The organism is Campylobacter concisus (assembly GCF_902460705.1).
In the GTDB taxonomy this organism is placed as follows: Bacteria; Campylobacterota; Campylobacteria; order Campylobacterales; family Campylobacteraceae; genus Campylobacter_A; species Campylobacter_A concisus_Z.
In genome coordinates this window covers 735,200-792,308 of sequence record NZ_CABPUP010000001.1, presented here as the reverse complement: position 1 = coordinate 792,308, position 57,109 = coordinate 735,200, and the positions used below count along the sequence as shown (strand labels likewise).

Here is a 57,109-nt window from a genome sequence, read left to right as displayed (position 1 = left end):
TTTTGATAACATCCATATTATGCTCGATCACAAAGACTGAATTTCCAAGATCGACCAGGTGATTTAGCACCTTTACCAGCCTATCAACATCTGCAAAATGAAGTCCTGTCGTTGGCTCATCAAGGATGTAAAGCGTATTTCCAGTGTCACTTCTACTAAGCTCTTTTGCTAGCTTTACGCGCTGCGCCTCACCACCACTAAGTGTGACTGCATTTTGTCCAAGCGTGATGTAGCCAAGCCCCACGTCTTGCAGCGTAGTGAGCTTTGAAGCGATCTTTGGGACAGCCTTAAAGAACTCAACCGCCTCATCTATGCTCATATTTAGTACTTCGGCGATGTTTTTGCCCTTGTATAAAATTTCCAAGGTTTGGGCGTTATATCTAGCGCCGTTGCAAACGTCACAAACCACGTTGATATCAGGCAAAAAGTGCATCTCGATCGTGATCTCACCCTCGCCTTGGCACTTCTCGCAGCGCCCACCTTTGACATTAAAGCTAAAACGCCCTATTTTATAGCCTCTAAGTTTAGCTTCTTTGGTCTGAGCAAACAAATTTCTTATCTCATCCATCACGCCAGTATATGTCGCTGGATTTGAGCGTGGAGTGCGGCCGATTGGGCTTTGATCAAGATAGATCACCTTGTCTAGATTCTCAAGTCCACTTAAATTTACCCCAGCTATTTTTTTCACCTTTTTAGCTCTATTTAGCTGCTCCTGTGCCTCCGGGAGCAAGGTCTGAAGTATTAGCGAGCTCTTACCAGATCCTGAAACGCCAGTGATGCCCACAAGGTTTCTAAGCGGAAATTTAGCGGTTAAATTTGAGATATTGTTGATATTTACATTTGAAATTTCAAGCCACTTCTCGGCTTTTCTATTTTTTTGATAGTCGATCTTTTTCTTGCCATTTATGTATTGTGCAGTCTGAGTGTCTGAGCCTAAAAGCTCTTTTGCTGTGCCTGCAAAGACCACGCTACCGCCAAATTTACCAGCTCCAGGACCGATATCTACGATAAAATCAGCCTCCTCTATCGTCTTTTTATCATGCTCGACGACGATTACGGAGTTGCCTTTGGCTTGTAAATTTCTAAGCGTCTTTATGAGCTTTAGCGTATCTCGCTCGTGTAGGCCAATACTTGGCTCATCAAGCACATACATGACGCCACTTAGCCCGCTTCCTATCTGGCTCGCTATCCTGATGCGCTGTGCCTCGCCACCACTGATCGTCCTAGCATCACGTCCAAGTGACAAATAGCCAAGCCCCACGTCATACAAAAAGAAAAGCCTCTCGTTGATCTCTTTTAAGATAGGCTTTGCGATCGCCTTGTCATAGTCGCTAAGATAGGCGAAATTTTTCTCATTCGAGAAAAAAGCGGTGCAGTTTTCTATGCTCATATCTAAAATTTCACCAAGCCCAAGGCCAGCGACCTTGACCGCTAAGCTTTGAGGCTTTAGTCTGTGACCGTTACAAGCGTCACAAATTTTCTCGCTCATATACTCGTCAAAGTCTTTGTAATCCTTCAAAAGTCCATGTGAAATTTTAACTACACCATCAAATTTTCTAAGCAATTTATTTCGCTTCCAAAAAAACTCAACTTCTTTGACATTTCCATATAAAACGAGCCTCTTTTCATCTTCGCTAAGCTCATAATATGACTTTTTGATATCGATACCATTTTGCTCGCAAAAAGCAAGTAAAAATTTATAGTAATAGCTCATGTTATAGCCGTAAAGTAGCTTGATCGCGCCATTTTCTATCGACTTTTCCTCGTCGATGATCTTGCTCATATCTAGGCTATATCTTATACCAAGTCCGTCACAGTGCTCGCAAGCACCCTTTGGTGAGTTGAAGCTAAAGCTAAGCGGCTCAAGCGGAGTAAATGAAATTTTACAATCAAAACAAGCCATGTGCTCGCTGTAATGTATAAAACTCTCTTTAAGTCCTAGTTCATCAGCATTTGCAATCTCTATCTCGACCTCGCCAAAGCTCTCATTTAGCGCTTTTTCCACGTCGCTTGCAAGGCGTTCGTGATTTTGCTCATCGATAGCGATCCTATCAACGATGACCTTTATCGTGTGTTTTTTCGTTTTTGCAAGCTCGATCTCCTCGTCAAGCCTCACCACCACGCCATCTATTTGTGCTCTTACAAAGCCTTTTTGGCGTAAATTTTCGATCAAGTCCGCCCATGTGCCCTTTTTCTCACGCACTAGCGGCGCATAGATGATCACTTTTGCACCAAGTGGGAGCTTTGAGATTTCGTTTATGATATCGCTTGCACTCATTTTTGAGATAGGTTTACCACATTTATGGCAGTGTTGCACGCCAACTCTTGCATATAAGAGCCTTAGATAGTCATAAATTTCTGTAATCGTACCGACTGTTGAGCGAGGATTTTTAGAAGTCGTCTTTTGATCGATCGCAATAGCAGGCGTTAAACCCTCGATCTTATCAACATCAGGCTTACCCACACGGTCTAAAAACTGCCTAGCATAGCTGCTGAGGCTCTCCATGTATCTCCTTTGCCCCTCAGCATAGAGTGTATCAAAGGCTAGCGTACTTTTGCCGCTTCCGCTAAGACCGGTAAAAACCACTAATTTATTTTTTGGAATTTTGAGATTAATATTTTTTAAGTTATGTTCTCTTGCACCAGTTATTTCAATAATATCGTTCATTAAATTTATACAACCTTTTTAAAATTTTAATCTGTAAATTTAGTCTAAAAGTGATAAAAGATTTATAAAGTAGTTTTTCTAAAATTTAAGATCGTAGTTAAATTTAAGGGCTTATTTATATCATTTTCAGCTTTTTTTGATATTCTACGCCAAATTTTAATCTAAGGAGAAAAAATGTCTGTAAAAATAACTGATATATGCATAAGCTGTGGTTCATGTATTGATGAATGCCCAGTTTCAGCTATCGTTGATGATAGCGACAACCCAACTGGAGCAGATACATACTATGTTTATTCAAATAAATGCGTTGAGTGCGTAGGCTATAATGATGAGCCAGCCTGTGCATCTGCCTGTCCAACTGATGGTTGTATCGTATGGGACGCTGTTGTAGCAGGACAACCTTCGCGCGATCAGATCGGTGCTGATGCACGCAATGGCTCTATTCCAGTTATTCAATAAATTTATATTTATAAATTTTTAGGCTCAAATTGAGCCTATTTTATTTTTAAGCTTTATTTGATATAATTGCCAACTTCAATTTAAATAACCTAGATTTAAGGAAAATTTATGCAAAGAACACTTTCTATTATTAAGCCTGATGCTGTTAAGAAAAATGTTGTTGGAAAAATTATAGATAGATTTGAAAGTAACGGCCTAAGGATCGCAGCTACAAAGAAAATCAAGCTTAGCAAATGCGATGCAAAAGCGTTTTACGCAGTTCACAAAGATAGACCTTTTTTCAATGATTTAGTTGATTTTATGGTAAGCGGACCAGTTGTAGTTATAGTTTTAGAGGGTGAAAATGCAGTTGCTAAAAACCGCGAGCTAATGGGTGCAACTAACCCAAAAGAAGCAGCTCCTGGCACTATAAGAGCTGATTTTGCTGATAGTATTGATGCAAATGCAGTTCACGGAAGTGACAGCCTAGAAAATGCTGTGAATGAGATAAATTTCTTCTTTGCTTCAAGAGAAATTTGCTAACTTTAGGTCAAGAAAATTGATTATATCTTTTTCTAAAATAGCAAACAAAGATATAAGCTTTGAGCTAGTAGGAAATGATAATTTAGTTTTTATTGGAATTTTAAAAAGAAAAGACCCTTTTTTGGTAAAATGTCAAGGTAAGATAAAAGGGAATATAAATTATGTTTGCGATCGATGTGGTGAGTCATTTATATTACCTATCGATCAAGATGTAGAGCTAAATTTAAGTGACGGTATTTATAAAGATAGCGAAAATGAGCTTAGCGATACGATGGAATTTTTTGATGGTAATATTGATTTAAAAGAAGTCCTTGAGAGTGAGTTAGAAGCTTTTAAAAGCGATTATTTCTATTGTGAAAAATGTAAAAATTTATAAAGGAGAGTAAAAATGGCAGTACCAAAGCGAAGAGTGAGTCATTCTCGTGCAGCAAAACGTAGAACACATTATAAAGTTACACTTCCAGTGCCTGTAAAAGACAAAGATGGTTCTTGGAAAATGCCTCACCGCATAAACAAAACTACAGGTGAATATTAAAATATGATTCGCATTGCTATCGATGCTATGGGTGGTGATTTTGGTGCAGATCCTATAATATCTGGTGTTATTGATGCACTAAAAGAGACAGAATTTAAAGCTGTATTAGTCGGCGATAGCAATGTCATCAAACCACTCATTCCACAATCTTATTTAAAAAATATCGAATTTTTAGAAGCTAGCGAGGTTGTCTCAATGGCAGATGGCGCAACTGATGCGCTTAAAAGAAAAGATAGTACGATCTACAAAGCAATTGAACTTTTAAAAAATAAGGAAGTTGATGCTGTAGTTTCTGCTGGTCATAGTGGTGCAACTATGAGTTTAGCTACCCTAAGAATTGGTAGACTAAAAAATATTTCTCGCCCAGCAATTGCAACACTTATGCCAAATTCAAAAGAATCTGCGACTTTAGTTTTAGATGTTGGTGCAAATGTTGATTGCAGAAGTGAGCATTTGTTTCAATTTGCCATAATGGGTGAAGCCTATGCAAAAGAAATTTTAGGTAGAAAAGAGCCAAAAGTTGGTCTTTTATCAAATGGTGAAGAAGAGAGCAAAGGTAATGAAGTTAGTAAAGAAGCATTTAAATTAGTTTCTAGGCTTGATAGCTTTGTTGGTAATGCAGAAGGCAATCAAATTTTTGATGGTAGTATAGACGTAATGGTTTGTGATGGTTTTATGGGAAATATTCTTTTAAAGACTAGCGAAGGCGTTGCAGATACTATAGGTAAAATTATCAAAAAACAAATTAAAAAGTCACCTCTTGCTATAGCTGGCTCTGTACTCATGAGAAAAGTTTTTAAGACACTTAAAAAGCAGGTTAGCTATGACGAATATGGCGGTGCACCGCTTCTTGGTGTAAATGGTTGTGTTATCATAAGTCACGGCAAAAGTAATTCAAAAGCTATAAAAAATGCAATTTTTCAAGCAATAAAATTTGCTAATTCAAATATAAATAAAGTTATCGAAGAAGAACTTTCGCACTTTGCAAGGTAAAATATGCCAAAAGCTTCACTGATTTCTATCGCTTCTTACATTCCAGAAAAAATTCTGACAAATTTTGACTTTGAAAAAATGGTTGAAACGAGTGATGAATGGATAGTAAAGCGAACAGGTATCGAACAAAGGCATATTGCAACCAACGAAACAACAAGTGACCTTGGCACAAAAGCTGGTGAATTAGCTATAAAACGCTCAGGACTTGATAAATCTCAAATCGATGCAATCATCTGTGCTACGATATCTCCAGATCATCTTTGTATGCCTTCTACTGCTTGCAAAATAGCTAAAAATTTGGGTTTAAACTATGGAGTTACAGCATTTGATATAAGTGCGGCTTGTACCGGTTTTATTTATCTTTTAGAGCTTGCAAATTCTCTCATTGTTAGCGGTGCCAAAAAGAATGTCTTAATCATTGGGGCCGAAAAATTAAGCTCTATTGTTGACTATACAGATAGAAGCACTTGTATACTCTTTGGTGATGGAGCAGGTGCGGCTGTAATTAGTAGCTGCAATAATAATGAGATCATTGATATTCATACGGCAAGCGACGGTAAGCAAGCTGAACTTTTAATAACTCCAGGATGTGGGAGTGTATTTCCAGCCAGCGAGGAAACACTAAAAAATAGGCTAAATTTTATCCATATGAGTGGAAATGAAGTTTTTAAAATAGCAGTTCAAACACTTAGCAAAAGTGTAATAGAAATTTTGCACGCAAATAAAATGCAAAGCGAAGATATCGATTTTTTTATACCTCATCAAGCAAATATAAGAATAATAGATGCGGTAAAAAATAGATTAAATTTTAAAGATGAGCAGTGTGTCTTGACCGTTGCTAAATATGGCAATACAAGCTCCGCTTCAATTCCGATGGCTATAAATGATGCCTATGAAGACGGCCGTATCAAAAATGGTTCAGTTTTGCTTCTTGACGCATTTGGTGGCGGCTTTACATGGGGATCAGCGATTCTAAAATTTGGTGGAAAAAATTTTAGCGACTTACAATAATTACAGCAAGTAATCTTCTAAAAATTTTAACAGTACTTTTACTAATTTCTTTCAAATATTCTTATCAATAAATTTTTAAAATTCAAATTTTTACAACTTTTAACAAAATCCATTTTCTATTTTTTCCAATAATACTAAATTTACTAAATAAAAATTTCTAAAATATGTTTAAACTAAATTTAATTTTGAATAGATATAATTTCGCAATCAATAAAATTTATTATTAAGGAGAACAAATGTTAGTAACAAAAAAAGCACCTGATTTTACAGCTGCAGCAGTTTTAGGAAACAATCAAATTGTAAATGATTTTAATCTTTATAAAAATATTGGCGAGAAAGGCGCAGTTGTATTTTTCTATCCAATGGACTTTACTTTTGTTTGCCCAAGCGAAATTATCGCATTTGATAAAAGATATGACGAGTTCAAGTCACGTGGTATCGAAGTTATCGCGGTTTCATGCGACAACCAATTTTCACATTTTGCATGGAAAGAGACTCCAGTAAACAAAGGCGGTATCGGCAAAGTTCGCTTCCCTATCGTAGCTGACATGACAAAATCAATCGCTCGCGGATTTGACGTACTTCTAGAAGATGCTGGTGTAGCACTTCGCGGCTCATTCTTGCTAGACAAAGATGGAACTGTTCGCCATGCAGTTATCAACGATCTTCCGCTTGGTAGAAATATCGATGAGATGATAAGAATGGTTGATACTATGCTATTTACAAATGAGCACGGCGAAGTTTGCCCAGCTGGCTGGAATAAAGGTGATGCTGGTATGAAACCAAGCACTGAAGGTGTTGCTGACTACCTTTCACACAACGAAGGCAAACTATAATCAATAGAAATTTCTAGGTATCCTTTACCTAGAAATTTCTCCTCCAAATAAATTTAAATACTTTTTTAATATAACTTTTTATATCATAGCCTTGGCTTTAATCAACAACATTCCGGAGACTACATGGATTTTAAAGGCAGGCAAGAGCTTGTAATAAATTGCGAAGACAGCATACTTAAATTAAGAGATAAATTTATCGATGAAGGTATCAAATTTTGTAGGCAGCTAACATTTATCGTGCCGCACGATCAGGTAAGAATTTGTCTTGAAAATATCTTTGATACACTGCTTATTCAAAAGCCAAATGCTACGCAGCTACAAGATGATTTAAATAATCTAATACCAAAATCAAATGCAAGAGATGAATTAATAAATTTCCTACTTTTAAATTTGACTTTAAATTTTAGTCACTCTTGCGACAATAGCACTTTCGTAGGTTATTTCGTAAATGCCGTTTCAAGAATCAAAGAAATTTTATGTGGCGCCAAAGATCAGCAAGAAACAAATGTAAAAGATATGATTGAAACCGGAACATTTTTTTATGAAGATCCGATCAATACATTCACTCGTATGAAAAAAGCCAAGGTAAGGCCAGAGCTTTTAAATTTATATGATGGATTAAATATAAAATATGAGGCTGAAATTTTAGAAGTTAAAGAAGATAGTGTCGTTTTTCGCGTGGATATGATGCAAATTTTAGCTATGAAACAAGACGGCAAAGGTTTTATTTTGCCAAATAGCTTTTTCTCAAAGCCATTATGTGCTGATATTGTTAATTACAATATAGTCAATAAAGGCGTCACTCTTTCAAATTTCTTACGAAATACAACGATGTACGCATATAAAAGAAAATTCCAACGTATCTTGCCAAATCGTTTTACCAAAACTATTATCAAAGGCAAGCAAGACAAGATCGAAGGTAGCCTTTATGATGTTTCTGAAGGCGGCATAAGCGTATTAAGCCCGCAAACTACAAATTTTCAAGATGGAGAAGAACTAGAAGCAACCTTTGAAATCTTAATCGCACCAGATAAAGTAAAAAACGTGACTTTAAAGCTAAGACTTGTTACAGAGCTGGCATATAAAGGCTACATCAGATACTGTATGAAGCTTATCGATGATGATGAAACTATAAAAGATTTTACGCAAAAGCGCATAAAAGAGACACTTGATGAGCTTCGCTCACGTATAAATTTATACGAATAAGGCAGCTAGTGAAAACAATACAAGAAAATTTAAAACTTTTTTATATCGGGCTAAAAGACAAAGAACCATTTTTTTATAAAAATAAGGATCTAACCACCCATGCAGCCATCATCGGTATGACTGGCAGCGGCAAAACAGGCCTTGGTATCACTCTTTTAGAAGAAGCCTGCATAGATAATATCCCTTCCATCATCATCGATCCAAAGGGCGACATCACAAATTTAGCTCTCACTTTTCCGCAGATGAGAGCGGAGGATTTTTTACCATACGTCGATGAAGCAGAGGCCACAAACAAAGGACAAAGCGTAGAGGAATTTGCCGCTGCTCAGGCTGAGCTTTGGAGAAATGGCATAGAGTCGAGCTTTCAAGATCTTGAGCGTGTAAAAATTTTAAAAGAAAGCGCTAGCTTTAACATCTACACACCAAAAAGTTCAGCTGGCATAGGCGTGACGCTACTTAGCGACTTTGCCTGCCCAAATATCAATGACGAAGAAATTTTTAGCAACTATATAAATTCGCTTGCAGCCTCGGTATTATCTCTCATTGGTATAAATTCCGAGGACATGAATTCAAAAGAACAGCTGCTCATCTCAACTATATTTGAGACTAAATTTAAAGAGCAAAAAGACGTCAGCATCGAAGAGCTAATAAATTTCATCGTAAATCCGCCTTGTAAAAAGATAGGCGTTTTTGATGTCGATACCTTCTATCCAAGCAGTGAGCGCCTAAAGCTTGCCATGAAGATAAACGCACTTATCGCAAGCCCAAGTTTTAAAGGCTGGACGCAAGGCGTTAGACTTGAAATTTCAAAGATGCTATTTGACGAAAACGGCAAAGCAAAGTGCAATATCTTTACAATCTCGCATCTAAATGATGCTGAGAGGATGTTTTTTGTCACTCTTTTACTAAACGAGATCATCGCGTGGATGCGCGGCACAGAGGGCACTAGCTCACTTAGAGCGATCCTATATATGGATGAAATTTTTGGCTTTTTTCCGCCAAATGCAAACCCTCCGTCAAAAACGCCTATGCTCACGCTTTTAAAACAAGCTCGTGCATTTGGTTTAGGCTGTGTTTTAAGCACGCAAAACCCAGTCGATCTTGATTATAAAGGCCTTAGCAACATCGGCACTTGGTTCATCGGCCGCCTCCAAACAGCGCAGGACAAAGCTCGCGTGATCGACGGACTAAGTGGCATAGCAGGCTCAAACCTAGATAAAGCCTCACTTGAAAATCTCATATCAAATTTAGCCAAAAGAAATTTTTTACTCAAAAATATAAACGAGGACGGCTTAAATGTCATCTCCACTCGCTGGGCACTTAGCTATCTAAAAGGCCCACTAAGTCGTGAGCAAATTTCAAATTTGATGAAAGATAAAAAAGAAAATTTAAACAGCCAAAGTATAGATAAAAGCGAGATGAAATTTAGCGCAAAACCTATCATCTCAAGTGCGATCACGCAGCTTTATGCTAACTCAAAAAGCCTCACGCCAAATTTATTTGCAAGTGCAAAGGTGAGAATTTATGATGCCAAAAAAGGCATAGACAGCGTTTGTGAGGTGAGCTACCTTTACGAGCTTAATGAAAACGACAAAGTGCCAAACTGGAGTGAGGCTAGCGAGGGCATGCACGTTGATGCAAGCGAAAATGAGCCAAGCGGTGCAAGCTTTGCCGCTGTGCCAAATTTCATTTTAAAAGCTAAAAATTTTGACAATATCCAAAAAGATTTTAAAGAGTATCTGTATAGAAATTTCAAATTTAACACCTTTGAAGCATTGGGAATTTATTCAAACAACAATGAAACAAAGGAGCAGTTTTATATTAGGCTTCAAGATAAGTGCAATGAAATTTCAGAAGAACAAACTGCAAAACTCACAGCAAAATTTGAAAAAGAGCGAAAAAGCTTACAAGACAAGCTAAACAAGGCTCTAGCAAAGCTTGATAAAGAGCAAAAAGAGATGACCACAAGTGGGCTTGATGCTGCCATAAATATAGGCGCTAGCATACTTGGAGCGATATTTGGCAACAAGCTTTTATCTCGTCAAAATGCGGGTAAAATCGCATCGAGTGCAAGAAGCGCAAATAGAGTCTTAAAAGAGCGAAGTGATGTAAAGCTTAGCGAGCAAAGTGTAAATGATATAAATTTAGCCATTAGCGAACTTGAAGAGAAATTTGAAAAAGAAAGCAACGAGCTAAAAGAAGCAAATGATATAAAAAACATAACCATAAATGAAATACAAATTTCACCAAAGAAAAGCGATATCTACGACGAAAAAGTCGTACTTTTGTGGAGATGATTTATAAAATAATTAGTATTTTTTTACTATCATTTCTCTTTAAATTTAAAAGGTAAAATATGCAAAATTTAATACTTTATGCCATTAGCTATCTACTTGGAAGTATTCCATCTGGTCTCATTCTTGCAAAAATTTTTGGGCATGTTGATATAAAAAATGAAGGTAGCAAGAGCATCGGTGCGACAAATGTTTTAAGAGTTTTAAAACAAAAAGATCCAAAATTAGCCAAGAAACTAGCCATTTTAACGATAGTCTGTGATGTTTTAAAAGGCGTTTTGCCACTTGTTGTCGCTTCACATTTGGGAGCTAGCCAAAGCGTGCTTTGGACGATGGCGGTTTTAAGCGTGGCTGGACATTGTTTTTCAATATTCTTAGGATTTCAGGGCGGCAAAGGAGTCGCAACTGGAGCTGGCGTGCTCGTATTTTTCTTACCAGTTGAGATCATTATCGCTCTAGCTGTTTGGTTTGTGGTCGGAAAATTTTTAAAAATTAGCTCTCTTGCTTCACTTTGTGCGTTGATAGCTCTGATTGCATCAAGCTTTATAATCCACCCAGAGTTAGATGAAATTTACACACATGCTCCGATACTAATCATCGCATTTTTAGTAGTTTATAAACACATACCAAATATCGTTCGCCTGCTTTCAGGCAAGGAGAAAAAAGTCGTATGAAAAGTGAAATGACGACGATCATTAAAGATTATAAATTTGAAACGATCATCGGAATGCTTGATTTTGAGCGAGTCACTAAGCAAGAGGTGCAAATGAATCTAGAAATTTGCTCAACCAGTTTTATTGATTATGTTTTAATTATTGACTTTGTTAAAAATTTTTATAATGAAAGACAGTTTCAAAGCGTTGAAGAGTCGCTTGAAAAAACCAGCAAAGCGTTAAAAGAGAAATTTGGCTCACTAACTAGCCTTAAAATGGAAATTTTAAAAACTGAAATTTTACCAAACGCAGTTGTTGGAGCAAAAATAAACACTATTTTTTAAAAATTTATTAAACTATCTTGAAATATTGCTTAATTTATGATACAATCGCCCATAAATTTTAGTTTAAGGAAGCAAAATGCGTATTTTAATAGTTGAAGATGAAGTGACGCTAAATAAGACGATTGCTGAGGGCTTGCAGGAGTTTGGCTATCAAACTGATAGCTCTGAAAATTTTAAAGATGCTGAGTACTATATAGGTATCAGAAATTACGATCTAGTTTTGACTGATTGGATGCTCCAAGATGGCGATGGCATAGATCTTATAAACATCATCAAACATAAATCTCCACGCACTTCAGTTGTAGTTCTTTCTGCAAAAGATGACAAAGAAAGCGAAATAAAAGCACTTAGAGCTGGTGCTGATGACTATATCAAAAAACCATTTGATTTTGACATCTTAGTAGCTAGACTTGAAGCAAGACTACGCTTTGGCGGCACAAATATTATAAAAATAGATGAGCTCATCATCAATCCAGATGAGGAGAAAATCACATATTTAGGTCGTGATATTGAGCTTAAGGGCAAACCTTTTGAAGTCCTAACTCATCTTGCAAGACACTCAGATCAGATCGTATCTAAAGAGCAACTGCTTGATGCTATCTGGGAAGAGCCAGAGCTTGTAACTCCAAACGTCATTGAAGTCGCTATCAACCAAATCCGCCAAAAAATGGATAAACCACTAAATATTTCAACAATTGAAACTGTTAGAAGACGCGGATATAGATTTTGTTTTCCCAAAAAAGCCTAAGGAATAGATTTATACTACAATTAGCATCTGGTGCTATGATGCTAATTGTAGTTATTTCGGTAATGCTTTATCACTATATAAGGGTTACCGTTTTTCAAAGTGTAGTTAATGAGCTAAACTATCAAGCAGAAGCTTATAAAAAAAATCCTCAGAATTTCAATCCTTTAAATTTAAAAACCTTTACGATAGAAAATCCAAACAAAACTCTAGCAACGATAAAAACAGACGAGCCACAAGATAAAGAAACATATATCGTAACGCAAAAATCAAAGGATCAAAGTAAAACTTTTTTAATAATAAAACTCTATGAAAGCAGTTATTTAAGCCTAGAAAAAGATACTACTCTTCAAGCCCATATAGTAGAAGAAATTTTTATAGATATTATAATCGTAAATGTGTCAGCGATACTTTTGGTGCTTTTTTATGCACTATTTTTATCAAGAATGCTTTTAATACCTATAAAAATTTTGAGTCATAAACTTACAAATTTAGACGAAAAATTTCTTCATGAGATCGATATAAAAAGTCTACCAGATGAGTTTTTGCCACTTGGGCAGAGCATAAACAGGCTAATCTCTCGTATCCAAACATTTGTCTTATACCAAAAAGAACTTTTTGTAGGCGTGGCACATGAGTTAAAAACACCGTTGGCTGTAATGAAAACAAAAAATGAAGTTACGCTTTTAAAGCCACGCGAGAGTGAAAAATATATCGAGGCTCTAAAATCAAATAATGAAGCTATAAACGGTATGAACGCAATGATAAGTTCTGTGCTTGAGATCGGTCGCCAAGAGGGAGCTCAGTTTGAAGAGCCAGTAAATACCGATGTCATAGGATTTTTAAAAAAACTTGCAAAAAACTATGAGATACTTGCAAAAAATGATGGAAAAAATATAAAACTAAACCTAAAGCCAGAAATTTTAAATCTAAAAATACAAACTAGCTTACTAACCCACATTGTGCAAAATTTTGTTCAAAATGCCATTAAATTTTCACCAAAAAATAGCACTATTGCGATTAACTCTAAGCTCATAAAAAATAAATTTATCATTGAAGTAATAGATGAAGGAATAGGCATAGATGAGAGCAAAGATTTATTTGCTCCATTTAAAAGATACGGCGACAAAGGTGGTGCTGGGCTTGGGTTGTTTCTAGCTAAAGGTGCGGCGCAGGCTCTTGGTGGCGAAGTAGACATTAAAAATAGAAACGATAGAAGCGGTGCAGTCGCAAGCCTAGTTTTAAATATAAAAGGATAAAAATGGCAAAGAGAACCGCAGTAATCGACCTTGGCTCAAATTCCATGCGAATGGCAATATTTGAGAGAACGTCACGCTTAGCATTTTTTATACTAGCTGAATATAAAACAAAGGTTCGCCTAGGTGAAGGCGGATATGGCTCAAACAATGAAATATCCAAAAGCTCAATGGAAAAAGCACTAAAGGCCTTTAGCGAATTTTCAAATATCATAAAAAGCCACAAATGCAATAAAGTCTTATGTGTTGGTACTTCAGCGCTTAGGGACGCTCCAAACGCAAATGTTTTGATCTCTCTTTTAAGAAAAAAACTTGGCATAAATTTAAAAGTCATAGACGGCAAAGAAGAGGCTACTTTTGGTGCAATCGCGGCCAAGAATTTACTCCATAACATCGCTGAATGCGTCACTATTGATATCGGTGGCGGATCAACTGAGCTTGCCAGAATAAGCAAAGGCAAAATAATAGGTACGCTCTCACTTGACATTGGTACAGTTAGGTTAAAAGAGCTTTTTTTTGATAAGAAAAACTTAAATAAGTTGCCAAAATTTTTAGAACAAGTTACAAAACAGATAGATGAGCGATTTAAATGCCAAAATATAATCGCTATTGGTGGCTCTCTTAGAGCGATATCATCTGCTATAATGAGCAAAAATTTATATCCACTCTCATCACTGCATGGCTTTTGCTATAAGCTTAGCGACGAGCAAGCCTACATCGAGAGCATTGCAAATGTTAGCGTGCTTGAGCTAAATAAATTTCCTATTAAAAAAGATAGATACGACACCATTAGAGAAGGCGCACATATCTTTTTAGCCCTTGCCGAAGCTCTAAATGCCAAAAATATTATAACAAGCGGGGTTGGTGTAAGAGAGGGAGTGTTCTTAAAAGATTTTTTACGCCCTAGCCTTAAATTTCCGCAAAATTTTAATCCAAGCATCAAAAGTTTGCAAGATCGTTTTATATTATCATGCAATAAATCTGTCACAAGATATGCAAAAGATATATTTATGGTATTAAAAAAGCTTCACGGTCTAAGTGATAACTATCTTGAAGCGCTTTTAGTTGCTGCAAAACTTCACAATGTTGGTCAAGAGATTGGCTTTTATGGTGATCATAAAAACTCAGCCTATATAGTCTTAAATGCCTTAAATTATGGCTTTTCGCATGAACAAAAAGCATTGATTGCAGTAGTAATTGGCACAAACGGAAAGAAAAATATCTATGAATTTGAACGGTATAAAAATTTACTTCCAAAAGCCGAGTGTATAAGATGGCTGAGTTTTATACTCTCACTAGCAAAGGCACTTGATCTAACTTGTGAAAGAATAAATTTAAACTTCGAATTTAGTGGGCATACGCTAAAAATAGAAGGCGCAAAAGAATTCGCTATGGCAAAAGAAGAGATAAAAAAGATCACAAAACCTGAAATTTTTGCTATTTCGTTTGTATAAATTTTGAAACTAGCTTTAACGCATAAAAATTTAAATTGGATGAGAATTTTAGCTAAAACTACTAAAATTCTCCGCTCATTTTATCTTTATAGTTACTTAAACTATTTTTTCGCTCTTCTAAAAATGAGCTTAGTTTTTTCTTGTTCTCTTCGAAAAATATAGCAAAATCTTGCTCATTTTGTATCTTGTCTTCACCAAAGCTATCAAGCATTACATTTGAGCTACCAACTATCACTAAATAACGTCTATTTTCATAGCTTAATAGCATTAGTTTATTAGTGCGATCAAGATACTTTTCATATATTATATTGACGTTACTATTTTGATTTTTAAGTAGCCAGTTCATTGATTTTGTATCATTTTGAGACTGATTTCTAGGTGTTTTAAACCCGCTAAAATCACTACTCTTTGAAGTAATATATCTTTTAAATACATATAAAAACACAAGAAGCGCTATAAGTATGCTTAAGACTATAAAATACCTTGAATCTATGCTTAACATAGGTTCTTCTTCAGTTTTTGGTATAGTAGCTGCCTCTATTTTTGCACTAGCTTGAGGCATATTTTGTATTTGAGGTTTTGTATTTTTTAGTGTTACACGAATGCGGAGTCCAAAGCTATCAGTTGTCTTTGAGGCGTTTACAATAATAGCATCGTTTGAGCGCAAATTTAAAACTAGCGAGTTTTGCTTTGGCTCTATCTCTAGCTCTTGAATGATTTTTGAGTTTATATCCTTGCTAGCACTTTGATCATAACTTAGCGAATTTAATATCAAAGATGTTGTGTCCTTTTCGCGCTTTTGAAAGATATTTCCTTCATAAGGTGCATCAAAGCTAAGCATAATATCGACTCTATCAGCACGTTCATAGATATTGTAAGTTAATAGGTTTGAAGCTAAAATTTGAGTTGCAAAAAGTAAGAAAAATAGTATAAATTTCATAAAAGTTCTTTTTTGAAGTACTGAATAACTGACTTTGAATCCAAAATTTCATTTATCCTGATGGCTAAATTTTTCTCATAAACCATTACTTCACCTTTTCCAAAAATTCTATTATTTATATATAGCTCCACGCTCTCACCAGCTGGCTTTTCGAGGTCTATAACCGAGCCAGCTTCAAATTTCAAAAGCTCATTTATACTAACCGTGGTAGTTCCTAGCTCAGCTATAAAATCAACGCTTATATCCATAAGCTCATCATAGCTCTTAAAAAGCCCTAGCTGCTCTAGCGTCTCTATCGCACTCTCGTCGTTCATTGTATGTCGTAGCCTATTTGAAATGTTCTATTTTTTATTTTATATACAAATTTCTCTTTTAGTTTGATACCAAAATTTTCAACTTCGCCTAAAAATTCAGGCGTTCCAAGCTTATAAGCATTTGGCTCTTTTTCGTTTAGCAAATTTTTAGCTTTGCCAATGATCTGATTTGCTATCTCTTTACAAAGATCGTCCAGATCGCCACCATCAACATCTTCGTGACCAAAAAAGGCATTCATGAAAATTTTCAAAGTATCTTTTTTAAAAAATAGGTAAAAATGATACTCGCTTTTACCCTTATAGACTGGTATGCTAGCTCCGTAAAATCCTTTGCCTAGACTCTTGCCAAACTCTAAATCTAGCCCTAAAGTATCCTTACAAAGATAGCTTGTAGCTTCATCTATAACTTTTCTCATATCTCTTCCTTAAGACTTGAAATGCATTTTCAATTATACTTTGGCTTTACTAAATTAGCTATAAATTTATTAAGCATTTTAAAAGAGTTTATCTATCTCTTTTACTAGCTTTTCACCGCTAAATTCGGCACAAAGCTTAACTATTTGCGTACCTATGATTGCTCCATCAGCATATTTTTTTACCTCATTAACATCATCTTTGTTTTTGATACCAAAGCCCACAGCTACTGGTAGATCGCTCTTTTTCTTAAGCTCTAGAACTAAATTTTTTATCCTATCTTCATCAGCCCTTTTTGAACCACTAACGCCGATTGCGCCAAGAGCGTAGATAAATCCTGAGCCAAATTTTAAAATTCCATCCGCCCTGCCCCCAGAGGTGACGCTGATAAGTGGTATCAGGCTTAAATTTAGCTCCTTGCACTTTAGAGCAAATTCCTCGCACTCCTCGCAAGGCAGATCCGGCACGATAAAGCCGCTCACTCCAGCTTCAACTGATCTTTTGAGAAATTTATCAACGCCGTAAGCAAAGATAATGTTGTAATAAACCAGAAAAACAAGTGGTTTTGTCACTTTTGCCTTGCAACTCTCAAGCATATCAAAGACAACGTCGGTATTTACGCCATTTTGCACCGTCTCAAAGCTAGCTTGCGCGATGAGTTTGCCGTCAGCCAGTGGATCAGAGTAAGGGATGCCGATCTCGACTAGATCAAGTGTGCTCTCATCTAAATTTTCTAAAAATTCCTTCGTTTTTTCTAGGCTTGGATATCCAGCCACGATGTAGCCGATATTTGCTTTTTTGCCGTTAAATGCGCTTTTGATCTTATCCATAAATTTTTCCTTTTTCATAGCCGATAACTGTGTTTATGTCCTTATCGCCCCTGCCTGAGACGTTTACGACGATGACGCTTTTTTTATCAAGTTTTGGGCAAAGCTTTTCTAGATACGCCAGTGCGTGTGCGCTTTCGATGGCTGGGATGATGCCCTCCATCTTGCTTAGAAAATACAAGGCATTTATGCACTCATCGTCGGTCACGGCCTCGTATCTCACCCTTTTGATGTCGTTTAGGTGGGCGTGCTCTGGGCCGATGCCTGGGTAGTCTAGGCCTGCTGAGATGCTGTGAACTGGCGAGATCATACCGTATTCATCTTGCAACACAGTCGTTTTCATGCCGTGGATGATGCCGGTTTTGCCTTTGCTAAGCGTAGCTGCGTGATAAGGCGTCTCTATGCCAAGACCGCCAGCTTCTATACCTACTAAATTTACGCTCTCATCGTCCAAAAACGCACTAAAAATACCAATAGCATTACTGCCGCCGCCAACGCAGGCTATGACGTAGTCAGCCTTTTTGCCATACTCTGCAAGCTGAGCTTTGGCCTCTGTGCCGATGATGCTTTGGAAGTCACGCACGATCTTTGGATACGGGTGCGGGCCGACGGCTGAGCCGATGACGTAAAACGCACTCTCTATCTCATTTACCCACGCCTGAATAGCCGCCGTAGTCGCCTCTTTTAGCGTTTTTAGGCCGTCTTCTACGCTCACCACTTTTGCGCCAAGAAGCTGCATGCGAAAGGCATTTAGTTGCTGCCTAGCAACGTCTGTAGCACCCATATATACGTCACACTCCAAGCCCAAAAGTGCCGCCGCAGTCGCTGTCGCCACGCCATGCTGACCAGCTCCGGTTTCAGCTAAAATTTTCTTCTTACCCATTTTTTTAGCAAGCAGTGCTTGAGCTAGGGCGTTATTTATCTTATGTGCGCCCGTGTGGTTTAGATCCTCTCTTTTTAGGTAAATTTCATGTCCGTAGTGCTCGCTTAGGCGCTTTGCAAAAAAGAGCGGACTAGGCCTGCCAACGTAGTTTTTAAGCAGATCATCAAGCTCATCTTTAAACTCTTTTATCTTTGCGATGCTCCCATAAGCATTTTCTAGCTCATCAAGGGCAAACATCACCGTCTCAGGCACGAACTGCCCGCCAAATTTTCCAAAATATGCTTTAGTATTCATTATTGATTTCCTTGTAAAAATTCTTTTGTTGCTTTTGCTATTGCATACGAAAGTGGCGGTGGAACAGCATTTCCAACTTGTTCACAACGCCTAGTATGAGAACCAAAAAATTTATAATCAAGCGGAAACCCAGTAATAACTGCCGCTTCTCTTACCGTAATACTTCTATGTTCTTCTGGATGAATAGGAAAATTACTATGCCCAGGCACGAGCGTTGGGGCAAGCGTATTAAAATCTAGCCTCATTGTGTTTCCGCGTGAATAAAATTTAGAAATTTTTAGCTCATCTGGCAAACTATCAATATGATCTACAATATTTCCACCTGCCTTTATAAATTTAAATCTTTCTACTGTTTTTTGACTATGTTTCATTGGGATATTATCACGGTCATCTTTATTGTTATAATCTATACTAGCAAGTGCTTCTTTAATACAAATTGCTTTTTTAAATTTTGCATTCTTCAACTCATCTTTACTGAAATCCATTTTGGTATTTATTTCGTTACTATTGTGTGTTGGAATAGGAAATTTAAACTTACCATTTAAATCGCTTCTTACAGCTATAATTATGAGTCTTTCACGCTTTGTTGAGCTACCATACCATGCAGAATTTAAAACCTTAAACTGAACCTTATAACCTATTTTTGTATATATCTTTATGATATCATCAATAACTGAAATCTGAAATTTAGAGATATGGTTTAAAATCTTTTGCTTTTTATTTCTTAGATCCTTGCCATATTTTTCAAATTCGTTACTAATTGCATTTTTCTTTCTTAAGTCTGCTTTTTTACCTTTATAATTTTCCATTTCCTGCCATAACTCGTCAACTTCATCTAAAATTTCTTTTGGTGTATCAAGTGGTAATATTTTAGCATTTAACATACCTTTCACATTCTCTATTATGCTAATTTTTGGGCGTAAAACATCAATGATTTTTAAGTAATAATCATAAAAATGATTTCGTGGATCATTTGGACTGCGCTCACCAGCAAGCGAGAAACCTTTGCAAACAATTCCCCCAAAGCAAACATCTATGTCTTTATTAATGCGCTTTTTTAGCTCTTGTGGATTAATTTTTGTAAAGTCACTACAATCCACAATAGTACTCTTTAATAATTTTTTATTATTGTATGTTAGTGTATGTATGGCATCTTTATCAAAATCATTAACATAAAGTGTTTCAAATCCATTTTTTAAAAAGCCTAGATGACTACCTCCTGCACCAACAAAAAATTCACATATATTAAAGCTCATTTATCGCCTTTTCAAATACATTCTTATACTCATTAAATTTAGATTTTTGAAGAATTTGTTTTATGAATGCATCTCTATTTGAAACAAAGGGATCAAATAAAATTTTTCTCTCATTACTGCGTGGAGCAAAATCCAATATAGCAAAATCATCACGTGCTATACTTAGCCAACTTGAAATATACCTACCATCTGACTGTGTTAGAAATAAAATATCTGTTTTAATATTTTGATTTTCTCTAATTTTTTCTGCAATTTTTTGATTACTTAAATTAGGTTCTTTTTTTAATACATCAAACAAAACTTCATAATAAGGAGATAAATATGAATCAAACATCATATAGGCAAAATTTGCAAAATCTAGATTCGCAAATTTTGCACCCATTTCATTCGGATAATTTTTGCTATCAATAAAACCTAGTGAAGCAAGTGATATAAAAGCATTCCTCCAATTTTGATTATTTATAGTATTTGTTTTTCTTAAGATTTGCAGCTCTAAGTCTTGTCTATCAACTTTCTTTGCTTTAATTTTATATATCAACAAAACTTTAAGCAGAAAATACAATTCAAAAATACGATTATCCCTTACATAATATTGTGAAATGATCTTTAAATTTTCCTGCTTGCTGTTACCAAGTTTTTTAAGTTCATTCTCGCTAACAAGTCTAACAGCCAAATTTTTAGAATTAATTTCTATAATTTTTTTAGTATCAGGATACTTAAAAAGTCCTATATTAAATTCATTTAGCCTAAGAACACTATCTGGAAAAATATAAATACTATAAAATTTTTCAAATTCACAAAAATTATAATTTTTATTTGTAAGCTTATTTTTTGCAAAATATTCATATTGAAAAATTTGTCCAATACCACGAACATAGTCAGTTACATTTATTTCACCACCCTTACACTCCATGATTGCACGCACGCTATTATTCTCAAATATAGTAAAATCAGCAGTTATGCCATTTATATATTTATCCTCGCGTACAAATTTAACATTTGAAAAATCAATGTCCAAACTTTTACAAATATCCTTTTGAATATCGTAATTTGCAAAAATTTCATCTTGAAATGTTTTTTCTAATCTAAAATCATACATTGATATTTAAAGCCTCCAAAATTCTCTCTATCTTTTGCGCATCTTTTATGCCGTTTTCGTCCTCGACTTTTGAGTTAATATCGACTAGATATGGCTTAAATTTGAGCGCCTCTTTTATGTTGTGCTCGCCTATGCCCCCAGCCATGCCAAATTTAAATTTGACCTCTTTTAAAATTTCCCACTCAAAGCTAGTGCCATTTCCGCCGGCATTTTCGCCCTTGCAATCAAAAAGCGCCATGTCAAAATGCTTAAAATCAACCTCTGGCAAGCTATCTTTCACGCTAAAAACCTGCCAAATTTCTTGTCCCATATCTTTTAAATTTGCATGCAAATTTTCGCTCACCACCCCATGCACCTGAGCCACGTCAAGCCCTACAAACTGGCAAATTTCCATTATCTCACAATTACTTTGATCAGCAAAAACGCCAACTACTTTTTTACCCTTACTGTGAGCAAATTTGGCTATCTGCCTAGCTAAATTTAGCTCGACTATTCTTTTGCTTTTGGCAAATATTAGCCCTATGTAATGGACTCCAAGCTCGCAAACCGCGCTTGCTTCATCTAGTGTTTTGATACCACAAATTTTAACTAGCGCCATTACGCTTGCGCCTTTATAAACTCTTCATAAAATTTATACGCCCTGCCAGAATTTATCGCCTCAAGCACCATTTTTTTGGCCTCGTCTGGGCTCTTTGCTCCATCAGCTGCGTAGAGTGCAAACATCGCGTTAAAGACCACGATGTCAAATTTCGCCCCCTGCTCCTCGCCCTTTAGCGTGCGGATCAAGGTTTTGGCATTTTCTTCTGGTGTGCCGCCCTCGATGTCGCTGTGAAGTGCTCTTTTAAAGCCAAACTGCTCTGGCGTGATGCTGTACTCAAAAATTTCTCCATTTTTTAGCTCAACAACGCTTGTTTCACTGCAAAGCGTGATCTCGTCTAATCCGTCATCACCTCGAACGACCAAAGCATGCTTTCTACCAAGGATTTTAAGTGTCTGAGCGTAGAGTTTTAAGACAGGCTTATGATAGACGCCAACTAGCTGGTTTGTAAGGTTTAAATTTGGATTTAAAAGCGGTCCAAGCACGTTAAAAACGGTCCTTATGCCAAGTCTTTGGCGCACTTCTCTTACCTCACCAACTAGTGGGTGGAAAAATGGCGCGTGAAAAAAGGCTAAATTTTTATTTGCTAAATTTTCACGCTGTTTCGCCAGTGATTTTTCACTTTTTACACCTAAAATTTCAAGCACATCAGAGCTGCCTGACTTACTTGAGACGGCCTTGTTACCGTGTTTTGCTACCTTTATACCAAGACTTGCAAGGATAAATGCCACAGTTGTTGAGATATTTATTGTCTTAAAGCCATCGCCTCCTGTGCCGCAAAGATCGATCATAGGCGTATCGTCGCGGTAGGTTTGCGAGTATTTTAGGATATTTTTTGCAAGCGCTGCAAGGCTTTTTGGGTATAAGCTCTTTTCGCTAATGAGCACCAAAAGGGCTGAAAGCTGCACGATCTCGTACTCTTTACTGGCTATTATCTCGCAAATTTGCTCAAAGTCGCTATCATCAAGCGGTATGCTCTCTTGAAGCTTGATAAGATATGGCTTAAGTGAGCGAATTTTTGGCTCTTTAACCTCATCTTTTGCTTTGTAATTTACAAAATTTTCAACGATCTTTTTGCCGTATTGCGTGAAGTAACTCTCAGGGTGAAACTGGATGCCAAAGATCGGCTTATCTTTTACGCTAAGTGCCATTACGACGCCATCATCGCTTATAGCATCAGCACTTAGACACTCTGGGAGCTCATCGACATAGAGTGAGTGGTAGCGCATAACCTCAAAGCGCTCAGGCAACCCATCAAAAAGTGGCTCTTTATTTTTTACATCAATAAAAGATGTTTTGCCATGAAGTGGGTCATCTAGTCTTTTTATCTTTGCACCATAGCTTAGACCGATAGCCTGATGTCCAAGACAAATTCCAAGCACCGGCACACCAAGGTCGGCTTTTAGAATTTCTAAACAAACTCCGCTATCTTTTGGGTGCTTTGGCCCTGGGCTTAAAATGATCTTGCTTGGGTTTAGTTTTTTGATCTCATCAAGCGCGATCTTGTCATTTCTAACACATCTAACCTCTTCATCTGTAAGCTCTTTTACATATTGCTCAACATTAAAAACAAAACTATCATAATTATCTATGAGTAAAATCAACCTATATCCTTTAAATTTAGCAGCGGTTGAGCCTTGCCTAAATTTCTATAAATTTAGGCAAAATTATAACTAAAAGAAAGTTTAATTAGGCTTTTGTACGGCTTTCGTAGGCTTTTAAAAGTGAAAGCATGTCGACATTTTCTAAATTTACACCAGTTGGCACGCCCTGGGCGATCTTGCTAAATGAAATTTCACTCATCCCTAGCTTATCCTCGACGTAAAGCATAAGTGCGTCAGAATTTAACCCCGGTGTAAAAGCAAAAACGACCTCTTTTGAGCCATTTTGTTTGATCGCACTTCGCAGCCTCTCTATGGCATCCTCGTCGATCTCGTCAAGCACGAAGTAAAGGCCATTATAGATGCCATTTTGCTCAAAGACTAGGATATCTTTTGGACTTTCAACTAACAAAATGACCTCACTGTCTCTACTCTCGTCGCTACAAATGTCACAAATTTCATTTTCGCTTAGCCCACCACAACGCTCACAACGTTTGATAAACCTCACCGCATCTTCGATATTTTGAGCGAGTCTTAGCCCTGCAAAGCTATCTTGCATGCAGACAAAATAGGCAAACCTTGCGGCTGATTTCTTACCAACACCAGGGAGCTTTGCAAAAGACTCGGTTAGCTCGTTAAATTTTTCTAAGCCTCTTTTCATGCGCGTTTTGCCTTTGCTTTAAGTAAAATTTTAAAGACGTGATAGCCGTCTTCATAGTCATAAACTAGCTCAAATTTTTGCATCTGACAAATTTGCTCGATGATATAAAGTCCAAGCCCCATACCACTTCCCGCACTCACTTTGTCGCCACGCACAAAGGCTTGTTTGTAGTAGTCAATCGGATGATTTAGCTTTTTGCCTAAATTTTTAACCGCTATAAATTCGCTATCGCAGATCAAGATGGCCTTTTTGTCCTCTGCGTATTTTAGGGCATTGTCTATCAAATTTTTAATTGCCAAACTAAAAAGCTGAAAATCCACTCTTAAAATGACGTCGTCTTTGATATTGCAGCTCACTCGCTCTTCAAATTTATCAAGCATGAGCATATCTTGCACTTGCTCCAATATAAGTGAAAAATGACACTCTTGATAGTTTAGTGCGTAGCTTTTAGAAAGGAGCTGTTCGACCTTGCTAAATTCATTTATCAGCATCTCAAGGCGCTCAAACACATTGATAAGCCTCATCTTTTGGGTCTCATTTGCGACCATCTCAGAGACGATCCTGCCCTTGCCAATAGGAGTCTTTAGCTCATGCATGATCGCACGTAAAAATAGCTGCCTTGAGCGAATGAGCTCTCTGATCTTGCAAACAGCATTATCAAACTCAACCGCGACCTGTCCGATCTCATCTTGCTCATTTTCATTTAGCCTAGCCGTCATCGCCATTTCCATATTTCCACTGGCAAATTTTCTGATATCTTTACTAAGCCTTCTAAGCGGCGAAAGACTTCTAAGAACAGAAACATAAAGTGAGATGAGAAGGGCTGAAACTATCAAAAAAGCAACCCAAAGCGGATCATTTACGTGTCTTGCGTCGTTACTTTCAAGAAGTAGTTGAAAAGATGGATTTTTAATAAGTAGATACAAATCGCCTTTGTAATTAACCGATTGTACCACTCCAAGAGGCGTGTGCTGTGTAAAAACAACAGTCCCGTTTGTAGCTATTGAAGTGGCTAAATTTTTATTTCCAACATACTCTAAGTAAAAATTTTTAAAATAATGCTCTAAATCTCTTGGAGGATTTCCGCGTTCATAGAGTGCGACAAGGTAGTTCATCGCACTTATTTGTCTATCCTTTAGCTTTTCTAAAGCGCTCTCTTGCTGAATGTTTGCAAAAGTTACAAAGAGCAAGCACATCAGCGAGAAAGCTATGGCAAAGATAATAGTTATCTTCGTAGTTATGGAATATTTCATCCGATAAGCTTATATCCTATGCCTCTTACTGAAAATATATGTTTTGGGGCTTTTGAGCTATCACCGATTTTTGATCTAAGGCGTCCGATAATAACATCTAAGCTCTTTGAATCTTTATCTTTTAGGCTTTTGCAGTTATAAACTAGCTGTTCGCGTGATACCGAAAAGCTGTGCTGCTTAATGAGATAGGTTAAAATTTCATACTCAGCTGGAGTAAGTGCCAACGGCTCATTGTTAAAGTAAATTTCGTGACGCTTATCATCAATCCTAAATGCGCTATCAACGACCTCTTCTTGTACTTCATTTGTCTTTTTATATCTTCTTATAAGACTTGTGATACGAGCATACATCTCTTTTGGATCGTATGGTTTTGGCAAATAATCATCAGCACCAAGCTGAAGTCCAACAACCTTGTCACTAATATCGCTTCTAGCTGAGCTTATGATGATAGGGATGTCATATTTTTGGCGAATTTCTTTACAAACCTCAAGCCCATCAATACCTGGTAAAGTAAGATCAAGTATTAGCAAATCATAGTTTTTTATCCCAGCGCTAAGTCCTAAATATGGATCTTCAAAATTCGTAACTTTTATATTAAAACTATCAAGATATTCAGATAAAATTTGTGCAAATTCTGGATCGTCTTCTATCATTAAAACATTAACCATGAATTATCCTTTTTATTAAAAATAGTAGAGATTATACGGCAAAAATGTAAATTCTTTTTTAAATTTAAACTTTTTTGGGTAAAATCCCATATTTAAAATAAGCTTAATTAACAAGGAAAAATGTGGAATTTGACTATTACGAAATCCTTGAAATTTCAAGAAATGCAAGCGGAGATGAGATCAAAAAAGCCTTTAGAAGGCTTGCTTTAAAATATCACCCAGATAGAAATTCTGGCGACAAAGAGGCTGAACTAAAATTTAAACAGATAAATGAGGCTTATCAAGTTTTAAGCGACGAGCAAAAACGCTCTATTTACGACAGATATGGCAAAGAAGGCCTTGAGGGTCGATTTGGTAGCGGTGGTGGATTTAGTGCCGATTTTGATCTTTCAGATATTTTTGACTCATTTTTTGGTGGCGGTTTTGCGAGTAGTTCTAGGCAGAGAAAAAGATACTCAGAAAAATACTCAGCCGATCTTGAAATTCCTATAGATTTGGAGTTTAACGAAGCTATTTTTGGTTGCGAAAAAGAGATAAAATTTGATCAAAAAGTGCCTTGCCCAACATGCAATGCAACCGGCAGTCAAGATGGCAAGAGCAAGACTTGCCAGCACTGTGGCGGAAGTGGCAGGATAACACGCGGAAATGGCTTTATGAATATCGTCCAAGAGTGCCCATATTGCCACGGAAGCGGTGAAGTAATAAGCGAACCATGCCCCGATTGTAACGCAAAAGCTTATAAAATCCAGCAACAAACTGTAAAGATTACTATCCCTGAGGGCGTTGATAGCGGCATGAGAATGAGAGTAGCTGGCAAAGGCAATATCGGTACAAACGGCGTTCAAGGCGATCTTTATGTAAGCATAAACGTCAAAGAAGATAAGCATTTTATTCGCCACAACGACGATGTTTATTTAGAAATTCCTGTCTTTTTCACGCAAGCTATACTTGGTGAAAGTATAAAAATTCCAACGCTTCGAGGAGAAACTGAGCTAAAACTACCTGTTGGAGCGAAGGATAAGCAGCAATTTATCTTTGAAAATGAAGGTATCAAAAGCGTAAATTCGCGCAAAAAAGGTAGGCTCGTAGCACAAATTTCTATTCAAACGCCTGAAAAACTAAGCGATGAGCAAAAAGAGCTTTTAAATAAACTTCAAGCTAGCTTTGGCATAGAATCAGGTAAATCAAATACCGATGAAAGCGTCTTTGATAAGATAAAAAGCTGGTTTAAAGGCGATGAGCCAAAGAAGAAAAAGAAAAAATAAATTTAAATTTGTGATGTTAAATTTGACGTCACAAATTCTTTCAAAATAAATTTTATATATCCTAATTTTTACAAGTAAATTTCACACAAATTTTAAAATTTCATGAACGGAGAATTTTGGCTCCAAATTTAGTAGCCTGCTAATGCGAGTGAGATAAGATTTTAAAATTTACAGAAATAAAACAGCATATATTTTTTGTTCTTTTATTAAGAGAGAAGGGAGCTTAAATTACGGTCTGATTGCAGTTGCGAGCTAGCAAAGCAAAAGAACTCCATTCTCCCTTAATAATCCCTCTATCCTGACAAGTTCAAGGTGCATGCGTTTTGCTATCGAGCAAGTGTCAGGCAAATTTTAGCAGTCAATTCTTTACAAGCAAGCAAAATTTTAAAATTTGCAAGAGAGTATAAATTTACTCAGTTGCAAGCTCCAAATAATAATCAAGCTGATCGCGTCTGATGATACGTATAAGGTTCGTGCTACCCTCAACGCCCGTAGGGTGACCGGCAGTGACAAGATAGGTCTTGTCGTGTTCGACATATCCCTCTTCATACGCCTTTTTCATGACATTTGCTAAAAGTGAGCTAAGCTTTGTTTTTTCTAGTACAAGCGCTGGTGTAACACCCCAAGCAAGAGTAAGCATGTGTGCTGTTTGCTCATCGTGAGCTACTGCGATGATGTCGATATTTGTGCGATTTCTAGCTAATTTTATAGCCGATTTTCCTGAGCCAGTGATCGAGATTAGTGCATCTGCTTTTATGCGAACAGCAAGAGATGCGGCACTACTTGCCACCATATCGGTCTCATCAAAAAAATCAAACTCATCAAATTTATTATATGGATAGATGCTTTGAGTTTGGATGATCGTCTGACTCATCGCCTCTACTACTGCGACTGGGTTTTTACCGATCGCACTCTCTTCACTTAGCATCACAGCATCAGTACCGTCTAGTACAGCATTTGCCACGTCACTGATCTCCGCTCTTGTGGCAGTTTCATGCTCTGCCATGCTTAGCATCATCTGAGTTGCTGTGATGACTGGCTTGCTTGCTGCATTTGCTTTTTTGATGATGAGTTTTTGGATAGTTGGAACCTTATAAAATGGCACCTCTATACCAAGATCGCCACGAGCTACCATGATACCATCACTCTTTGCGATGATGTCGTCTATATTTTCAACCGCATCAAATTTCTCGATCTTAGATAAAACAGCAGCTCTTGAGCCAAATTCTTTTAAGATATTTTTTGCCTTTATTACGTCATTTGCATCTTGCACGAAGCTAATGGCAACAAAATTTACGCCATGTTTTGCGCCAAATTTCATATCTTCTTTATCTTTTGGCGTGATGATCTCGATGCCAAGAGCTGTATTTGGAAAATTTACGCCTTTGTTTGAGTTTAAAATTCCATCATTTTCAATGATAGTTTTTACTACTTCTTTACCTTCGCTAACAACCTTTGCTCTTATAGAGCCATCATAGAGATAGACATACTCGCCAACCTTTAGCATAGGCAAAATTTGAGGCTGGTTTAGGCTTACTTTATAAAATCCCTTCTCAACTTTTTCACCAACGATATCCTCTGCGTAAATGCTTAGTTCGTCGCCAGCTTGCAGATAAAATGGCTCACTAAGCTTGCCAACTCTGATCTTTGGGCCGCAGATATCTTGTAAAATTCCTATTCTTTTATTTAGCTTTTTTTCGATATTTCTTATCTTGTCAATGTTTGATTTATGGTATTCGTGTGTCCCATGGCTAAAATTTAAACGAAAGACATTAACACCTGCCCTAACCATCGCCTCCATAGTCTCTTCATTATCACTCGCTGGCCCCAAAGTAGCTACGATTTTCGTCTTTTTTATCATTTTATGCCCCATAAATTTGATTTTTGCGATTATAACACATTTTAATAATGTAATTTTTTGTATAATAGGCAAAATTTCAAAGGAGAAGATATGAATAAATTTTTATTAGCGTCTCTTGGTCTAGCAGCTGTTGCTTGCGTTGCTATGGGAGATGATAAAGTTTATAAGCTAAAGCTTGCTAGCTCATGGGAGAGTACTATGCCAGTGCTTGGTGATGTGCCAAAAGAGCTAAAGGATAAAGTTGAAAAGATGAGTAATGGCAGACTTGAGCTAAGGATTGATTATCCATCAAAGCATAAATCGCCTTTTGCGATGCTTGATTTTGCTAAAAGCGGTCAATACGACATTACCTACACAAGTAGCTATTATTATAAAGGCAAAGATGCTAAAACTATATTTTTTACAGCAACTCCATTTATGATGAATACTGACGAGCAAACAGCTTGGTATGAATTTGGTGGCGGTAAGGAGCTTGAGGCAAAAGTTTACGATCCATACAATATCAAAATTTTTAGAGCTGGAAATACCGGCATGCAAATGGGTGGCTGGTTTAAAAAAGAGATAAAATCATTAGATGATATCAAAGGTTTAAAGATAAGAATTCCGGGCTTTGGTGGTGAAATTTACGCTAAACTTGGCGCTAACATCAATACTATCCCAACTGGTGAGCTTTACATGGCCCTTGAGATGGGAACGATTGACTCAGTCGAATGGGTTAGCCCAGCTTATGATATGGCGCTTGGCTTTCACAAAGTGGCAAAATACTACTACACAGGCTGGCAAGAGCCAAACGGTGAAACTCAGTTTTTCTTTAATAAAAAATCATACGAAAAACTTCCAGATGACCTAAAAGCGATCTTTGAAGCAGCTGCTGCAGAGGTGGCAAGAGATGCCAATACAAAAGTATTTTATTCAAATGTAGAGTACTGGGATAAAATGAAGAGCGAGTATCCAGACATCCAAGTAAAATCTTTCCCACCAGAAGTAATCGCAGCTCTTAAAAAAGCTACAAATGAACTACTTGATGAAGAAAGTGCTAAAGATCCATTATTTAAAGAGATCGTTGAGTCGCAAAGAGCTTTCCTTAAAAAAGCAAGAGAATGGACTAAAATTTCAGACTACGCTTATATCAAAACAAACGAATAGTAAAATTTAGCAGGGACCTTCCCTGCTTTTTATATTTGCTCCAGTTACTTTCAATAAAAATTTTAATCAAAATGTTTCTATAAGCTATAAATTTTTATAAAAATAAATACTGGTGGCTATTCTAGATAGAAAATTTCTCTCATTGAGCGCTCGATCTTTGACTCATCGAGTGTATTGTTAAAAAATAAATTTAGTGCTAAGACCGCTTGATATAAAAGCATATCGGCGCCATCTTTTACACCAAGGCTGCTTTGCTTGGCCATTTCTAAAAATGGTGTTTGCTTGCCATAAATCACATCAAATGCGAATTTAGCATCCTTAAAAATGCTTTTTAAAATTTCTTTAGGTGCTGGCAAAAAATCATCCTTTAAACCAGCAGAGGTCGAGTTAATGACTAGATCAAATTTTTGCTCTTCATAGTTATCCCAGCTAAAACATTTGTACTCATCTTTAAATTTCTCAAGTCTATCTTTGCTTCTATTTAGTATGCAAACATCAACACCTTGTTCTTTTAATGCATAAGTTATGGCATTTGCAGTACCGCCAGCTCCAAGAACAATAGCTTTTTTTACACCTTTAAAATTTTTTATTGCCTTTAGAAACCCAGGCGCATCTGTATTGTATGCATAAATTTTGTCATTTTTAAGCACAAGCGTATTTGCAGAGCCTATTTTGCGTGCTATATCCGAAGCTTCATCGGCTAAATTTAAAGCCCACTCTTTATGTGGAAGTGTTACGTTTGCACCGTTTAATTTTAAGGATTTAAATTTATTGATTAATTCGCTGCCATCTTTTAGCAGGACTCTTGTATAAAGTGCTTTTAAGCCCAGGTCTGCAATGGCTTTATTGTGCAGCCTCGGAGATACCGAGTGAGCTATTGGATCTCCAAAGACTGCGAATGTTTTCATTTTGCTCTAAAGATAAAAGCGTCTTTATTGATATCTTTTCTAATATCACCTACTGCTTTTTGAAGTGTTTTTTCATCAAATGGACCAACTAAAATTTTAGTCAGTTCACCAACTTTTATAGTTTTGTAGCTATATCCCTTAGCAGCGATCTTTTTCATATATTCAGCATTTGGATTAAATTTACTAGTCACAAATACTTGAACATAAGAGCCTTTTGTGGCAGGTTCACTTTTAGCTACCTCAGCTTTTTTGTCTGCTTTATCTATTTTGGTTTCAGCCTTTTTTTCAATCTTTTTATCTACTTTATTTTCAGTCTTAGCTGGTTTTGCCTCACTCTTTTTATCAGTAGCTGCTACTTTTTCGACTTTTTTAACTGGAGCATCTACCTTTGCCTCAGCTTTTTTAGCTGGTATTTCAGCTGGCTTTTCAATAGGCTTAACTATCTCTTTTGACTCTTCAGTTTTAGAAATAGGCTTATTGTTTTCTTTATCCTTTAGCTTTTTGATCATATCTTCAAATTCGTCTTGTTGCTTATTTTCAGGCACGATCGGTACTTGCTCAAAGAGCTGTGTATCGCCTTTTTTATTGTCTGAATTTGTATCAGCTATCGGAGCTTGTCTATCTACTGGCTGCTCAGCTGGTACTGGAGGAAGCACTAGTCTTGAATCAGCTTCATTTTGAGCTTGTGAAGGATCGCTTGAATTTACTAGCTTCATAGCCACTACAATAATCAAAAAAAGTATAATAAGAGCTGCTATAAATATCAGAAGTTTTTTTAGTTTCAATCCTCTTGCGTCATCATCTCTTTCTAAAAGAATATCTTTTAACTCATCGTTTTCCACTTTTTATCCTTAATTACATATATTTTGACCAACTTGCCCCACGCTCTTTTTGATAGAGTTTATAAGGTAAAGTTAGTATGTTAAATTCTTTTGGCATATCGATATTTGGAAACATCCTCCACTCTTTAGGCAGCTTCTGTGAAAGCTTTGCGTTGAGCATATTTGCTAGCTGGCAAGCCTCATTTAGCGTAGTGTGGCCTTTATGCACATAAAGATGTAGATGGCCTGGTGTCTTACTCTCGTAGGCTGTAAAATTTATAAATCCCTCTTCTCTTAGAAGAAGCTGTGCTTTATGCCAAAATCTATCTGGGGTTCTGCCGTTATAGTCAAAGACTATATTTTCAACTTTATCGTATGCATTTATTAAAGAGTGCGCGATAACAGCCTTGCCCTCTTCATGCTCTTTCATGACACTATAAGTTAGTGGCTCGTTGATCTTTTCAAATTTATCAAAGAAAATTTTGCCTCTGTATTCTATTTTATTAACGATCGTATCACGCTTAATATAGTAGTGAGTTGTAATAATCTTTATAAGTGCCGTATCAATAGTTTGCATCAAAATGTCGCTTTATCATAGATTATAAATTTATGAGCAAGTTCAACTAGCTCAGCTTTTGTCTTCTCTTGCAAAGATGTATTGTTTATATCGCTTAATACGTCAGCTATTTTGTTTGCTATTAGTTCAAACTCAGCCTCTTTCATGCCACGAGCCGTAAGCGCAGGACTACCAACACGTATACCACTTGTGATAAATGGGCTTCTTGTCTCGCCTGGAACCGTATTTTTATTTACCGTTATTCCAGCATTTCCAAGAGCGATATCAGCGTCTTTACCGCTAAAATCTCTATTTAGAAAGCTCATTAAAATTAGGTGGTTATCAGTGCCACCACTTACTAGATCAAAGCCTCTTTTTATTAGTACTTCGCCTAATTTTTTAGCGTTTGCTTTTACTTGTTTAGCATAAATTTTCCACTCAGGGCTAAGGTTGTGCTTAAAGCCAACTGCCTTTGCTGCGATGACATGAACTAGTGGTCCACCCTGGATACCTGGAAAAATAGAAGCATTTATCTTCTTAGCATACTCTTCGTTATTTGTCATAATGATACCGCCTCTTGGGCCTCTTAGGGTTTTATGCGTAGTTGAGCTTACGACATCGCAGTATGGAAAAGGATTTTGATGCTCACCAGCTACGACTAGACCAGCAATGTGAGCAACGTCTGCAAAAAGTATCGCCCCAACAGCGTCAGCTATCTCACGAAATTTTTTAAACTCAATCTCTCTTGTATATGCGCTTGCGCCACAAACGATCATTTTTGGTTTTACTATCTTTGCAATATCCATTACTCTATCGTAGTTTATGCGACCGTCAAGCTCGACGCCATAGAAAAAGCTCTCATACATCTTGCCAGAACTGCTTACCTTTGCACCGTGCGTTAAGTGTCCACCATGGCTTAGATCCATGCCTAAAATTTTATCACCTGGATTAAGCAAAGCGCCATAAACACCTTGGTTCGCCTGAGAGCCTGAGTTTGGTTGAACGTTTGCAAATTCACATCCGAAAAGCTCTTTACATCTATTGATCGCTATTTGCTCGATCTCATCGACAAATTCGCAGCCACCATAATATCTCTTGCCAGGATAGCCTTCAGCGTATTTGTTTGTTAGGATTGAGCCCATTACTTCCATAACTTCTGGATATGTAAAATTTTCGCTAGCGATCATCTCAAGGTGATCACATTGGCGTTTTAGCTCTAAATTTACTAGATCGTAAATGTCCTTATCGTAGCTTTGCAAACTCATTTTTCATTCTCCTTTATCTCATTTTTAAGTGGCCTCATCGCTGGGAAGAGTACAACGTCGCGAATTGATTTTTTATCCGTTAAAAGCATCACGAGCCTATCGATGCCTATACCCTCACCTGCAACTGGTGGCATGCCGTATCCTAGGGCTTTTACATAGTCCTCGTCCATCTCATGTGCCTCGTCATCGCCTGCGTTTTTAGCATCGATTTGCGCTTTAAAGCGGTTGTATTGATCGATTGGATCGTTTAGCTCGTTAAAGCCATTTGCTAGCTCACGACCAGCGATAAATAGCTCAAACCTCTCAGCCACATCAGGATTTGCATCACTTCTTCTTGAAAGTGGGCTGATCGAAATCGGATAATCAATAACAAATGTTGGGTGTATAAGCTTGCTCTCTACATAGTTATCAAATAGCTCAGCCTGCAAGTGACCAAGATCAAGCTTCTCATTTGCTTCAAGGCCATCAGCTCTTAGTTTTGCTAAAATTTTATCTTTGTCGTTTATGATATTCTCATCTAGTCCACCGATCTCAACGAGAGCTTTTTTGTAGCTTATTCGCTTAAATGGCTTACTAAAATCAATCTCCATGCCGTCAAAATTTACAACTTTTTCCATATCTAGCTTGTCTAAAATGACATTAAAAAGATCCTCTGTAATGCCCATTAAATCGTGATAGTTATGGTATGCCCAGTAAAACTCTATACTTGTAAACTCAGGATTATGAGTAAGATCCATACCTTCGTTTCTAAAATTTCTATTCATCTCATAAACAGCTTCGAAGCCACCTACTATAAGGCGTTTGAGGTATAATTCAGGCGCGATCCTTAGATATCTCTCAACTCCAAGGGCATTGTGAAAAGTGATAAATGGCTTAGCATTTGCACCACCTGCTATTGGGTGTAGCATCGGTGTTTCAACTTCTAAAAAGCCTTTTTCTTCAAAAAATCTTCTAATCGTACTAATAATCACTGAGCGTCTTTTAAAATCAGCTCTAACTTCAGGGTTCATTATCATATCAAGATATCTTTGGCGATATCTTGTCTCAACATCAACTAGACCATGATACTTCTCAGGAAGTGGGCTTATCGACTTTGAAGCAAGGCTAAGCTCGCTTACATGCATAGAAAATTCGCCAGTTTTTGTTATAAATGCATAACCTCTAACATAGACGATATCGCCTATCTCTACGTATTTTTTAACGATTTTAAACCACTCTGGATCAAGCGTTTTATTGCTAAAGTAAATTTGTAAATTTCCATCTTCATCTTCGATATTTGCAAAAACCGCTTTTCCAGCATCACGAATGAGTTTTATTCTACCCGCAAGACCTACTAGCTGACCTTCGGCCTTTTTCTCTTCCGTATCATTAATGTAGTTAAATTTTAGTCTAAATTTAGAGATATTCATATCTCTTCTAAGAAAATGCGGATATGGATTAATGCCTAAATTTCTTAGTTCGTCTATGCTTTGTAGTCGTTGAATCTCATGTTGGTTGTCAAATATCACCTTACTTTCCCTTTATATTATTTTTTGAGCATTTTTCACAAATTCCATAAAGCTGCATCATGTGACCAGTTAGTTTAAAGCCATGATCTTTTGCGATACTGATTTGTCTTTTTTCTATCATTGGATCTTCAAATTCTATGATAAGGCCGCACTTTCTGCATATCATATGGTCGTGATGTGGCTTTGTGGCAAGCTCAAATTTTTTGCCTTGTGAACCAAAGCTGATTGATGTCACCATCTCTGATTCTTCAAGTAGATTTAGTGTTCTATAAACAGTTGCGATACCAATATTTAGCTCAGGGTGCGTTTCTTTTATAAAAAGATAAAGTTTTTCTGGAGTAAAGTGTTCACCATTGTTGTATAGCGTTTTTAGTAAAATTTCACGCTGTTTCGTGTATTTTAAACCATTGTCGCGAAGCACTCTTTTGAATTTCTCAAGCAACGCATCATATTCTAAATTTTCTATCATCTTATTCCCCTTTTGTGATATTAGAGTCAGTATTTACACTAGCATTTGCATCCGTTGAGATAAATGCGTCAGTTTTATTTGTATCCATTGGTCTTGCTACTATCTCATCTAACTCACTTTTGATATTTTTCACATCAAGATTTGTTATCCATTTGCCAGTTTCTATCAAAACCGGATAGACTTTACTATTCGCGAAATAAGGTGCAATTATATTATTTAGCGAAGTACCAGATATTACAGCAACTACTGCCGAAAATGTTAAGAAAATTTTTCCACTTCCCATAACAAATCCACCAAGTCTATCCAAAAAACCAAGTCCGCTTACTGAAACTATTTTTGATAAAAATTTACCAACTAGCAAGCAAACTATCCAAAAAACCAACCAAAGAGAGATAAATGCGACAAACTGTAAAAATGAAGGATTTTCAAATTTATATATATTTTTAGTTATAAACTCACCAGATAGATCTGAAAACCTGCTAGCTATAATTAAGCCGCCGATAAGTCCGATAAGTCCGAAAGCTTCTTTGATAAGTCCATTTAATATGCCTTTTATGCCAAGCATCAAGACAAGAGCGATAATAATAATATCAAACCACGTTACTAAATCCATTATATAGTTCCTATTAAATTTTGAAGTTCTTGCTGACTAGTTGAATAAGCTAGTGCATTTTCTTTTGTAATCTTACCCTCTTTTAGTACTTTCATCAAAGCCTGAGTTTGCGTACTCATGCCAGTTTGTTGTTGATTTAGCTGCATCTGAGAGTAAATTTGATGTATTTTGTTTTCACGTATCAAGTTTGAGATAGCCATATTGTTTATTAAAATTTCATGCACAGCGCACCTTCCACCGCCTATCTTTGGGATCAGACTTTGTGAAACGACAGCAGTTAGCGAAACACTAAGCATATTTCTTACTTGTAATTGCTCACTTCCATCAAAACTATCAACGATCCTATTTATAGTTTGAATGGCTGAATTTGTGTGAAGCGTACCAAAGACTAAGTGTCCAGTCTCAGCCGCCGTAATAGCCGTTGAAATCGTCTCTCTATCTCTCATCTCGCCCACAAGTATGATATCTGGGTCTTCACGAACCGCAGATTTTAGAGCCCTTGAATAAGAAGTTGCGTCAGTGCCGATATTTCTATGAGAAAATAGAGCTTTTTTATTGTTATGCACAAACTCGACTGGATCCTCAATTGTAATAATATGCTTTCTATAATTTAAATTTATCTCATTAAGCATAGCTGCAAGTGTTGTTGATTTACCACTTCCTGTCGGTCCAGTAACCAAAATAAGACCTTTTTCACGCTTAATAATATGCTTAAAAATTTGTGGGGCGTTTAACTCATCAAGAGATGGGATATTGATTGGGATTATACGAAAAGCAGCAGCTAAATCGCCATTCATGGTATAGTAATAGTTGCCACGAAAGCGACCAATATCTGGAAGCTCGATCGCAAAGTCAAGTTCTTTATTGTTCTCAAGCTCACTTTTTTGTTCATCAGTAATCAAAGCAAAACATAAATTCTCTATATCCTTGCCTCTTAGCACGCCAAAATCAATAGGCTTTAAAGCACCATCTACTCTTATTTGAGGCTCAGATCTTGAAACAAGATGAAGATCGCTTGCCTTATCACTCACAACAGTTTTTAAAAGTGTTTTTATATCGCCAGCAAGATTATTAAGGTTATTATCTTCTGGTATTTTTACACTTAAATTCTTTGCCTGAAGCTGTTCGATTAGATCCATATCTTTACCATTATTCTATTATTTTTGGTACAGCAAAAAAATGCCCTTCACGTGAAGGAGCGTATTTCAAGATCGTATCAATCACATCACTTGGCCTTGGCTCATCTTCTCTTAAAGGTGTACCACCTTTTATAGAGCTAACTACAGCTTCATCGCTGCTTAGATCAAGTTCATTTAAAATATCAACAAAAGATACAATCTCACTTAGTTGTTTTTTTACTTCTTCTCTTTTTTCATCACTGATTTGTAAGGCAGAGAGTTTTTCTAATTTATTTAAAAGAGTATCATCTATTTGCATTATATAAGTAACCTTATTAATTAATTTTGAGCCATTATATCACATTCAAGCTTTAATTTTGGGATAGTTTTAATTTAATTATGTTAAAATCTGCGAATTAAAATTTTTTAAAAATAAAGGAAAAGCGTTGGCTATAAAAGAAGATCTAACACAGATAAAACAAGAGATTGGTGCTCAAGAACAGTTTTTAGAAAGCATGATCAAAGGTGAGCGTTTCTTTAGAAAGTATAAAAAATTTATGATAATTGCCATTATTGTTGCTGTCATTGCAATTATTGGATTCTATTCGAACAAAATAATAAATGATAATAGAATTGAAGATGCAAATTTGGCTTACTCAAAGCTCATTTTAAATCCAAACGATGCAAATGCCTTAAGCATTTTAAAAGAAAAAGAACCAAATTTATATGCGCTTTTTTCGCTTCAGCAAAAGCTTGATAAAAATGAGACAGATGGCATTAGTGAGCTTGCAAATTTAAAAGTAAATCCTATAGTAAAAGATATTATTCTTTCACAAAATGATAATGCAAACACTCAAATTTTAAGCGAATATAGCACGCTCTTAAAAGGTTTTGAGCTTTTAAAACAAAACAAAATCAAAGAAGCAAATGATGAGTTTAATAAAATTTCACTCGACTCTCAACTTCAAACTTTAGTTAAAAATTTAAAACACTATCAGGGAATAAAATAATGAAAAAAATTACTCTTTTCTTGGCTTTTGCCTTGGCCTTAGTTTTAAGTGGATGTGGCACAAAAAGACAATATTTCGAGCCAGCTCAAACCTCTGGCAAAATTTCTTTGTCAAAAGATATGCCATCTTATATCAAATCAGCAAATGCAAATGGTGCCACTCTTGACAACGGCAATATCATCACCAAAAACGGTCTAAATACAAACATCAAGTTGGCTGAAAATTTTAATTTCTTAAATGAAAACAACGGCTTTATCATCTCAGCTAGTATAAATGGCGATCTAAATGTGACAGATCCTAGCGAACACAGCGTTTATAGCAATAAATTTCCAACAGCAATCGTTGCTGCCTCTCTTGATCAAAACCTATTAGCAGCTATTAGTGCGGCAAACCACATCTATCTAATAGACATAAATACCGCAACAACAATAATGGAATATAGCTCGTCTAATATAGCAGCAGTTGATTCAAGGGTCGTAGCGCCATTTTTTATGAGCTCACTTATTGTCTATCCGGCATTAGATGGCAAAATTTATATAGTACAAAAAGAGACTGGTAGAATTTTACGTGACGTGGTCGTAAGCTCTGAAAATTTCTTTAATAACATCATATTTTTAGGCGTTGAGGGTGATAACCTAATAGCAGCAACAGCGAAAAAACTTATCGTCATAAATCCAAACCAAACAGTTTATTATGACGGTGAGATCAAAGATGTATTAGTTCATAACGATGAAATTTATATCTTTAAAAAAGATGGTACGATCGTAAGAACAAATCTTATGCTAAAAGAGCAAAATAAAGTTAATTTCAAATTTGCCATCTTCTCAGCAGCTACTATTATCAATAATAAGCTCTACATAATCGAAAAAACAGGCTACGTTATAAAGACAAATTTAGACCTCAGTGGAGCTGAAATTTATGAGTTTAGCGATGAGATAAAAGATAAAAGCTTTATGGGCAATGGTGCCTTTTATTATGATAATGAGCTTGTTAATTTAGGGCAATGAACCAAAAAATTTGGGAGCTTTTTGAAGCCAAAAAAATCCTTTTAAAAGATATCAAAGAACTTAACACAAGTGAATTTAGCACAAAAAAGACGCTTGATATCTTTTGGGGAGTGGACAATAAGAGCTTTTACAATCTTGTCTTTTTAAGAACAGCAAAAAGTAGATTGCTACGCAAAGAGGCTTTGGAGCTTGAAGAAATTTCTAAAAAAATAGAGATGAAATTCCAAACAAATCTAAGAAAAAAAACTATATTTTACAGCTCTGGCATTTGTTCTAAAGCCTTAAAAGAGCTACAAGATAATAATTGGCGATGTTATGATTTTGTGTAATATAGGCAATACTAACGCTACATTTTTAGAAGATGGCAAAATCTCACGTATGAAAATTTCTGAGTTTAAAAGCTATAAACCAGAGAAAAAAGTATATTTTATATCCGTAAATGATGAAATTTTAAATATTTTAAAAGGTAATAAAATATTTGTAAATTTAGAACCGTTTTTTACTATTGATACGATATATCAAGGTCTAGGTGTAGATAGAATCGCAGCATGTTACTCTATAAATAATGGCGTAATCGTTGATGCTGGAAGTGCCATAACAGTTGACATTATGGCAAATTCTATCCATCTTGGAGGATATATCTTGCCAGGCATTTCAAGTATGCTAAATGCCTACAAAAGCATCTCGCCGCGACTTGATATAACTATAAATTCACAAATTGACATAGATGCCCTACCACAAAAAACAGCCGATGCTGTGAGTTATGGCATTATTAAACCGATAATAACTCTACTAGATAAACTAGCCGGTGATAAAAAAGTATATTTTACTGGTGGAGATGGCGACTTTTTGTCAAAATTTTTTAAAAATGCTATTTGCGACAAGATGCTAGTTTTTCGTGCCATGCAAAAGCTAATAACTGAAAAGAAAGATATGATAATATGATAACAGTAGCACTACCAAAGGGAAGAATAGCCGAAGCAACGCTGGAAATTTTTAGAAAAATTTTTGGTTCAAGTTTTTTATTTGAAGACAGAAAATTAATCCTTGAAGAAGGAAATTTTAGATTTTTAATGGTTCGTAACCAAGATATCCCAACTTACGTCACTGAAGGTGCAGCTGATATCGGTGTAGTGGGGCTTGACGTGCTTGAAGAGCACAAGCCAAATGTTGTAAGACTACTGGATTTAAAAATCGGACGATGCAAAGTTTGCATCGGTATAAAAAATGACTCTGAATTAGATCTAAACCAGCCAGAGCTAAAAATAGCCACAAAAATGCCAAATATAACAAGAAATTATTTTACAAAACAAGCTGTAGCTGTAAAGATCATCAAGCTTTATGGCTCGATCGAACTTGCACCATTGGTTGGGTTAAGCGATGCAATAGTTGATGTAGTAGAGACCGGCTCAACCATGAAACAAAACGGACTAAAGATCGCCGGTGATATCATGCAAAGCTCAGCTTATCTAATAGCAAATAAAAATAGCTTTATCATTAAAAAAGATGAGATTTTAGAGCTTTATAAAAAAATCAAAGAAGAGATTTAAGGTCCTTCTCTATTATCATAAAGTACAAAATTTCTCTAGTGATATAAAGTCCGACTATTTCACTTATAAATTTCTTCAGAATAACGTATTGGTAATTATTTACATACTTTTTATATTAATTTATCTTAATAGATTAGTACTGACATACAAATAACGATCTAAACGTAACAAAAATAGTAGCCTCCAACGAGCCAAGAGCCGAATATAAGCTAAAGCCTCACCACAAACATCTAGCTTTGATTGTATTGCTTGCCACCAAAATCAAGGCGATAATCCTAGCAAATTTAAAGAGATCGGTGACAATGGCTGCACTAGCTGCCATACAAATACGATAGGTAGCAATAAAATATCAGCACAAGCTCAAAATATGTATACTCACTATAAAAAATTCTTGGCAGTGACAAAAAACTAAAATTTGTAAGTTGCCACTATGAAGCAGGACATAGCGCTGGCTTTATAAATTACCTTGAGTACTGAAGCCAACATATAAAATTTATTAGAAGAAAAAGATCGATGATAAGAAAAATTCTTCAAAGATGAGTATAAACCTACAAAATAGAAAGAGAAATTTTTAAAATAAAAGGCCGATAAGAATAATACAAAACCTGTTGTTAGGTTAACGGGATAAGTCTAAACTTTCTATTAATCAGGCAAGCAATTTAGTCTTACCTGATTTTACCTATTACATAAAGCTTTTTAATAAAAATTTATATTATAAATTGACTAAATTTACAAACATACTAAAAGATAAAATAGTAAATTTTGATCTTTAAAATTTAAAAAATCTGTATAAGTTCTTTGTTTTCAAGCTTGTATGAGTTGTCGCATTTAGCTGCTAGATCGTTGTCATGAGTAACTAGCACAAGGGCAGCGTTATTTTCATTTATATAGTCAAATAAAACCTGCATAACTTCATTTGCTGTTTGCTTGTCAAGGTTACCCGTTGGCTCATCTGCAAAGATGATCTTTGGCTTCTTGGTAAGTACTCTAGCAATGCTCACACGCTGCTGCTGACCGCCACTTAGCTCGCCAACTTTTTGATTTATCACATTTGAAATTTTAAGCGCTTCAAGCTCATTTTTTTCTATCTTTTCACCAGATAAAATACTAGCAAGCTCGATATTTTCATAAGCACTAAATCCTTTAAAAAGATAATGCGACTGAAAAATGATGCCAAAATGAAGCCTTCTAATAGCCAAAAGCTCGTTTTGTGAAAGCCCATAGATCGATCTATCTTGATAGATAACCTCGCCAAAATTTGGTTTCAAAAGTGTTGAAAGTATGTGCAAAAGCGTTGATTTGCCACAACCGCTAACGCCGGTTATCGCGATGCTTTGTTTTTGATTGAGAGTTAAATTTATATTATTAAAGAGCGTATAATCGTACGCAAAGCCTAGATTAGACGCTCTTAAAATTTCCATTAGCCTATTTGAGCAGCAACTTCTGCAGCAAAGTCATCTACTTTTTTCTCTAAGCCTTCGCCAAGCTCAAAACGAACGTATTTCACGATCTCGATCTTGCCACCAAGCTCTTTACTCTTCTCTTCGATAACTTGTTCAATAGTCTTTTTATCGTCCATTACATAAAACTGACCTAAAAGTGTAAGGCGTTGATCAAGCACTGTGTTATCAGCGTAAAATCTCTCGATCTTGCCAGGGATGATCTTGTCCCAAATTTTCTCAGGTTTGCCCTCAGCTTTTAGCTCTTCTTCGATCGCTTTAGTAGCTTTTGCAAGCTCAGCTTCGCCTATCTGGCAGCGGCTAGCATACTCAGGGATGTGATGAAGTGGCTTGCCTAGGCGTTTTAGCTCTTCATTTTCTTTTTCAAGCTCAGCGCGAAGTGCGATAAATTCTTTCTCAACAAAATCTTTATCAAGATCTTTGTAGCTTATAACGCTTGGCTTCATAGCAGCTGCATGCATACATAAATTTCTTATAAATTCAGCTGCTTTGTTTGCAACTTCAGCACTTTCGCAAGCTGCACCGATAAGTACACCAACGCGACCATTTGAGTGAACATAGCCATTTACTACGCCCTTATCATCAGCGCTAATAGTCTCAAAGCGACGAACTACAAGGTTTTCACCGATGGTTGCGATCTGAGTTTTGAAGTAATCTTCAAATTTAACACCATTTAAAGTACTCGCATTTAGCTCTTCAACTGTTTTTATGCCGCTTGATTGGATGTGAGCTGTTGCATCTTTTGCAAGTGCTTGAAACTGTGGATTTCTAGCAACGAAGTCAGTTTCAGAGTTGATCTCGCTAATAGTTGCTTTTTTGCATTTTGAGCAAACTTCAACACTTACTAAGCCCTCGCTTGCAAGGCGGTCAGCCTTTTTAGCAGCTTGGCCTAGGCCCTTTTCACGAAGGATATCAACAGCTTTTTCCATATCACCATTTGCTTCGCCAAGTGCTTTTTTGCAGTCCATCATGCCAGCTCCGGTTGATTCGCGGAGCTCTTTTACCATTTGTGCAGTTATTTCCATTATTCTTCGTCCTCGCCAAAGTCTTCTTCGCTCATAGCCTCAGCTACAACCGCGTCTTTTTCATCTTGGCTTACTTCTTCGCCAGCAACTTGCTCGCCACCATCTTGCTCAAGAAGTGATTTACCTTCATTGATCGCTTCAGCCATCTCTTGGCAGAAAAGCTGAACAGAGCGGATCGCGTCATCGTTTCCTGGGATCGGATAGTCAACAACGTCAGGATCGCAGTTTGTATCGATCGGTGCTACAACTGGTATTTTTAGGCGATTTGCCTCTTGAACGGCGATCTTTTCTTTAACTGTATCAACAACAAATATCATATCAGGTAGGCTTTTCATATTGCGGATACCACCAAGAGTTGCGATAAGTTTCTCTTTTTTGCGGCGAAGCATCAAAGCCTCTTTTTTAGTTAGTAAATTTATCGAACCATCTTCTTCCATAGTCTCGATAACTTCTAGTTTGCGGATAGACTGGCGGATAGTACCAAAGTTTGTCATCATACCACCTAACCAGCGGTGATTTACATAAGGCATTCCACATTTTTCAGCATACTCTTTGATAGCGTCGATAGCTTGTTTTTTAGTACCAACAAATAGCACTGACTTGCCTTCAGCAGCTGCGTCACGAACGATGTTGTAAGTGTAGCGGAAGTAGCGGATAGTCTTTTGTAGATCTATAATATAGATACCTTTTCTCTCGCCAAAGATAAATTTTTTCATCTTTGGATTCCAGCGGCGTGTTTGGTGACCAAAATGTACGCCACACTCTAATAAATCTCTCATAGTTACCATGAGTTTCTCCTTGTTTTAGGCATTTTGCCTTGAATTTAGTTTTATCCTCCACGACCATTAATGCTTTCGCACAACCAAATTTAGGATTGTCGTGTGTGAAATAAAGGGGGATTATACTTAAACTAATATGAATTTAAACTAAAGTTTATTTACTTAATTGTGAGTCTTCTTCGATTTTTATTAACTTAGCAAAAATTTCTGCCATTGCTTGCCTTTGTTCGGATGAAATTTCAAGCTTCTTAACATTTAAAAGAATGCTTACAAACTCCTCGTTTTGTAGTGTTTCTACGCCAAATTTTCTTGCGTTTGTAGTGATTTTTAGCACAAGAGGATTTTTTGATTTAAAGTTTTCGTAAGGCATTCTTTCTCTACTTTCAAAATTACAAAGCAATTATAAAAAATTTATAATAAATTCGGACTCAAATTTATATCAAACTTTTATTCTTTTATCTCAAAACTAAGCGTCGTTTTTAACGTCTCTTTATCGCACTTCGCAGTGTCTGGATAAGGTCTTTCATAAATCACCTAAAATACCCAAAATCCTGGTCTTAGAGCTAACACTTCAGTGATGCCTTGCTCATCAGTCACACCATAAAACGCATGCTTATGGTCTAAAATCCAGCAAAAGTACCAGTTAGCTTAGCTCGCTCTAGCGGCTTTCCATCAGCAAAAACCTGCAATTTAAAAGGCTTATCTACTCTAAATTCCGCTGGGTTTTGTAGCGGTACGATCTCGATTTTAACTCCAACAGGTTTAGTTACGAAGTCGTTTGTTTCACCTAAATTTAAGACTCTCTTAGATGTTATCGTCATCAGCCGGTAAATCTGTATATCACTTGGATCCTTTAGAACAAGCTTAGTTTTGTCTATTAGTCACTTGCCATCACTACGTTTTTAAGCGAATACATAGGATTTTGCTGTGCTAGTAAGATATATGTGCCTTTATCTAATCTTTCGCCCTCATAGCGGTAGTTCTCGCCACTTTGCTTAAGCTTCTTTTTGCTACCATCTTTACTTATTATAGTAATTGGCGCAAAAAGATGGACGCGTTCGGCCATAATAGGCTCTAGCTTTGGAAAATCATCGCTATAACCCATGTTTGCGATAAATTTTCCTAGCTTTTCATCATTAGCTCCATCTACCCAAAACATGTGTGCTTGCACCATATAAAAGGCTCCTGTTAACATAATGGCAGTCAAAATTCTACCTATTTTCATGATTTTCCTCGTTGTTATTTTTGAGATTTGATGTCAAATTGTAGCTAAAAATTATTATATTTAGCCATTTTTTAGATCAAATTAAATATCAAAACGTTCAATACAATTTAGCTGGCAAATTTTAATAGGCAAGCAATGAAGCTAAAAATTTACTTTTATTTTTTAGTATTTACCGATGTGGCTCTATTCATCACAAATCCGCAAAAACGCCCAGTCCTACTCTGTTTGCGGTATGAGAATAATTCATCTCTCTCAAAAGTGCAGCGAGGATCTAGCAATATTTGCTCTACCCCGAGCTTAGCAAATTCGTCTAATAAAGCTGCGTTTATATCAAATTTTCCATCTTTTTTGTATCGGTTAAATTCGCCAAGATCTAGCTTGCCTACTTCGTAGTTTTGCACTTTGATATTTGCGCCTATAAATACGCGTAAATTACTAGTGCTGCAACCAAACTCACTCGTCATCAGTCCTACCGCATTTGTGCAAATTTTACTAGTAACACCTGCGCGTCCCGCATGCACAGCTGCGACTACGCCAAGATGTTCATCTATTATCAAAACAGGCGCGCAGTCCGCGACTAATACGCAAAGTGCCGCGCCTTTTAGTGATGTTATCACACCATCACACGGAGGTAGGGTATCGTTAAAATCTTGCAAAATTTCCACTTTATTTGAGTGGATTTGGTTCATAAATTTTAAACTAACAGGCATAATACCAAGCGCCGTCGCTAAAATTTCACGATTTTGTGCGACCTTTAGTGGATCATCGCCAACATGATCTGCTAAATTTAAGCTCTCAAAAGTGTCCTCACTCACACCGCCAAATCTATTTGTAAAGCCAGCTAATACGCCATCTTTATCAAAGACGATCTCTAAATTTTTACGCATTTTATCCACCTAGTAAAGGCTAGAAATTCGCTCAACATCATCCCAGCTAAGGCCACTATCTTGCTTACAAAAAAGCTGCCTAGCTACGTATCGAGCCAAAAGATCGCTTTCGATATTTACGCGTCTACCGACCTTAAAAGTACCAAAAAGGCTATCTCTAAAAGTGATTGGTATGATTGTGAGCCTTATACCCTTTGGTAAAATTTCATTTACGGTTAGGCTCACACCCTCGACGCCCACTGAGCCTTTATTTGACATCAAGCTCATAGCATCGTGCGGCAAGTCGATGTAAAAATCAATCCCATTCTCATTCTTTTTTATATTTGAAATTTTACCGATAAAATCGATATGTCCTTGCATCAAATGCCCATCCACGCGCTCTCCTAGCTTCATCGCTGGCTCGATATGCACTCTTTCTTTTAAATTTTCAACCGCGATATTTGCCCTACTCTCTGCGCTTAGCTCCACACTAAAGCCATCTTCATGCAGTTTTATTACGCTCAGGCAAGCACCATTTACGGCAATGCTATCGCCTAAATTTGGACGAAAATTTGCCTTTAGCCTTAAAATATTTTGTGAATAACTAACAACCTGTGCGATCTCACGAATCAAGCCATTAAACATATTTTGCCTTTAAAATTTTTAAGGATTTTACTAAATTTTGCCTAAATTTGGGCATTACCATCTTTGATTATTTTATATATTTAAGTAGTTAGTGGTAGAAATGGAAGTGAAATTTTGATAATCGCACTAAAAATGTTAGTAAAAATTTATTGTGTAACCCTAGTATAAAATTTCCCTATAAATTTTAATTTTTATCTTTTATAAATTCGGTAGCCTTAACTTGTTTGCAAAACTAGCCAAGTCTTGCTAAAATCGCGTGCTACCAGATCATCCCTCTTTATCCACAGATAAATTCTGCCCTCTCCGTCCCAGTCCATGTCGCCCTCATCATCACTATCTATCTGTAAAAGCAGTTGCCACTGGGCAGAATTTTTCTCAAATTCCGCTATTCTTGGGTGGTGATAAGCGCTACCATCACCACAGCTAAGTCCATTTGCAACCAGCTCACACTCTAGCTCCATGCCATCTTGGACATTATCAGAGTGCCCAAGGAGCTTATTTTCTTTAGCCTGCCAGCTTGGCTCAATAACCTCATGATAGGCCTCCCACTCAGCTTCACTAATTTTACTAAATGGCACAATCGAGCTTTGTAAATTTGGCAAATTTATCTCATTTTTAAAGCTGAGCAAGCGCGCATTAAATGTGAAATTTTCTCCCTCTAAGCTCTCCGCTCTCCTGCGAGAAAGTGGCCCATGATTTACATCAGAAAAGATCACTGCAAAGCCCTTTTTATCAGCAGGATCATAGCCCCAAATACGCAAATTTCTATCATAAAAGAGATAGAGCATTCCACTTTTTGGCAGTAGTGAGTCAATGTCAAATTTGCTAACTTCAGCAAAATTTATCTGTGCCACAAAGCTAAGCGCGCCGTTTTCATTTGAAGGCCATGCTAAACTATCTGGCATATCTGGTGAGCCACCAAATTTAGACACTCCAACGGCGATATCATCGTCATTTTTAGCTTGCGTATCTATCCTTATGGCATTTCTTGCTAGTGGCGACAAAAGTTTAAAAAGTTCATCCAGCCCGCGTTCTTTACAACCTTTAGAAATTTTTGCAATATCCATATTTTCCTCTTTAACAAGCATCAACGTATATATGATACTTCTTACAATGCAGACAACGAAACAAATATCCGGCAATATCGCCAGCTTTAACAAGATATTCGCGTAGCATTTTATCGTCATATTCGGCCCTTTTTGCATAGTCCTCAAAGACCTCGTCTGCTATGCCCATTTCTTCGAGCTCTTTTGTTCCAACATCACCTAAAAATTCGCAATAATCATCACAACAAGCTATCCAATGCTCGCCCTGCCAGCTCTCGTAGCCCGGGGTTCTTCTAAAAAGTTCGTCATTCTTTTTAGTATCACTTGTATTTAGTTTGTCAGCATCTTGCACAAATGTAGCGTCAAATTTCTTAGCAGCCTTACCACTAGAAATACAAGTAGGACAAAGATACGAAATATCTTGCTCGCAATAAATGCTACCGTTATAATAGACTTCAGTATCTTTGCCACAACACTCACACACTATGTTCATATCATCTTTAAATGCACCGGCTCTTAAAGGATTAGGATGGTAGATAAATTTTGACAGCGTGGAAGCTTTTTCTTTTTGAGCTAAAATTTGGCCTCTACTTTTTGGGCGAGGTAGTGCCCATCTATCATTTTCATCAATGAATTGCACTAGATAGCCAAGTGTCTTTAGCTGTTTTTTATCACTTTTGTCATGTATTTTTAAAAGTAAGTCGTAAGCACTCTTTCTCATAGATAAAAGCTGATAAACATCGACTAAAACATACTTTGCGCAAATGTCATCACAATTTTCCAACTCTTCTTTAAACTGATAGAGTGCCTCAATACTAGAAGCATTGCCATTATTTTTATAATATTCTTTTGAAAGAGTGATATATTTTTCTTGAAATTTATTCATTAATACTCTTTATGTAGATTTGATATTAATAATTTTAGTGTTTAAATCTTAAAGATATAAAAGCTAGTATAAAAATTATGGCTGTTAAAGCGATTAAATTTATATCGATTTTTAAATGTTTTAGTATTTTGATAGATGATGCCACAAGCAAATTTGATAAGAATTCTTATAAAATTGTTGTGACTATAAATTTATTCTTCAAATGCTCCAATAGAGAGAATTTTTTCTATTCTTTTTGCTACAAGATCATTTATATCTAGCTTTTCAAGCTCAGCTAGCTCTGAGATAAAATAATTTGCAAGTGCTTTTGTAGCACCATCTTTATCTCTATGGGCTCCATTTATCGGCTCATCTATAACAGCATCAATCAGTGATAGACTTTTTAAATCATCAGCTGTTATTTTCATAGATTTTGTAGCTTGTTCTTGTTTAGCTGGATCATTCCAAAGTATTGCTGCACAGCCTTCTGGCGAAATAACCGAAAACACAGAATTTTTCATCATAGCAAGCCTATCAGCCACACCAATAGCTAACGCGCCACCGCTTCCACCTTCGCCGATAACAACAGCAACTATTGGAGTTTTTAAATTTGCAAACTCAAACAAATTTCTAGCTATGGCTTCACTTTGTCCTCGCTCTTCAGCTCCAACACCTGGATATGCGCCTGGAGTGTCTATGAGAAATAAAATAGGTAGATTAAATTTCTCAGCCATTTTTGCAACTCTAAGAGCCTTGCGATAACCCTCAGGGTGAGGCATACCAAAATTTCTTCTTAATTTATTTTTAGTACCACGGCCCTTTTGCTCGCCTATAACAACAGTCTTTTTGCCTCCGATATAACCGATGTAGCAAACTATTGCTGGATCATCTCTAAATGCTCTATCTCCATGAATCTCATATCCATCAATCAAAAACGAATTAATATAATCAATAGAATATGGTCTATCTGGATGACGAGCAAGTTGCAAACGTTGATATTCGTTTAAATTTTTATATACTTTTGATATCTCTTTGGATAAATTCTTATTTAAAATTTCAACAGCATGTTCATCGCCTCTGATCTTAGCATTTGCTATATCTTCATCAATTTGCTTTATGCTTTTTTCAAAATCTAAATAATTTGACATCTTAATCCAACTTTTTAAATATTACGACGCCGTTTGTTCCACCAAAGCCAAATGAGTTGCTCATAACAGCTTTTATATCAGCTTTTCTAGCTTTATTTGGAACGTAGTCTAGATCGCACTCTGGATCTGGCGTTTCGTAGTTTATCGTTGGAGGGATGATGCCATCTCTCATTGCCATTATAGATATGACAGCTTCGATCGCACCAGCACCACCTAGGCAGTGTCCAGTTTGACCTTTTGTTGAGCTAACTGGTGGACATTTGTCACCAAAAACTGCTTTTAACGCCGCAGTTTCATTCTTGTCATTTACAGGTGTTGAAGTACCATGTGCATTGACATAGTCTATCTTTACACCTTTTGCCATATCAAGTGCTTGTTTCATTGCACTTAATGGGCCTTCAAGTGTTGGTGACGTGATATGATGGGCATCTCCACTCTCGCCAAATCCAACCACTTCAGCATAAATTTTAGCACCTCTTGCAATAGCTGACTCATACTCTTCAAGTACAAGCGCACCGGCTCCTTCACCCATTACAAAACCATCACGATTTGCGTCAAATGGCCTTGATGCCTTACTTGGTTCATCATTTCTAGTTGAGAGAGCTTTCATTGCTGCAAAGCCGCCTATACCTACACCACAAATAGTAGACTCAGCACCGATAACTAGCATATTTGTAGCTTGACCGATCATTATACATTTTGCAGCTTGCGATATCGCATGAGTGCTTGCTGCACATGCTGTTACACTAGACAAATTTGGACCCTTAAGTCCGTGATTTATAGAAACTATGCCACCTAGCATATTTACAAGTGCTGATGGAATGAAAAATGGCGAAATTCGCTTTACACCTTTTTCAAAATATGTAATTGAATTTTTCTCAATATTTGGTAATCCGCCTATACCAGCTGCTGAACTAACGCCAAATTTATGAGCATCAAACTCTTTAAAATTTGCATCTGCCATAGCTTCATTAGATGCTTTTATGCCAAGCTGTATGAAACGATCTACTTTTTTCACCTCTTTGCCGTCCAAAATACTATTTGGATCAAAATCAGTTATCTCGGCAGCAATTTTAACAGGGAAGTCACTTACATCAAAGCTCGTGATCTCTTTCACACCTGTTTTACCCTCGCAAATAGCCTTAAAAGAACTCTCTTTGTCAAGGCCAAGTGCGTTTATCATGCCTATACCAGTTACAACGACTCGTTTCAATACATCTCCTTAAATCAAACTGTGTAAATTTTAATTATTTACCTAGTTTTTCTATATAATTTACAACGTCTTGAATGCTTATTAATTTCTCTGCTTCACTATCAGGAATTTCTACTTCAAATTTTTCTTCTAAAGCCATAACTAGCTCTACAACGTCAAGTGAATCAGCACCTAAATCTTCGATGATTTTAGACTCTAATTTTACTGCTTGTGGATCTACGCTTAGTTGCTCTACAACTACGTCTCTTACGTCTTCAAATACTGCCATTTTAAGGTCTCCTTATAAAAAATGTCTGTTATCTTATAATATTTACGCTTTTATTTATTTTAAATTTCAAAACTTGTCTGAAATTTACCTACATATAAAGTCCGCCATTTATTTTTAGCGTCTCTCCAGTTACGTAGCTTGCGTGATCGCTTAGTAAAAATGCAACAGCCTCAGCTACTTCACTAGCACTGCCAAAACGTTTTAGCGGAATGTTATCGCTATAAGTTTTCTTCACCTCATCACTTAGCCCATGTGTCATATCAGTCTCGATAAAGCCTGGAGTTACGCTGTTAAAGCGGATATTCCTACTTGCGCCCTCTTTTGCAAAACTCTTACTCATAGCAATCAGTCCGCCCTTGCTAGCTGAATAATTTACCTGTCCAGCGTTTCCCATCTCACCAACGATAGATGCGACGTTTACGACCGCTCCAAAGCGCTTTTTGCTCATCACTTTTAAAGCCTCTCTACATCCGATGAAAGCTGAAGTTAAATTTGCATTTATCACATCTGTAAATTCGCTAGTTTTCATGCGAAGCGCTAGCTTATCATTTGTGATACCAGCGTTATTTACGAGGTAGCTTAGCTCGCCATCGCTATCAACTATCAAATTTATACCTTTTATAAACTCATCTTCGTCAGTTGCGTCAAATTTTATCACTGCAGCCTTGCCGCCATTTTGCTCAATCTCAGCTTGCAAAGCGTCTGCTATCTCAGGCTTTGAGCGGTAGTTTATCCACACTTTTAAGCCCATATTTGCAAGCGTTTTTGCAATCTGTGCGCCGATACCTCTGCTTGCACCTGTTATTAGCACATTTTTCCCGCTAAATTTCATAAATTCTCCTTATTTTTTAATTTTTCAATGATTGTAGCTTATATAAGCTTAACGTCTAAATTTTATCGTTTCTTTCCCACCTTATCTTTTTGCCAAAACCAAGAACATTACTTGTAAATTTTAGTTTTTCAAGGCTTATAGACCAAATTTTTGGATCCATCACCTTTGCGTAAAAAAATCTTTTAAAGTAAATTTCTCGCTCGCTTGCGTTAGCCTCTCTCATCACTCCTTGAAACTGTACGCCCTCTATCTTGCCAACGATTTTTGTATCAAGAGCGACTGTGCCAGCTACAAACTTTGAATTTTTTAAAAATTTAACATGCGAGCTATCATCTGAGCTAGCTAGCAAAAGGCTAAAATTTACATCATCAAAGGCATAAAATGCGCTAAAAGCATAAGGCTGACCCTCATCATCAATGGCACAGACACTTGCGAGATGCATCTTTTTTAGAAATTTTACTATCCTCTCATCCATCTAAATTCCCCTAAAAATGTCAAGAATGACTTGAAATTTAAAGATAACTATGGCGATTATTAGTACCCAAAGCGTAAAAATAATAAGCTCTATTAGAGTAAATTTATCTTTTGCAACTTTTTTAAAAACAAGAATTGTTAAAAATGCTCCAAAAAAGCCACCAATAAGCGAAAAATAGTGGATCGCATTTACCTTTACGAAGCTTGGCAAAAGCCCTTTAAAAAACAGTGAAAACATTAAAATGGCAAGCAAATTTGCAAGTATCAAATAATAGCCAACGACTGGTAAAACTGGGCAAATTCTAGCAAAAACGAAGCTTAAAACAGTGATAAGCATAAGCAAAAAGATCCTAGTCCCAAAACAACACATCGCCCGTCCTTTTTTGACGCATTTTACAAAATTTTGCTTTATGAAGTTAAAAATTTGCCGATGTAGCCTCAAAAGGATTTAAAAATGCAAACAAATTTTTACTCTCAAGGAAGCTACAACAACATGAGCTTTTCGATGAAAACTAGCTCAGGCGATGAGATAAGCTTTTCGATGTATGACAACAAAAGTTTGGAGTTTTCAAGCCAGAAAAATGGCACTTCAAGCCAAAGAAGTCTTACTCTCATGCACGAATACGGCTACGAGTTTGCCTATAAAGGCAACGGCATAGACGAGCAAGACATGAAAGAGATCGAAGAGGCGATGAAGCAAATTCGCCCACAAGTTGATGAGTTTATGAAAAATGTCAAAGAGGGCGACAAGATCGCTGGTAGTAGCCAAAGCATAAGTGATCTTTCAAACAAGATCAAGCAGATGTTGCCTGACGCAAAAGATCTAAATCACAAAAATTTCATAAATGACAATATGCTAAAGATGTTTGACGAGCTTCTAGCTAAAAATGATGCAAACAAAAATCTACTAAATGCCACAAAAAGGCTATTTGACACATTGCTTGATGAGAGCAACAAAGTATCTTACTATGCGTAAATTTAGGGCCTTTTGGCTCTAAATTTTTATAAGTGCTTCTTTCTCGAAAAAGAGGTGTGACAAGACTATCACGAAATAAAGCTGAAAAAATAGTCCCACAAGCGGCACAAGCGAGATGAGATAAAATAAAAGTGTAAAAACTATAAATTTAACCCCGCCACCTTCAAGCAGTGCTAGCTCAAATTTATCGCTATCAAGAGTGTTTGAGCCAACGTCTATCAGTAAAAGTTTGTAATAGATATAAAAAAACGGCACATTTATGATGAAAAAATTTAATACTGGTACAAATAAAAGTGGCAGGCAAACGAGCAAGATCCCAAGAAATTTTATGATCTCAACCATCATCACCTTTAGCACTCTAGCCGTGCTAACCTCACTTTTGATCACGTAGTTGTAGTATCTTTTGTTTATCTCTTTAGTAACAACTGGAGTTAAAAAGCCAGCTACGATTAGGGCAATCACGATGCTAATAATGATCATTAAAAAGGTGCTTAAAACGTAAAAAAGTATGCTAACTATCCATTTTGTGGCACTAAAGCTTAAAATTTTAATAGCGATAAAAGAGAGCGCCGAGTTTGGCTCTAAAAAGGCAAAATTTTCGTTTTTGGCACTATCACTTAAAAGATCAAATATCTCGCCACCTCCCCAGATGCTAAGCCAAGCTAGGCAGACGATGCTAAGGAGAAGCGGCAAGATGGATAGCGTTATAAATTTGGCTGTAAAAAAATCTTTAAAACCAAGACGAAGAAGGTTTATCATTTCACCTTTTTATACTCGTGCTCAAGTGCGGCATAAATTTCATCAATCTTACTAACGCCATTTGATAAAATTTCACTCATCACTTCATTATCTTCGCGTCCGTTCCAATTTTTCTTATAGCTGCCTTCTTTGTAGCCATTATTTTGACGGAAGCGATTTAGCACGTTTTTAGCGATGTAGCACTCATAAAGTGAGTATAAATTTACGCCACATTTTAAAGACATAGAGAAGTAAATTTTTAAAATATCAAATATATCGTAGTCAAATCCGCTGCACTCATGTATGAGCATCTCAACATCATTCATTATCTCATAAATGCTCTCATCTTCGATCCTTAATGGCTCTTTACAAAACTCACTAAATCCGCTTGATTGGCAAATATCATCGGCTAAAGTTTCTATATCTCCAAGCTGTTTTGATTTATAAATTTGCAAAGCTAGACTCATTATAAAGTGCCAGATATCAACAACTTCTATGCGTAAATTTTGCTCATCAGTCTTAGCATCGATGCTCTTCCAGTGCTTCCAAGCAAAGCTATCAATCAGTTCAGCGCACTCCATATATATGCAGCGCCTCCAGCTGATTAATTTATTTTTATTAGTATAACCATTTTCCCAGCCAAGCCCATTTGTCTCATCATTTAGGCTTTGCTGCATCTTTAACATCTCTAAAATAATCGTTCTTTCATTCATTTTAGGCCTTTAAAAATTTTAAAGGATTATAACAAAAAATTATTAAATGCCACGAGGCAAGCTTGACTTAAATCATTTTATGTATAAAATTTAGGAGCTAAAATAGGCAAAAATTTCAAAGGAGAAAAAATGAGAGAAAAAGATCTAGTGGTTTGCAATGTTTGTGGACTAAAAAGCAGTGATGATACAAATGCGGTTTTTATCCACGCTCATAAAAATGGTGAAGAAGTTGATATCTGCACCAGTTGTGTTCCAAGCGTGATCCATGGCTCAGGCATGGTTGTAAAATCAAACGAAGAGATAAAGACTGAAATTTAAACTTTAGCTATCATTTGAGGATCTTGTCTTACAAGGTCTTCAAATTCTTCTGCACTCATAGGACGAGATAAGAAAAGTCCTTGTACTTCATTACAATCAAGCTCTTTTAAGAAATGGATATCTTCTTCTTTTTCTATGCCTTTTGCACCAACTTTTATCTTCATTGCCTTTGCTAAATCGATAATTGCAGATACGATTTGTGCATCTATTTTGCTATTTGATGCTTGAGCAACAAATTCACTTGCTATTTTTATACGCTTAACACCGTACTTTCTAATATAAATAAATGAAGTATATCCAGAGCCAAAATTATCTATACAAACATCTATATTATTTTCTTTAAGAATAGAAAAAATTTTATTGAGCGTTTTAGAATTATTTGTCCATATTTCTTCGCCAAATTCTATTTCAAAAAGCTCTGGATTTATATGGTGCGAGCGTAAGATAGAAACAAAATCTGAAACAAATTTTTCTGATTTACTTTGAATCTGTGCAACATTTATACTTATTTTTGGTATCAAGAGTTTTTCTTTTTGCCATCTATCTACATACTCTATGGTCTTTGAAACTAAAAGCGAGCAAATATCGTTTAAAATATCGCTATTTACATTTACCTCTTTCATAAATTTACTTGCTTCCATCAAGCCAAATTTTTCTGATTTCCAATATAAAAAAACCTCCGCGCAGATCATTTTTTCGATTTTTAGATCAAATATTGGTTGAAAATATACATGAAGGTCTTCTTGTAAATTAGCTTTTTTAAGCGCAATCTCGATACTTGAGCTTAGGTGCATTTCATTGCTAATTTTATCACTATAAACCATAGGATTTAAAGCTGGATTTTTCTTGGCATAATACATTGCCATATCTGCATTTTTTATAATATTTCTTGGATTTGACGAGCTATTTTTTGTTGCTACGTCTATGCCTATTATACACTTAAGTCCAAAGTGATATCTATCTATTTGAATTGGTTTTTCAATAGCATCTTTTAAGGCAATTCCAAGATTTAAGCGTTTTGTATGACTATTTATCTCCATTTTTGCTAGTACGATAAATTCGTCCGCACTAATCCTTGCTATGGCTTCTTGTCTATTGCAAACTTCAAGTATCCTTTTTGCAACTAGCTTTAAAATTCTATCGCCTATTTCATGCCCGTAAGATGTATTTATGCTTTTAAAACGGCTTAAATTTATATAATAAACTGCGATTTCCTCATCTTCAGAGATGCTTTTGCACATTATTTCAAGCTCATTTACTATAAAATTTCTATTGCCAAGATCTGTCAAATAGTCCTTCTCAGACATATCTTGGAGCCTTAAATTCGCGAGCATAAGTTCATTGGTTCGCTCATGCATCGACTTTTCCATCTCTCTATGAAGATTTCTCTCATAATCTAATATTTTTCTACTTGCGATAGAGCTTTTAACGTAGTAATTAACAATAGCATTTACAACCAAGATAAATAGTGAGATAAGTGCGCTAAAAGATGTTAGATCTTCTTGTAATAGCAAAGGTAGAACTATTATTATTGGTAGCCATTTTGATCCTATTGAGATATCTTTATCGGTATTTGTAACATATTTATTTTTAGCTTTTAAATGAAAAGCTCCTATCATCAAAAAAAAGAAAGGAAC

At 36.4% G+C, this 57,109-nt stretch carries 66 protein-coding genes (1 of these 66 only partly in view); 24 read left to right on the top strand and 42 right to left on the bottom strand.

Annotation, left to right across the window (positions count from 1 at the left end; all coding sequences use genetic code 11):
- On the bottom strand, positions 1–2,668 hold the 5' portion of the coding sequence (uvrA, locus tag F3G75_RS03850; RefSeq protein WP_149716607.1) for an excinuclease ABC subunit UvrA. 161 nt of this gene lie to the left of the window's left edge; 2,668 of the gene's 2,829 nt are visible here — the first part of the coding sequence; the start codon lies at positions 2,666–2,668; its stop codon lies beyond the left edge, outside the window.
- Positions 2,669–2,842: 174 nt separating this feature from the next.
- On the opposite strand from uvrA, the gene F3G75_RS03845 reads away from it, so the two are divergent.
- The 14 genes from F3G75_RS03845 (at position 2,843) to F3G75_RS03780 (ending at position 14,976) form a co-directional block, all read left to right on the top strand.
- Entirely contained in the window at positions 2,843–3,127 is a 285-nt protein-coding gene (locus tag F3G75_RS03845) for an NADH-quinone oxidoreductase subunit I (protein WP_021091598.1), read from the top strand.
- A gap of 108 nt (positions 3,128–3,235) precedes the next feature.
- The gene (gene ndk / locus F3G75_RS03840; protein WP_149716606.1) at positions 3,236–3,649 is read left to right on the top strand and encodes a nucleoside-diphosphate kinase; all 414 of its coding nucleotides are present in this window, start codon (positions 3,236–3,238) and stop codon (positions 3,647–3,649) included.
- Between the two features lie 16 nt (positions 3,650–3,665).
- Positions 3,666–4,025, top strand: coding sequence for a YceD family protein (locus tag F3G75_RS03835; protein WP_103604358.1), 360 nt, complete (start codon positions 3,666–3,668; stop codon positions 4,023–4,025).
- Positions 4,026–4,037: 12 nt separating this feature from the next.
- Positions 4,038–4,184, top strand: coding sequence for a 50S ribosomal protein L32 (gene rpmF / locus F3G75_RS03830; RefSeq protein ID WP_002942540.1), 147 nt, complete (start codon positions 4,038–4,040; stop codon positions 4,182–4,184).
- A gap of 3 nt (positions 4,185–4,187) precedes the next feature.
- A complete protein-coding gene (plsX, locus tag F3G75_RS03825) occupies positions 4,188–5,177 on the top strand; it encodes a phosphate acyltransferase PlsX (protein WP_103641161.1) in 990 nt (329 codons plus the stop codon).
- A 3-nt stretch (positions 5,178–5,180) separates the two neighbouring features.
- Positions 5,181–6,188 (top strand): beta-ketoacyl-ACP synthase III, encoded by a 1,008-nt coding sequence (locus F3G75_RS03820; protein ID WP_149716605.1) that lies wholly within the window; start codon positions 5,181–5,183, stop codon positions 6,186–6,188.
- Positions 6,189–6,424: 236 nt separating this feature from the next.
- Positions 6,425–7,024, top strand: a complete 600-nt coding sequence (locus tag F3G75_RS03815; RefSeq protein WP_021091673.1) for a peroxiredoxin — start codon at positions 6,425–6,427, stop codon at positions 7,022–7,024.
- Between the two features lie 123 nt (positions 7,025–7,147).
- Positions 7,148–8,230: a PilZ domain-containing protein gene (locus tag F3G75_RS03810; RefSeq protein ID WP_149716604.1), complete on the top strand. Its 1,083-nt coding sequence runs from the start codon at positions 7,148–7,150 to the stop codon at positions 8,228–8,230.
- A gap of 8 nt (positions 8,231–8,238) precedes the next feature.
- Positions 8,239–10,527: an ATP-binding protein gene (locus F3G75_RS03805; RefSeq protein ID WP_149716603.1), complete on the top strand. Its 2,289-nt coding sequence runs from the start codon at positions 8,239–8,241 to the stop codon at positions 10,525–10,527.
- A gap of 59 nt (positions 10,528–10,586) precedes the next feature.
- The gene (gene plsY, locus F3G75_RS03800; RefSeq protein ID WP_149716602.1) at positions 10,587–11,198 is read left to right on the top strand and encodes a glycerol-3-phosphate 1-O-acyltransferase PlsY; all 612 of its coding nucleotides are present in this window, start codon (positions 10,587–10,589) and stop codon (positions 11,196–11,198) included.
- On the top strand, positions 11,195–11,521 hold the full coding sequence (locus F3G75_RS03795; protein ID WP_149716601.1) for a dihydroneopterin aldolase: 327 nt from the start codon (positions 11,195–11,197) through the stop codon (positions 11,519–11,521). Before plsY ends, F3G75_RS03795 begins: the two co-directional genes overlap by 4 nt.
- 76 nt (positions 11,522–11,597) lie before the next feature.
- Complete coding sequence (gene hsrA, locus F3G75_RS03790) at positions 11,598–12,269, top strand: homeostatic response regulator transcription factor HsrA (protein ID WP_021091657.1); 672 nt, start codon at positions 11,598–11,600, stop codon at positions 12,267–12,269.
- Positions 12,270–12,307: 38 nt separating this feature from the next.
- On the top strand, positions 12,308–13,525 hold the full coding sequence (locus F3G75_RS03785; protein ID WP_188115382.1) for a sensor histidine kinase: 1,218 nt from the start codon (positions 12,308–12,310) through the stop codon (positions 13,523–13,525).
- A 2-nt stretch (positions 13,526–13,527) separates the two neighbouring features.
- On the top strand, positions 13,528–14,976 hold the full coding sequence (locus tag F3G75_RS03780) for a Ppx/GppA phosphatase family protein (RefSeq protein WP_149716600.1): 1,449 nt from the start codon (positions 13,528–13,530) through the stop codon (positions 14,974–14,976).
- 61 nt (positions 14,977–15,037) lie between these two features.
- Here F3G75_RS03780 and F3G75_RS03775 read toward each other — a convergent pair whose 3' ends face one another.
- The 12 genes from F3G75_RS03775 to F3G75_RS03720 form a co-directional block, all read right to left on the bottom strand.
- A complete protein-coding gene (locus F3G75_RS03775; protein WP_149716599.1) occupies positions 15,038–15,916 on the bottom strand; it encodes an excinuclease ABC subunit A in 879 nt (292 codons plus the stop codon).
- Positions 15,913–16,230: a flagellar motor switch protein FliN gene (gene fliN / locus F3G75_RS03770; RefSeq protein WP_021091807.1), complete on the bottom strand. Its 318-nt coding sequence runs from the start codon at positions 16,228–16,230 to the stop codon at positions 15,913–15,915. The genes F3G75_RS03775 and fliN overlap by 4 nt, the downstream gene beginning before the upstream one ends.
- A complete protein-coding gene (locus tag F3G75_RS03765; protein WP_084041241.1) occupies positions 16,227–16,646 on the bottom strand; it encodes a chemotaxis protein CheX in 420 nt (139 codons plus the stop codon). Before F3G75_RS03765 ends, fliN begins: the two co-directional genes overlap by 4 nt.
- A 78-nt stretch (positions 16,647–16,724) precedes the next feature.
- Positions 16,725–17,474, bottom strand: coding sequence for a tryptophan synthase subunit alpha (gene trpA / locus F3G75_RS03760; RefSeq protein ID WP_149716598.1), 750 nt, complete (start codon positions 17,472–17,474; stop codon positions 16,725–16,727).
- Positions 17,467–18,648 (bottom strand): tryptophan synthase subunit beta, encoded by a 1,182-nt coding sequence (gene trpB / locus F3G75_RS03755; protein WP_149716597.1) that lies wholly within the window; start codon positions 18,646–18,648, stop codon positions 17,467–17,469. The genes trpA and trpB overlap by 8 nt, the downstream gene beginning before the upstream one ends.
- On the bottom strand, positions 18,648–19,904 hold the full coding sequence (locus F3G75_RS03750; RefSeq protein ID WP_149716596.1) for a DNA cytosine methyltransferase: 1,257 nt from the start codon (positions 19,902–19,904) through the stop codon (positions 18,648–18,650). The genes trpB and F3G75_RS03750 overlap by 1 nt, the downstream gene beginning before the upstream one ends.
- Complete coding sequence (locus tag F3G75_RS03745) at positions 19,894–21,003, bottom strand: hypothetical protein (protein ID WP_149716595.1); 1,110 nt, start codon at positions 21,001–21,003, stop codon at positions 19,894–19,896. The genes F3G75_RS03750 and F3G75_RS03745 overlap by 11 nt, the downstream gene beginning before the upstream one ends.
- Positions 20,996–21,601, bottom strand: a complete 606-nt coding sequence (locus F3G75_RS03740) for a phosphoribosylanthranilate isomerase (RefSeq protein ID WP_149716594.1) — start codon at positions 21,599–21,601, stop codon at positions 20,996–20,998. Before F3G75_RS03740 ends, F3G75_RS03745 begins: the two co-directional genes overlap by 8 nt.
- Entirely contained in the window at positions 21,601–23,205 is a 1,605-nt protein-coding gene (gene trpD, locus F3G75_RS03735) for an anthranilate phosphoribosyltransferase (RefSeq protein ID WP_149716593.1), read from the bottom strand. Before trpD ends, F3G75_RS03740 begins: the two co-directional genes overlap by 1 nt.
- An 85-nt stretch (positions 23,206–23,290) precedes the next feature.
- Entirely contained in the window at positions 23,291–23,863 is a 573-nt protein-coding gene (recR, locus tag F3G75_RS03730) for a recombination mediator RecR (protein ID WP_009294391.1), read from the bottom strand.
- A complete protein-coding gene (locus F3G75_RS03725) occupies positions 23,860–25,116 on the bottom strand; it encodes an ArsS family sensor histidine kinase (RefSeq protein ID WP_149716592.1) in 1,257 nt (418 codons plus the stop codon). Before F3G75_RS03725 ends, recR begins: the two co-directional genes overlap by 4 nt.
- Entirely contained in the window at positions 25,113–25,784 is a 672-nt protein-coding gene (locus tag F3G75_RS03720; RefSeq protein ID WP_021091583.1) for a response regulator transcription factor, read from the bottom strand. The genes F3G75_RS03725 and F3G75_RS03720 overlap by 4 nt, the downstream gene beginning before the upstream one ends.
- Before the next feature lie 122 nt (positions 25,785–25,906).
- Between F3G75_RS03720 and dnaJ the strand changes: the two genes are divergently transcribed.
- On the top strand, positions 25,907–27,049 hold the full coding sequence (dnaJ, locus tag F3G75_RS03715) for a molecular chaperone DnaJ (RefSeq protein WP_149716591.1): 1,143 nt from the start codon (positions 25,907–25,909) through the stop codon (positions 27,047–27,049).
- 409 nt (positions 27,050–27,458) lie between these two features.
- Here the strand turns inward: dnaJ and pyk are convergent, their stop codons facing one another.
- Positions 27,459–28,910 (bottom strand): pyruvate kinase, encoded by a 1,452-nt coding sequence (pyk, locus tag F3G75_RS03710; RefSeq protein ID WP_149716590.1) that lies wholly within the window; start codon positions 28,908–28,910, stop codon positions 27,459–27,461.
- 90 nt (positions 28,911–29,000) lie between these two features.
- On the opposite strand from pyk, the gene F3G75_RS03705 reads away from it, so the two are divergent.
- Positions 29,001–30,056 (top strand): TRAP transporter substrate-binding protein, encoded by a 1,056-nt coding sequence (locus F3G75_RS03705; RefSeq protein WP_021091622.1) that lies wholly within the window; start codon positions 29,001–29,003, stop codon positions 30,054–30,056.
- Between the two features lie 116 nt (positions 30,057–30,172).
- Here the strand turns inward: F3G75_RS03705 and F3G75_RS03700 are convergent, their stop codons facing one another.
- From F3G75_RS03700 to gatC, 9 genes are read right to left on the bottom strand one after another with little or no spacing between them, the layout of a single operon-like run.
- Positions 30,173–30,964 (bottom strand): shikimate dehydrogenase, encoded by a 792-nt coding sequence (locus tag F3G75_RS03700; protein WP_149716589.1) that lies wholly within the window; start codon positions 30,962–30,964, stop codon positions 30,173–30,175.
- Positions 30,961–31,806: an SPOR domain-containing protein gene (locus F3G75_RS03695; protein WP_107686777.1), complete on the bottom strand. Its 846-nt coding sequence runs from the start codon at positions 31,804–31,806 to the stop codon at positions 30,961–30,963. The genes F3G75_RS03700 and F3G75_RS03695 overlap by 4 nt, the downstream gene beginning before the upstream one ends.
- A gap of 13 nt (positions 31,807–31,819) precedes the next feature.
- Positions 31,820–32,362, bottom strand: coding sequence for a DUF1882 domain-containing protein (locus tag F3G75_RS03690; RefSeq protein ID WP_149716588.1), 543 nt, complete (start codon positions 32,360–32,362; stop codon positions 31,820–31,822).
- Entirely contained in the window at positions 32,362–33,606 is a 1,245-nt protein-coding gene (locus F3G75_RS03685; protein ID WP_149716587.1) for a serine hydroxymethyltransferase, read from the bottom strand. The genes F3G75_RS03690 and F3G75_RS03685 overlap by 1 nt, the downstream gene beginning before the upstream one ends.
- Complete coding sequence (gene lysS, locus F3G75_RS03680) at positions 33,603–35,111, bottom strand: lysine--tRNA ligase (RefSeq protein WP_223154388.1); 1,509 nt, start codon at positions 35,109–35,111, stop codon at positions 33,603–33,605. The genes F3G75_RS03685 and lysS overlap by 4 nt, the downstream gene beginning before the upstream one ends.
- Before the next feature lie 4 nt (positions 35,112–35,115).
- Complete coding sequence (locus F3G75_RS03675; protein WP_087577804.1) at positions 35,116–35,583, bottom strand: Fur family transcriptional regulator; 468 nt, start codon at positions 35,581–35,583, stop codon at positions 35,116–35,118.
- A 1-nt stretch (position 35,584) separates the two neighbouring features.
- A complete protein-coding gene (locus F3G75_RS03670; RefSeq protein ID WP_087580342.1) occupies positions 35,585–36,196 on the bottom strand; it encodes a CvpA family protein in 612 nt (203 codons plus the stop codon).
- Complete coding sequence (locus F3G75_RS03665) at positions 36,196–37,335, bottom strand: type IV pilus twitching motility protein PilT (RefSeq protein WP_149716586.1); 1,140 nt, start codon at positions 37,333–37,335, stop codon at positions 36,196–36,198. Before F3G75_RS03665 ends, F3G75_RS03670 begins: the two co-directional genes overlap by 1 nt.
- Positions 37,336–37,345: 10 nt before the next feature.
- Positions 37,346–37,633 (bottom strand): Asp-tRNA(Asn)/Glu-tRNA(Gln) amidotransferase subunit GatC, encoded by a 288-nt coding sequence (gene gatC / locus F3G75_RS03660; protein WP_072594515.1) that lies wholly within the window; start codon positions 37,631–37,633, stop codon positions 37,346–37,348.
- 127 nt (positions 37,634–37,760) lie between these two features.
- Between gatC and F3G75_RS03655 the strand changes: the two genes are divergently transcribed.
- The 6 genes from F3G75_RS03655 (at position 37,761) to F3G75_RS03630 (ending at position 41,293) form a co-directional block, all read left to right on the top strand.
- Positions 37,761–38,324 (top strand): hypothetical protein, encoded by a 564-nt coding sequence (locus F3G75_RS03655; RefSeq protein ID WP_149716585.1) that lies wholly within the window; start codon positions 37,761–37,763, stop codon positions 38,322–38,324.
- On the top strand, positions 38,324–39,331 hold the full coding sequence (locus tag F3G75_RS03650; RefSeq protein ID WP_149716584.1) for an L-seryl-tRNA selenium transferase: 1,008 nt from the start codon (positions 38,324–38,326) through the stop codon (positions 39,329–39,331). The genes F3G75_RS03655 and F3G75_RS03650 overlap by 1 nt, the downstream gene beginning before the upstream one ends.
- Entirely contained in the window at positions 39,328–39,660 is a 333-nt protein-coding gene (locus F3G75_RS03645; RefSeq protein ID WP_107696015.1) for a hypothetical protein, read from the top strand. The genes F3G75_RS03650 and F3G75_RS03645 overlap by 4 nt, the downstream gene beginning before the upstream one ends.
- Positions 39,647–40,276, top strand: coding sequence for a type III pantothenate kinase (locus F3G75_RS03640; RefSeq protein WP_149716583.1), 630 nt, complete (start codon positions 39,647–39,649; stop codon positions 40,274–40,276). The genes F3G75_RS03645 and F3G75_RS03640 overlap by 14 nt, the downstream gene beginning before the upstream one ends.
- Positions 40,273–40,881, top strand: a complete 609-nt coding sequence (gene hisG / locus F3G75_RS03635; protein WP_149716582.1) for an ATP phosphoribosyltransferase — start codon at positions 40,273–40,275, stop codon at positions 40,879–40,881. The genes F3G75_RS03640 and hisG overlap by 4 nt, the downstream gene beginning before the upstream one ends.
- 244 nt (positions 40,882–41,125) lie before the next feature.
- Complete coding sequence (locus F3G75_RS03630; protein ID WP_223154387.1) at positions 41,126–41,293, top strand: hypothetical protein; 168 nt, start codon at positions 41,126–41,128, stop codon at positions 41,291–41,293.
- Between the two features lie 364 nt (positions 41,294–41,657).
- Here the strand turns inward: F3G75_RS03630 and F3G75_RS03625 are convergent, their stop codons facing one another.
- From F3G75_RS03625 to F3G75_RS03550, 16 genes are all read right to left on the bottom strand, one after another.
- Positions 41,658–42,302, bottom strand: coding sequence for an ABC transporter ATP-binding protein (locus tag F3G75_RS03625; protein WP_149716581.1), 645 nt, complete (start codon positions 42,300–42,302; stop codon positions 41,658–41,660).
- On the bottom strand, positions 42,302–43,366 hold the full coding sequence (gene tsf, locus F3G75_RS03620; protein ID WP_149716580.1) for a translation elongation factor Ts: 1,065 nt from the start codon (positions 43,364–43,366) through the stop codon (positions 42,302–42,304). Before tsf ends, F3G75_RS03625 begins: the two co-directional genes overlap by 1 nt.
- Complete coding sequence (gene rpsB / locus F3G75_RS03615; RefSeq protein ID WP_084109563.1) at positions 43,366–44,154, bottom strand: 30S ribosomal protein S2; 789 nt, start codon at positions 44,152–44,154, stop codon at positions 43,366–43,368. The genes tsf and rpsB overlap by 1 nt, the downstream gene beginning before the upstream one ends.
- Before the next feature lie 145 nt (positions 44,155–44,299).
- Positions 44,300–44,515, bottom strand: coding sequence for an acetyltransferase (locus F3G75_RS03610; RefSeq protein WP_021091731.1), 216 nt, complete (start codon positions 44,513–44,515; stop codon positions 44,300–44,302).
- Positions 44,516–44,765: 250 nt separating this feature from the next.
- The gene (locus F3G75_RS03605; protein WP_508610337.1) at positions 44,766–44,984 is read right to left on the bottom strand and encodes a DUF4198 domain-containing protein; all 219 of its coding nucleotides are present in this window, start codon (positions 44,982–44,984) and stop codon (positions 44,766–44,768) included.
- A 38-nt stretch (positions 44,985–45,022) separates the two neighbouring features.
- Positions 45,023–45,370, bottom strand: a complete 348-nt coding sequence (locus F3G75_RS03600) for a DUF4198 domain-containing protein (protein WP_149716578.1) — start codon at positions 45,368–45,370, stop codon at positions 45,023–45,025.
- 155 nt (positions 45,371–45,525) lie between these two features.
- Positions 45,526–46,257 (bottom strand): peptidoglycan editing factor PgeF, encoded by a 732-nt coding sequence (gene pgeF, locus F3G75_RS03595; protein ID WP_149716577.1) that lies wholly within the window; start codon positions 46,255–46,257, stop codon positions 45,526–45,528.
- A gap of 9 nt (positions 46,258–46,266) precedes the next feature.
- On the bottom strand, positions 46,267–46,881 hold the full coding sequence (locus tag F3G75_RS03590; RefSeq protein ID WP_149716576.1) for a riboflavin synthase: 615 nt from the start codon (positions 46,879–46,881) through the stop codon (positions 46,267–46,269).
- A gap of 215 nt (positions 46,882–47,096) precedes the next feature.
- A complete protein-coding gene (locus tag F3G75_RS03585) occupies positions 47,097–48,068 on the bottom strand; it encodes a YwqG family protein (RefSeq protein ID WP_223154431.1) in 972 nt (323 codons plus the stop codon).
- Positions 47,959–48,813, bottom strand: coding sequence for a CbrC family protein (locus tag F3G75_RS03580; protein ID WP_149716575.1), 855 nt, complete (start codon positions 48,811–48,813; stop codon positions 47,959–47,961). The genes F3G75_RS03585 and F3G75_RS03580 overlap by 110 nt, the downstream gene beginning before the upstream one ends.
- A 191-nt stretch (positions 48,814–49,004) precedes the next feature.
- Positions 49,005–49,940: an acetyl-CoA carboxylase carboxyl transferase subunit alpha gene (accA, locus tag F3G75_RS03575; RefSeq protein WP_149716574.1), complete on the bottom strand. Its 936-nt coding sequence runs from the start codon at positions 49,938–49,940 to the stop codon at positions 49,005–49,007.
- Position 49,941: 1 nt separating this feature from the next.
- Complete coding sequence (locus F3G75_RS03570) at positions 49,942–51,153, bottom strand: beta-ketoacyl-ACP synthase II (RefSeq protein ID WP_084041941.1); 1,212 nt, start codon at positions 51,151–51,153, stop codon at positions 49,942–49,944.
- A 34-nt stretch (positions 51,154–51,187) separates the two neighbouring features.
- Entirely contained in the window at positions 51,188–51,421 is a 234-nt protein-coding gene (gene acpP, locus F3G75_RS03565) for an acyl carrier protein (protein WP_021091725.1), read from the bottom strand.
- Positions 51,422–51,509: 88 nt separating this feature from the next.
- A complete protein-coding gene (fabG, locus tag F3G75_RS03560) occupies positions 51,510–52,253 on the bottom strand; it encodes a 3-oxoacyl-ACP reductase FabG (RefSeq protein WP_021083753.1) in 744 nt (247 codons plus the stop codon).
- A gap of 55 nt (positions 52,254–52,308) precedes the next feature.
- Positions 52,309–52,728: a pyridoxamine 5'-phosphate oxidase family protein gene (locus F3G75_RS03555; RefSeq protein WP_148799084.1), complete on the bottom strand. Its 420-nt coding sequence runs from the start codon at positions 52,726–52,728 to the stop codon at positions 52,309–52,311.
- Positions 52,729–53,169, bottom strand: a complete 441-nt coding sequence (locus F3G75_RS03550; RefSeq protein ID WP_223154430.1) for an L-arabinose ABC transporter — start codon at positions 53,167–53,169, stop codon at positions 52,729–52,731.
- A 12-nt stretch (positions 53,170–53,181) separates the two neighbouring features.
- On the opposite strand from F3G75_RS03550, the gene F3G75_RS03545 reads away from it, so the two are divergent.
- The gene (locus tag F3G75_RS03545; protein ID WP_148799083.1) at positions 53,182–53,703 is read left to right on the top strand and encodes an ATP/GTP-binding protein; all 522 of its coding nucleotides are present in this window, start codon (positions 53,182–53,184) and stop codon (positions 53,701–53,703) included.
- An 18-nt stretch (positions 53,704–53,721) separates the two neighbouring features.
- On the opposite strand, the gene F3G75_RS03540 is transcribed toward F3G75_RS03545, so the two are convergent.
- The gene (locus F3G75_RS03540; protein ID WP_149716573.1) at positions 53,722–54,462 is read right to left on the bottom strand and encodes an EI24 domain-containing protein; all 741 of its coding nucleotides are present in this window, start codon (positions 54,460–54,462) and stop codon (positions 53,722–53,724) included.
- Positions 54,459–55,154: a dUTPase gene (gene dut, locus F3G75_RS03535; protein WP_084109575.1), complete on the bottom strand. Its 696-nt coding sequence runs from the start codon at positions 55,152–55,154 to the stop codon at positions 54,459–54,461. The genes F3G75_RS03540 and dut overlap by 4 nt, the downstream gene beginning before the upstream one ends.
- 129 nt (positions 55,155–55,283) lie before the next feature.
- On the opposite strand from dut, the gene F3G75_RS03530 reads away from it, so the two are divergent.
- Positions 55,284–55,472: a hypothetical protein gene (locus tag F3G75_RS03530; RefSeq protein ID WP_085658043.1), complete on the top strand. Its 189-nt coding sequence runs from the start codon at positions 55,284–55,286 to the stop codon at positions 55,470–55,472.
- Here F3G75_RS03530 and F3G75_RS03525 read toward each other — a convergent pair.
- On the bottom strand, positions 55,469–57,109 hold a 1,641-nt coding region (locus F3G75_RS03525; protein WP_223154429.1), incomplete at its 5' end, for a bifunctional diguanylate cyclase/phosphodiesterase. The two genes, F3G75_RS03530 and F3G75_RS03525, sit on opposite strands and share 4 nt — an antisense overlap.

Bases quoted from the DNA above. Each gene is read 5' to 3' on its own strand.
- F3G75_RS03675 (WP_087577804.1), bottom strand. From the start codon at position 35,583: ATGATAGAAAATTTAGAATATGATGCGTTGCTTGAGAAATTCAAAAGA.
- F3G75_RS03845 (WP_021091598.1), top strand. From the start codon at position 2,843: ATGTCTGTAAAAATAACTGATATATGCATAAGCTGTGGTTCATGTATT.
- F3G75_RS03820 (WP_149716605.1), top strand. From the start codon at position 5,181: ATGCCAAAAGCTTCACTGATTTCTATCGCTTCTTACATTCCAGAAAAA.
- recR (WP_009294391.1), bottom strand. From the start codon at position 23,863: ATGAAAAGAGGCTTAGAAAAATTTAACGAGCTAACCGAGTCTTTTGCA.
- F3G75_RS03775 (WP_149716599.1), bottom strand. From the start codon at position 15,916: ATGAAATTTATACTATTTTTCTTACTTTTTGCAACTCAAATTTTAGCT.
- rpmF (WP_002942540.1), top strand. From the start codon at position 4,038: ATGGCAGTACCAAAGCGAAGAGTGAGTCATTCTCGTGCAGCAAAACGT.
- F3G75_RS03590 (WP_149716576.1), bottom strand. From the start codon at position 46,881: ATGTTTAATGGCTTGATTCGTGAGATCGCACAGGTTGTTAGTTATTCA.
- F3G75_RS03700 (WP_149716589.1), bottom strand. From the start codon at position 30,964: ATGAAAACATTCGCAGTCTTTGGAGATCCAATAGCTCACTCGGTATCT.
- gatC (WP_072594515.1), bottom strand. From the start codon at position 37,633: ATGCAAATAGATGATACTCTTTTAAATAAATTAGAAAAACTCTCTGCC.
- F3G75_RS03750 (WP_149716596.1), bottom strand. From the start codon at position 19,904: ATGAGCTTTAATATATGTGAATTTTTTGTTGGTGCAGGAGGTAGTCAT.
- accA (WP_149716574.1), bottom strand. From the start codon at position 49,940: ATGTCAAATTATTTAGATTTTGAAAAAAGCATAAAGCAAATTGATGAA.
- F3G75_RS03725 (WP_149716592.1), bottom strand. From the start codon at position 25,116: ATGAAATATTCCATAACTACGAAGATAACTATTATCTTTGCCATAGCT.
- F3G75_RS03705 (WP_021091622.1), top strand. From the start codon at position 29,001: ATGAATAAATTTTTATTAGCGTCTCTTGGTCTAGCAGCTGTTGCTTGC.
- F3G75_RS03765 (WP_084041241.1), bottom strand. From the start codon at position 16,646: ATGAGAAAAGTTATAGATGAAGCTACAAGCTATCTTTGTAAGGATACT.
- fliN (WP_021091807.1), bottom strand. From the start codon at position 16,230: ATGAACGACGAGAGTGCGATAGAGACGCTAGAGCAGCTAGGGCTTTTT.
- F3G75_RS03545 (WP_148799083.1), top strand. From the start codon at position 53,182: ATGCAAACAAATTTTTACTCTCAAGGAAGCTACAACAACATGAGCTTT.
- rpsB (WP_084109563.1), bottom strand. From the start codon at position 44,154: ATGGTAACTATGAGAGATTTATTAGAGTGTGGCGTACATTTTGGTCAC.
- F3G75_RS03530 (WP_085658043.1), top strand. From the start codon at position 55,284: ATGAGAGAAAAAGATCTAGTGGTTTGCAATGTTTGTGGACTAAAAAGC.
- F3G75_RS03785 (WP_188115382.1), top strand. From the start codon at position 12,308: ATGCTAATTGTAGTTATTTCGGTAATGCTTTATCACTATATAAGGGTT.
- F3G75_RS03650 (WP_149716584.1), top strand. From the start codon at position 38,324: ATGAAAAAAATTACTCTTTTCTTGGCTTTTGCCTTGGCCTTAGTTTTA.
- F3G75_RS03640 (WP_149716583.1), top strand. From the start codon at position 39,647: ATGATTTTGTGTAATATAGGCAATACTAACGCTACATTTTTAGAAGAT.
- F3G75_RS03745 (WP_149716595.1), bottom strand. From the start codon at position 21,003: ATGTATGATTTTAGATTAGAAAAAACATTTCAAGATGAAATTTTTGCA.
- hsrA (WP_021091657.1), top strand. From the start codon at position 11,598: ATGCGTATTTTAATAGTTGAAGATGAAGTGACGCTAAATAAGACGATT.
- F3G75_RS03645 (WP_107696015.1), top strand. From the start codon at position 39,328: ATGAACCAAAAAATTTGGGAGCTTTTTGAAGCCAAAAAAATCCTTTTA.
- F3G75_RS03625 (WP_149716581.1), bottom strand. From the start codon at position 42,302: ATGGAAATTTTAAGAGCGTCTAATCTAGGCTTTGCGTACGATTATACG.
- F3G75_RS03665 (WP_149716586.1), bottom strand. From the start codon at position 37,335: ATGGATCTAATCGAACAGCTTCAGGCAAAGAATTTAAGTGTAAAAATA.
- trpB (WP_149716597.1), bottom strand. From the start codon at position 18,648: ATGAATACTAAAGCATATTTTGGAAAATTTGGCGGGCAGTTCGTGCCT.
- F3G75_RS03815 (WP_021091673.1), top strand. From the start codon at position 6,425: ATGTTAGTAACAAAAAAAGCACCTGATTTTACAGCTGCAGCAGTTTTA.
- pyk (WP_149716590.1), bottom strand. From the start codon at position 28,910: ATGATAAAAAAGACGAAAATCGTAGCTACTTTGGGGCCAGCGAGTGAT.
- F3G75_RS03795 (WP_149716601.1), top strand. From the start codon at position 11,195: ATGAAAAGTGAAATGACGACGATCATTAAAGATTATAAATTTGAAACG.
- trpA (WP_149716598.1), bottom strand. From the start codon at position 17,474: ATGGATAAGATCAAAAGCGCATTTAACGGCAAAAAAGCAAATATCGGC.
- F3G75_RS03585 (WP_223154431.1), bottom strand. From the start codon at position 48,068: ATGACGATAAAATGCTACGCGAATATCTTGTTAAAGCTGGCGATATTG.
- acpP (WP_021091725.1), bottom strand. From the start codon at position 51,421: ATGGCAGTATTTGAAGACGTAAGAGACGTAGTTGTAGAGCAACTAAGC.
- F3G75_RS03690 (WP_149716588.1), bottom strand. From the start codon at position 32,362: ATGCAAACTATTGATACGGCACTTATAAAGATTATTACAACTCACTAC.
- ndk (WP_149716606.1), top strand. From the start codon at position 3,236: ATGCAAAGAACACTTTCTATTATTAAGCCTGATGCTGTTAAGAAAAAT.
- F3G75_RS03540 (WP_149716573.1), bottom strand. From the start codon at position 54,462: ATGATAAACCTTCTTCGTCTTGGTTTTAAAGATTTTTTTACAGCCAAA.
- F3G75_RS03720 (WP_021091583.1), bottom strand. From the start codon at position 25,784: ATGGTTAATGTTTTAATGATAGAAGACGATCCAGAATTTGCACAAATT.
- F3G75_RS03555 (WP_148799084.1), bottom strand. From the start codon at position 52,728: ATGGATGAGAGGATAGTAAAATTTCTAAAAAAGATGCATCTCGCAAGT.
- F3G75_RS03670 (WP_087580342.1), bottom strand. From the start codon at position 36,196: ATGGATTTAGTAACGTGGTTTGATATTATTATTATCGCTCTTGTCTTG.
- F3G75_RS03780 (WP_149716600.1), top strand. From the start codon at position 13,528: ATGGCAAAGAGAACCGCAGTAATCGACCTTGGCTCAAATTCCATGCGA.
- hisG (WP_149716582.1), top strand. From the start codon at position 40,273: ATGATAACAGTAGCACTACCAAAGGGAAGAATAGCCGAAGCAACGCTG.
- F3G75_RS03685 (WP_149716587.1), bottom strand. From the start codon at position 33,606: ATGAGTTTGCAAAGCTACGATAAGGACATTTACGATCTAGTAAATTTA.
- fabG (WP_021083753.1), bottom strand. From the start codon at position 52,253: ATGAAATTTAGCGGGAAAAATGTGCTAATAACAGGTGCAAGCAGAGGT.
- plsX (WP_103641161.1), top strand. From the start codon at position 4,188: ATGATTCGCATTGCTATCGATGCTATGGGTGGTGATTTTGGTGCAGAT.
- plsY (WP_149716602.1), top strand. From the start codon at position 10,587: ATGCAAAATTTAATACTTTATGCCATTAGCTATCTACTTGGAAGTATT.
- pgeF (WP_149716577.1), bottom strand. From the start codon at position 46,257: ATGCGTAAAAATTTAGAGATCGTCTTTGATAAAGATGGCGTATTAGCT.
- F3G75_RS03580 (WP_149716575.1), bottom strand. From the start codon at position 48,813: ATGAATAAATTTCAAGAAAAATATATCACTCTTTCAAAAGAATATTAT.
- F3G75_RS03600 (WP_149716578.1), bottom strand. From the start codon at position 45,370: ATGAAAATAGGTAGAATTTTGACTGCCATTATGTTAACAGGAGCCTTT.
- tsf (WP_149716580.1), bottom strand. From the start codon at position 43,366: ATGGAAATAACTGCACAAATGGTAAAAGAGCTCCGCGAATCAACCGGA.
- dut (WP_084109575.1), bottom strand. From the start codon at position 55,154: ATGAATGAAAGAACGATTATTTTAGAGATGTTAAAGATGCAGCAAAGC.
- F3G75_RS03740 (WP_149716594.1), bottom strand. From the start codon at position 21,601: ATGGCGCTAGTTAAAATTTGTGGTATCAAAACACTAGATGAAGCAAGC.
- F3G75_RS03610 (WP_021091731.1), bottom strand. From the start codon at position 44,515: ATGCCTTACGAAAACTTTAAATCAAAAAATCCTCTTGTGCTAAAAATC.
- F3G75_RS03810 (WP_149716604.1), top strand. From the start codon at position 7,148: ATGGATTTTAAAGGCAGGCAAGAGCTTGTAATAAATTGCGAAGACAGC.